61 protein-coding genes and 1 tRNA gene (2 of these 62 cut by a window edge) are annotated in these 55034 nt (G+C 62.7%); 39 read left to right on the top strand and 23 right to left on the bottom strand.

Going from position 1 to position 55034, the window contains the following annotated elements; all coding sequences use genetic code 11:
• A protein-coding gene (gene dxs / locus NKI10_RS21745; RefSeq protein ID WP_023702019.1) for a 1-deoxy-D-xylulose-5-phosphate synthase crosses the window boundary here: on the top strand, window positions 1–116 show its end. 1798 nt of this gene lie to the left of the window's left edge; 116 of the gene's 1914 nt are visible here — the last part of the coding sequence; its start codon lies beyond the left edge, outside the window; its stop codon occupies window positions 114–116.
• A gap of 145 nt (window positions 117–261) precedes the next feature.
• The gene (locus NKI10_RS21740) at window positions 262–546 is read left to right on the top strand and encodes a hypothetical protein (protein ID WP_023668429.1); all 285 of its coding nucleotides are present in this window, start codon (window positions 262–264) and stop codon (window positions 544–546) included.
• On the opposite strand, the gene NKI10_RS21735 is transcribed toward NKI10_RS21740, so the two are convergent.
• Window positions 543–944: a GFA family protein gene (locus tag NKI10_RS21735; protein ID WP_023668428.1), complete on the bottom strand. Its 402-nt coding sequence runs from the start codon at window positions 942–944 to the stop codon at window positions 543–545. The genes NKI10_RS21740 and NKI10_RS21735 overlap by 4 nt on opposite strands.
• Window positions 945–1090: 146 nt before the next feature.
• Between NKI10_RS21735 and NKI10_RS21730 the strand changes: the two genes are divergently transcribed.
• Entirely contained in the window at window positions 1091–1867 is a 777-nt protein-coding gene (locus NKI10_RS21730) for a TlyA family RNA methyltransferase (RefSeq protein WP_352763063.1), read from the top strand.
• Window positions 1867–3102: a class I SAM-dependent RNA methyltransferase gene (locus tag NKI10_RS21725; RefSeq protein WP_352763061.1), complete on the top strand. Its 1236-nt coding sequence runs from the start codon at window positions 1867–1869 to the stop codon at window positions 3100–3102. The genes NKI10_RS21730 and NKI10_RS21725 overlap by 1 nt, the downstream gene beginning before the upstream one ends.
• A gap of 66 nt (window positions 3103–3168) precedes the next feature.
• Here NKI10_RS21725 and NKI10_RS21720 read toward each other — a convergent pair whose 3' ends face one another.
• From NKI10_RS21720 to NKI10_RS21700, 5 genes are all read right to left on the bottom strand, one after another.
• A complete protein-coding gene (locus tag NKI10_RS21720) occupies window positions 3169–3558 on the bottom strand; it encodes a type II toxin-antitoxin system VapC family toxin (protein WP_023709873.1) in 390 nt (129 codons plus the stop codon).
• Window positions 3545–3820, bottom strand: coding sequence for an AbrB/MazE/SpoVT family DNA-binding domain-containing protein (locus NKI10_RS21715; RefSeq protein ID WP_081725433.1), 276 nt, complete (start codon window positions 3818–3820; stop codon window positions 3545–3547). The genes NKI10_RS21720 and NKI10_RS21715 overlap by 14 nt, the downstream gene beginning before the upstream one ends.
• A gap of 79 nt (window positions 3821–3899) precedes the next feature.
• Entirely contained in the window at window positions 3900–5603 is a 1704-nt protein-coding gene (gene tldD / locus NKI10_RS21710; RefSeq protein WP_023816786.1) for a metalloprotease TldD, read from the bottom strand.
• On the bottom strand, window positions 5600–5797 hold the full coding sequence (locus NKI10_RS21705; RefSeq protein ID WP_155923284.1) for a hypothetical protein: 198 nt from the start codon (window positions 5795–5797) through the stop codon (window positions 5600–5602). Before NKI10_RS21705 ends, tldD begins: the two co-directional genes overlap by 4 nt.
• Before the next feature lie 69 nt (window positions 5798–5866).
• Complete coding sequence (locus NKI10_RS21700; RefSeq protein WP_023668422.1) at window positions 5867–6451, bottom strand: invasion associated locus B family protein; 585 nt, start codon at window positions 6449–6451, stop codon at window positions 5867–5869.
• A gap of 363 nt (window positions 6452–6814) precedes the next feature.
• Between NKI10_RS21700 and coxB the strand changes: the two genes are divergently transcribed.
• From coxB to NKI10_RS21635, 13 genes are all read left to right on the top strand, one after another.
• The gene (coxB, locus tag NKI10_RS21695; protein WP_050485823.1) at window positions 6815–7711 is read left to right on the top strand and encodes a cytochrome c oxidase subunit II; all 897 of its coding nucleotides are present in this window, start codon (window positions 6815–6817) and stop codon (window positions 7709–7711) included.
• A 38-nt stretch (window positions 7712–7749) separates the two neighbouring features.
• A complete protein-coding gene (ctaD, locus tag NKI10_RS21690) occupies window positions 7750–9402 on the top strand; it encodes a cytochrome c oxidase subunit I (RefSeq protein WP_023668420.1) in 1653 nt (550 codons plus the stop codon).
• Window positions 9403–9472: 70 nt separating this feature from the next.
• Window positions 9473–10417 carry a heme o synthase gene (locus NKI10_RS21685; protein WP_352861865.1) on the top strand — a complete coding sequence of 315 codons (945 nt, stop codon included), beginning with the start codon at window positions 9473–9475 and terminating at the stop codon, window positions 10415–10417.
• Window positions 10414–10569, top strand: a complete 156-nt coding sequence (locus tag NKI10_RS21680; protein ID WP_023668418.1) for a cytochrome c oxidase system small membrane protein — start codon at window positions 10414–10416, stop codon at window positions 10567–10569. Before NKI10_RS21685 ends, NKI10_RS21680 begins: the two co-directional genes overlap by 4 nt.
• 8 nt (window positions 10570–10577) lie before the next feature.
• Complete coding sequence (locus NKI10_RS21675; protein ID WP_023727487.1) at window positions 10578–11204, top strand: cytochrome c oxidase assembly protein; 627 nt, start codon at window positions 10578–10580, stop codon at window positions 11202–11204.
• Between the two features lies 1 nt (window position 11205).
• Window positions 11206–12087 carry a cytochrome c oxidase subunit 3 gene (locus NKI10_RS21670; RefSeq protein ID WP_023668416.1) on the top strand — a complete coding sequence of 294 codons (882 nt, stop codon included), beginning with the start codon at window positions 11206–11208 and terminating at the stop codon, window positions 12085–12087.
• Between the two features lie 77 nt (window positions 12088–12164).
• A complete protein-coding gene (locus NKI10_RS21665; RefSeq protein WP_023668415.1) occupies window positions 12165–12305 on the top strand; it encodes a L,D-transpeptidase family protein in 141 nt (46 codons plus the stop codon).
• Between the two features lie 13 nt (window positions 12306–12318).
• Window positions 12319–12705: a DUF983 domain-containing protein gene (locus NKI10_RS21660; protein WP_023668414.1), complete on the top strand. Its 387-nt coding sequence runs from the start codon at window positions 12319–12321 to the stop codon at window positions 12703–12705.
• Window positions 12702–13457 (top strand): SURF1 family protein, encoded by a 756-nt coding sequence (locus NKI10_RS21655; protein ID WP_352512895.1) that lies wholly within the window; start codon window positions 12702–12704, stop codon window positions 13455–13457. The genes NKI10_RS21660 and NKI10_RS21655 overlap by 4 nt, the downstream gene beginning before the upstream one ends.
• Before the next feature lie 162 nt (window positions 13458–13619).
• The gene (gene ispH, locus NKI10_RS21650; protein ID WP_352861862.1) at window positions 13620–14630 is read left to right on the top strand and encodes a 4-hydroxy-3-methylbut-2-enyl diphosphate reductase; all 1011 of its coding nucleotides are present in this window, start codon (window positions 13620–13622) and stop codon (window positions 14628–14630) included.
• A gap of 7 nt (window positions 14631–14637) precedes the next feature.
• Window positions 14638–15600 carry a homoserine kinase gene (locus NKI10_RS21645; RefSeq protein WP_352803266.1) on the top strand — a complete coding sequence of 321 codons (963 nt, stop codon included), beginning with the start codon at window positions 14638–14640 and terminating at the stop codon, window positions 15598–15600.
• Window positions 15597–16133 carry a ribonuclease HI gene (gene rnhA, locus NKI10_RS21640; RefSeq protein ID WP_352512892.1) on the top strand — a complete coding sequence of 179 codons (537 nt, stop codon included), beginning with the start codon at window positions 15597–15599 and terminating at the stop codon, window positions 16131–16133. Before NKI10_RS21645 ends, rnhA begins: the two co-directional genes overlap by 4 nt.
• 29 nt (window positions 16134–16162) lie before the next feature.
• The gene (locus NKI10_RS21635) at window positions 16163–16747 is read left to right on the top strand and encodes a histidine phosphatase family protein (protein ID WP_023692069.1); all 585 of its coding nucleotides are present in this window, start codon (window positions 16163–16165) and stop codon (window positions 16745–16747) included.
• 72 nt (window positions 16748–16819) lie between these two features.
• Here the strand turns inward: NKI10_RS21635 and NKI10_RS21630 are convergent, their stop codons facing one another.
• The 3 genes from NKI10_RS21630 to NKI10_RS21620 form a co-directional block, all read right to left on the bottom strand.
• Entirely contained in the window at window positions 16820–17299 is a 480-nt protein-coding gene (locus NKI10_RS21630; RefSeq protein WP_023692068.1) for a DUF2938 domain-containing protein, read from the bottom strand.
• 87 nt (window positions 17300–17386) lie between these two features.
• On the bottom strand, window positions 17387–17869 hold the full coding sequence (locus NKI10_RS21625; protein ID WP_023668407.1) for a peroxiredoxin: 483 nt from the start codon (window positions 17867–17869) through the stop codon (window positions 17387–17389).
• Between the two features lie 110 nt (window positions 17870–17979).
• A complete protein-coding gene (locus NKI10_RS21620) occupies window positions 17980–18786 on the bottom strand; it encodes a protein-disulfide reductase DsbD domain-containing protein (protein ID WP_352861858.1) in 807 nt (268 codons plus the stop codon).
• A gap of 215 nt (window positions 18787–19001) precedes the next feature.
• Between NKI10_RS21620 and NKI10_RS21615 the strand changes: the two genes are divergently transcribed.
• Entirely contained in the window at window positions 19002–19610 is a 609-nt protein-coding gene (locus NKI10_RS21615) for a YqgE/AlgH family protein (RefSeq protein ID WP_023668405.1), read from the top strand.
• A 196-nt stretch (window positions 19611–19806) separates the two neighbouring features.
• Here NKI10_RS21615 and NKI10_RS21610 read toward each other — a convergent pair whose 3' ends face one another.
• Genes NKI10_RS21610 through thrC form a run of 4 tightly spaced genes read right to left on the bottom strand, consistent with a single transcriptional unit; the run spans window position 19807 to window position 26014 of the window.
• A complete protein-coding gene (locus NKI10_RS21610) occupies window positions 19807–22695 on the bottom strand; it encodes an EAL domain-containing protein (protein ID WP_352861856.1) in 2889 nt (962 codons plus the stop codon).
• A gap of 3 nt (window positions 22696–22698) precedes the next feature.
• The gene (locus NKI10_RS21605; protein WP_023668403.1) at window positions 22699–23295 is read right to left on the bottom strand and encodes a GNAT family N-acetyltransferase; all 597 of its coding nucleotides are present in this window, start codon (window positions 23293–23295) and stop codon (window positions 22699–22701) included.
• A gap of 14 nt (window positions 23296–23309) precedes the next feature.
• Window positions 23310–24602, bottom strand: coding sequence for a M16 family metallopeptidase (locus NKI10_RS21600; RefSeq protein ID WP_023668402.1), 1293 nt, complete (start codon window positions 24600–24602; stop codon window positions 23310–23312).
• Window positions 24603–24616: 14 nt separating this feature from the next.
• On the bottom strand, window positions 24617–26014 hold the full coding sequence (gene thrC, locus NKI10_RS21595; RefSeq protein ID WP_352861854.1) for a threonine synthase: 1398 nt from the start codon (window positions 26012–26014) through the stop codon (window positions 24617–24619).
• A 127-nt stretch (window positions 26015–26141) separates the two neighbouring features.
• Here thrC and NKI10_RS21590 point away from each other — a divergent pair, with 127 nt between their 5' ends.
• The 7 genes from NKI10_RS21590 to NKI10_RS21560 all read left to right on the top strand — a co-directional run bounded on the left by NKI10_RS21590 (window position 26142) and on the right by NKI10_RS21560 (window position 29423).
• Complete coding sequence (locus NKI10_RS21590; protein ID WP_023668400.1) at window positions 26142–26873, top strand: hypothetical protein; 732 nt, start codon at window positions 26142–26144, stop codon at window positions 26871–26873.
• 200 nt (window positions 26874–27073) lie between these two features.
• A complete protein-coding gene (locus NKI10_RS21585; protein WP_023701999.1) occupies window positions 27074–27397 on the top strand; it encodes an ArsR/SmtB family transcription factor in 324 nt (107 codons plus the stop codon).
• Entirely contained in the window at window positions 27394–27819 is a 426-nt protein-coding gene (locus tag NKI10_RS21580) for an SRPBCC family protein (protein WP_352861851.1), read from the top strand. The genes NKI10_RS21585 and NKI10_RS21580 overlap by 4 nt, the downstream gene beginning before the upstream one ends.
• A 57-nt stretch (window positions 27820–27876) precedes the next feature.
• Complete coding sequence (locus NKI10_RS21575) at window positions 27877–28269, top strand: VOC family protein (protein ID WP_023687162.1); 393 nt, start codon at window positions 27877–27879, stop codon at window positions 28267–28269.
• A 25-nt stretch (window positions 28270–28294) separates the two neighbouring features.
• Window positions 28295–28516, top strand: a complete 222-nt coding sequence (locus NKI10_RS21570) for a hypothetical protein (protein ID WP_023668396.1) — start codon at window positions 28295–28297, stop codon at window positions 28514–28516.
• A gap of 3 nt (window positions 28517–28519) precedes the next feature.
• Window positions 28520–28978 (top strand): DUF1801 domain-containing protein, encoded by a 459-nt coding sequence (locus NKI10_RS21565; RefSeq protein WP_023687163.1) that lies wholly within the window; start codon window positions 28520–28522, stop codon window positions 28976–28978.
• Between the two features lie 13 nt (window positions 28979–28991).
• The gene (locus NKI10_RS21560) at window positions 28992–29423 is read left to right on the top strand and encodes a DUF1801 domain-containing protein (protein WP_352861849.1); all 432 of its coding nucleotides are present in this window, start codon (window positions 28992–28994) and stop codon (window positions 29421–29423) included.
• Between the two features lie 5 nt (window positions 29424–29428).
• Here NKI10_RS21560 and NKI10_RS21555 read toward each other — a convergent pair whose 3' ends face one another.
• Window positions 29429–30115 (bottom strand): HAD family hydrolase, encoded by a 687-nt coding sequence (locus NKI10_RS21555; protein WP_352861847.1) that lies wholly within the window; start codon window positions 30113–30115, stop codon window positions 29429–29431.
• A 189-nt stretch (window positions 30116–30304) separates the two neighbouring features.
• Between NKI10_RS21555 and NKI10_RS21550 the strand changes: the two genes are divergently transcribed.
• On the top strand, window positions 30305–31438 hold the full coding sequence (locus NKI10_RS21550; RefSeq protein WP_023716124.1) for a site-specific DNA-methyltransferase: 1134 nt from the start codon (window positions 30305–30307) through the stop codon (window positions 31436–31438).
• A gap of 48 nt (window positions 31439–31486) precedes the next feature.
• Here NKI10_RS21550 and NKI10_RS21545 read toward each other — a convergent pair whose 3' ends face one another.
• Window positions 31487–32098 (bottom strand): HAD family hydrolase, encoded by a 612-nt coding sequence (locus tag NKI10_RS21545; RefSeq protein WP_023806722.1) that lies wholly within the window; start codon window positions 32096–32098, stop codon window positions 31487–31489.
• A gap of 22 nt (window positions 32099–32120) precedes the next feature.
• A complete protein-coding gene (gene mutY, locus NKI10_RS21540) occupies window positions 32121–33242 on the bottom strand; it encodes an A/G-specific adenine glycosylase (protein ID WP_023692057.1) in 1122 nt (373 codons plus the stop codon).
• 50 nt (window positions 33243–33292) lie between these two features.
• Between mutY and NKI10_RS21535 the strand changes: the two genes are divergently transcribed.
• The 4 genes from NKI10_RS21535 to NKI10_RS21520 all read left to right on the top strand — a co-directional run bounded on the left by NKI10_RS21535 (window position 33293) and on the right by NKI10_RS21520 (window position 39768).
• Window positions 33293–33799 (top strand): DUF721 domain-containing protein, encoded by a 507-nt coding sequence (locus NKI10_RS21535; protein ID WP_023687168.1) that lies wholly within the window; start codon window positions 33293–33295, stop codon window positions 33797–33799.
• A 167-nt stretch (window positions 33800–33966) separates the two neighbouring features.
• Complete coding sequence (locus NKI10_RS21530) at window positions 33967–34695, top strand: DsbA family protein (RefSeq protein ID WP_023692056.1); 729 nt, start codon at window positions 33967–33969, stop codon at window positions 34693–34695.
• Between the two features lie 69 nt (window positions 34696–34764).
• On the top strand, window positions 34765–38223 hold the full coding sequence (gene smc, locus NKI10_RS21525; protein WP_352861844.1) for a chromosome segregation protein SMC: 3459 nt from the start codon (window positions 34765–34767) through the stop codon (window positions 38221–38223).
• Window positions 38224–39459: 1236 nt separating this feature from the next.
• Window positions 39460–39768 (top strand): hypothetical protein, encoded by a 309-nt coding sequence (locus tag NKI10_RS21520; protein ID WP_352861842.1) that lies wholly within the window; start codon window positions 39460–39462, stop codon window positions 39766–39768.
• A gap of 190 nt (window positions 39769–39958) precedes the next feature.
• On the opposite strand, the gene NKI10_RS21515 is transcribed toward NKI10_RS21520, so the two are convergent.
• The 3 genes from NKI10_RS21515 to NKI10_RS21505 form a co-directional block, all read right to left on the bottom strand.
• Entirely contained in the window at window positions 39959–40309 is a 351-nt protein-coding gene (locus NKI10_RS21515) for a hypothetical protein (RefSeq protein WP_023819241.1), read from the bottom strand.
• Between the two features lie 177 nt (window positions 40310–40486).
• Window positions 40487–40561, bottom strand: a tRNA-Gln gene (locus tag NKI10_RS21510).
• A gap of 110 nt (window positions 40562–40671) precedes the next feature.
• Window positions 40672–41016: a VOC family protein gene (locus NKI10_RS21505; protein ID WP_023670692.1), complete on the bottom strand. Its 345-nt coding sequence runs from the start codon at window positions 41014–41016 to the stop codon at window positions 40672–40674.
• A gap of 215 nt (window positions 41017–41231) precedes the next feature.
• On the opposite strand from NKI10_RS21505, the gene ppdK reads away from it, so the two are divergent.
• The 3 genes from ppdK (at window position 41232) to NKI10_RS21490 (ending at window position 46072) form a co-directional block, all read left to right on the top strand.
• Window positions 41232–43937, top strand: a complete 2706-nt coding sequence (ppdK, locus tag NKI10_RS21500; protein WP_352861840.1) for a pyruvate, phosphate dikinase — start codon at window positions 41232–41234, stop codon at window positions 43935–43937.
• Between the two features lie 174 nt (window positions 43938–44111).
• The gene (locus NKI10_RS21495) at window positions 44112–45212 is read left to right on the top strand and encodes a glycosyltransferase family 9 protein (RefSeq protein WP_352512877.1); all 1101 of its coding nucleotides are present in this window, start codon (window positions 44112–44114) and stop codon (window positions 45210–45212) included.
• Between the two features lie 89 nt (window positions 45213–45301).
• On the top strand, window positions 45302–46072 hold the full coding sequence (locus NKI10_RS21490) for a polysaccharide deacetylase family protein (protein ID WP_050588449.1): 771 nt from the start codon (window positions 45302–45304) through the stop codon (window positions 46070–46072).
• A 165-nt stretch (window positions 46073–46237) separates the two neighbouring features.
• Here NKI10_RS21490 and NKI10_RS21485 read toward each other — a convergent pair whose 3' ends face one another.
• Together NKI10_RS21485 and NKI10_RS21480 are read right to left on the bottom strand one after the other, a co-directional pair.
• Window positions 46238–46624 carry a DUF427 domain-containing protein gene (locus NKI10_RS21485; protein ID WP_352861837.1) on the bottom strand — a complete coding sequence of 129 codons (387 nt, stop codon included), beginning with the start codon at window positions 46622–46624 and terminating at the stop codon, window positions 46238–46240.
• 160 nt (window positions 46625–46784) lie between these two features.
• A complete protein-coding gene (locus NKI10_RS21480) occupies window positions 46785–47144 on the bottom strand; it encodes a hypothetical protein (RefSeq protein ID WP_352861928.1) in 360 nt (119 codons plus the stop codon).
• Window positions 47145–47441: 297 nt separating this feature from the next.
• Here NKI10_RS21480 and NKI10_RS21475 point away from each other — a divergent pair, with 297 nt between their 5' ends.
• Together NKI10_RS21475 and NKI10_RS21470 are read left to right on the top strand one after the other, a co-directional pair.
• Complete coding sequence (locus NKI10_RS21475; protein WP_352861835.1) at window positions 47442–49070, top strand: fatty-acid--CoA ligase; 1629 nt, start codon at window positions 47442–47444, stop codon at window positions 49068–49070.
• 122 nt (window positions 49071–49192) lie between these two features.
• Window positions 49193–49975, top strand: coding sequence for a DUF1499 domain-containing protein (locus tag NKI10_RS21470; RefSeq protein ID WP_352861833.1), 783 nt, complete (start codon window positions 49193–49195; stop codon window positions 49973–49975).
• Window positions 49976–49979: 4 nt separating this feature from the next.
• On the opposite strand, the gene NKI10_RS21465 is transcribed toward NKI10_RS21470, so the two are convergent.
• Window positions 49980–50888 carry an MBL fold metallo-hydrolase gene (locus NKI10_RS21465; RefSeq protein WP_023752792.1) on the bottom strand — a complete coding sequence of 303 codons (909 nt, stop codon included), beginning with the start codon at window positions 50886–50888 and terminating at the stop codon, window positions 49980–49982.
• Window positions 50889–51005: 117 nt separating this feature from the next.
• Here NKI10_RS21465 and NKI10_RS21460 point away from each other — a divergent pair, with 117 nt between their 5' ends.
• On the top strand, window positions 51006–51599 hold the full coding sequence (locus tag NKI10_RS21460) for a biotin transporter BioY (RefSeq protein ID WP_023684601.1): 594 nt from the start codon (window positions 51006–51008) through the stop codon (window positions 51597–51599).
• A gap of 89 nt (window positions 51600–51688) precedes the next feature.
• On the top strand, window positions 51689–51940 hold the full coding sequence (locus NKI10_RS21455; protein WP_352537953.1) for a hypothetical protein: 252 nt from the start codon (window positions 51689–51691) through the stop codon (window positions 51938–51940).
• Window positions 51941–52075: 135 nt separating this feature from the next.
• On the opposite strand, the gene NKI10_RS21450 is transcribed toward NKI10_RS21455, so the two are convergent.
• Complete coding sequence (locus tag NKI10_RS21450) at window positions 52076–53224, bottom strand: acyltransferase family protein (protein WP_352861831.1); 1149 nt, start codon at window positions 53222–53224, stop codon at window positions 52076–52078.
• 589 nt (window positions 53225–53813) lie between these two features.
• Here NKI10_RS21450 and rfbA point away from each other — a divergent pair.
• Both rfbA and rfbC read left to right on the top strand, forming a co-directional pair.
• Window positions 53814–54695: a glucose-1-phosphate thymidylyltransferase RfbA gene (gene rfbA / locus NKI10_RS21445; protein ID WP_023705506.1), complete on the top strand. Its 882-nt coding sequence runs from the start codon at window positions 53814–53816 to the stop codon at window positions 54693–54695.
• Window position 54696: 1 nt separating this feature from the next.
• On the top strand, window positions 54697–55034 hold the 5' portion of the coding sequence (rfbC, locus tag NKI10_RS21440; protein WP_023684599.1) for a dTDP-4-dehydrorhamnose 3,5-epimerase. 214 nt of this gene lie beyond the right edge of the window; only the first 338 of its 552 coding nucleotides appear in the window; its start codon is at window positions 54697–54699; the stop codon falls past the right edge of the window.

Here is a 55034-nt window from a genome sequence, read left to right as displayed (position 1 = left end):
TCACCGACCACGCCAAGCCGGAAAAAATGTATGCCGATGCCGGGCTCGACGCGGCCGGCATCGTGCGCACCGTGTTCGTCGCGCTCGGCCATTCCGCGCGCGCGCAGCGCGCCTGAATCAAACCTCACGCAGCTGAAGCAGTTGCCTGTGCAAGCTTAACACTTTGTTAACGCTTCTCTTTGGCGTTTCGCTTACCGTCTCTTTTGGCCGTTTTTCAACGCCGCCCTGCTAGAACTGCCTCTAGGCAGGGAGTTAAAAACAATGCGAACGCTTCTGTGCGGCGCGGCCCTTTTGGCCGTCATCGCCGCGCCGGCCATGGCCGAGACGCGCTATGACCGCAAGCTCGAACAGGCGGTGGCAGGCATCGTCGCCCGCAAGATGGGCGATATCAGGGGCGCTTTTTCCTACAAGCAGGTGCCGCAGCTTGTCGTCGTGCCGGACGCACCAGTCGTTGCTGTCGAGCGCCCGCGCAAGCAGGCTTCAGATGACGGAAGCGACGGCCTGATGCCGGCCGTTGAACGGCAGGTCTCACGGACGATCTTCTAAAACCACATATCGCGCACGCAGCGCCCATCGCGCGGCAGGTCGTCATAAGTGTCCAGCCCGTCGAAATGGTCGATCGGCAGGTCGGCGACCGCCTCAGGCGGTGCCAGCCTGACATTGACGGCGATACGCGTGCGGCTGCTGTCGCTGCGGCGCAAACCGCGCCAGGCAAGCACACAGGCACATGTCGGGCAAAACAGGATTTCCAGCGACGGCGTCTCCTTGCCGGCGCGGGTGTAGGACTGCACAGGCCCCGCAAGCCGGATACGCTCGTCGACAAAGTCATAGGCCCAGAGCGTGCCATAGCGGCGGCAAAGCGTGCAATTGCAGGCCGTGATCGGGCCGGGATCGCCTTCCAGCGTCCAGTGGGCGGCGCCGCAATGGCAGGTTCCCGTCAGCATTCGTCTTCCTCCGCATTGCCTGAGCCTCTACATCTTGCCGGACTGGCTGCGCTATTCAACCGGGCGGACTGGCTTGCGGCCCGGGTCTCGACGTCCTCCCATGCCAATGTCCTTGCCTTCGCGGCCGGCTTTCGCCATGAAGGCCGATGAACTCCCCTCTGCCAGCCAGCACACGCCAGCGGCTCGACGAATTGCTCGTCCAGCGCGGCCTGTTTGCGAGCCGCTCGCGCGCCCGCGACGCGGTCGAGCGCGGCACCGTGATGGTCGACGGCGTGGTCGCCCGCAAGCCCGGCCAGACGGTTCTGCCGCGCTGTCTCATCGTCATCGACGACCCGGCGCAGGGTTATGTCTCACGCGCGGCGCTGAAGCTGATCGCCGGGCTCGACCATTTCAGTCTCGATCCCGCGGGCAGTGAAGCTCTCGATATCGGCGCCTCGACAGGCGGCTTCACCCAGGTGCTGCTCGAACGCGGCGCGGCCCATGTCACGGCCATCGATGTCGGCCACGGCCAGATGCATCCCGGTGTCTCGTCCGACCCGCGCGTCACCGTGATCGAGGGCCTCAACGCTCGCGAGCTCGCGGCTGCCGATCTCGGCGGCCGTATCCCCGATTTCATCGTCTCCGATGTCAGCTTCATCTCGTTGAAACTGGCGATGCCACCGGCGTTGGCATTGGCACGGGACGGCGCTCGTGCGGTGTTTCTGGTCAAGCCGCAATTCGAGGCCGGCCGCGAGGCGATCGGCAAGGGCGGTCTTTTGAAAGACCCTTATGACGCCGCCCGTGTGGCCGGCTTGCTGCAGGAATGGCTCGAAGGCGTCCCTGGCTGGCGTACATTGGGCTTGCACATGTCGCCGATCGAAGGCGGGGACGGCAACCGCGAATTCCTGCTTGCCGGGATCAAGGATGCCGGGGCCAAGGACTGATGAGCACGGGCTTCACCATCAAGAGACTGGGTTCGCAGGGCGACGGCGTCGCCGAGACGGAAACCGGCGAGCTGTTCATTCCCTTCACCCTGCCCGGCGAGACCGTCACCGCCGCGCGCGAGAGGGATCGCGCCATGCTGATGGCGGTATTGGAGACGTCGCCGCTGCGTATCGATCCGGCCTGCCGGCATTTCACCGAATGCGGCGGCTGCGCCGTCCAGCATCTGCAAGCCGACGCTTACCAGCAATGGAAACGCGACAAGGTCGTGCACGCCTTGAAAGGCATTGCCGGCGACATCGGCGCCCTGGTGCCGTGTGCGCCACACACACGCCGCCGCGTCGTGCTTGCCGCCAGGCGCGCCAACACAGGCATGCTGCTTGGCTTCCATCGCCATCTGTCGCCGGAAATCATCCCCATCGAGGAATGTCCGATCTCACTGCCGGAGATCGTTGCCGCGCTCGATCGTTTTAGGTCGGTCGCCGACCTGGTTTGCGCCACCACCAAATCGTTCCGGATGGCGGTCACTGTGACGGGCTCGGGGCTTGACGTCGCTGTCTATGAGTCGGGCAAGCTGGGCGAGAACCAGCGCCGGGTCGCCTCCAACTTCATCATGGCCAATGGCTTTGCCCGGCTTTCGATCGACGACGAGATTGTCATCGAGCCGAAAAAGCCGGTGGTCATGTTCGGCACCGTCGCTGTCGCCATACCGCCTGGCGCCTTCCTGCAGGCAACGCAAGCCGCCGAGCAGACGATGGCCGATCTCGTTGGCGGACATCTGAAGCGGGCCAGGAAAGTCGCGGATCTTTTCGCCGGCTGCGGCAGCTTTGCGCTTCGGCTGGCGGCCAAATCCGAAGTCCACGCGGTCGAAGGCGACGCGGCAGCCCTTTCGGCGCTCGACCGCGGATCGCGCTTCGCCACCGGCCTGAAGCGGGTAACCGGCGAACGCCGCGACCTGTTCCGGCGGCCGCTGACGTTCAAGGAGCTGAATGCTTTCGATGGCGTCGTCTTCGACCCGCCGCGCGCCGGCGCCGAGGACCAGTCGAAGCAGATCGCCCGCTCGGATGTGCCGTTCGTCGCCGCCGTCTCCTGCAATCCGGTGACGCTGGCACGCGACCTGCGCATCCTGATTGACGGCGGCTACATCTTGAAGAGCGTCACGCCCATCGACCAGTTCCTGTGGTCGCCGCATGTCGAGGCCGTGGCGCTGCTGGAGAAGCCGAAACGGCGACGTTAATCCGCCGATTTTCACAAGGCCGTGCTTGAGTTTGCCGCCCACCGCAAGACGTAGCCGGCTGGCAAACTAGCCTTCGCGAACGCTTTCGTACCCGGCCGCTTGTGCGGCCTTGATGAACTTACGGTCGAAGGACACAAATGCTGAGCAGTGCGAGGACTTGCCCAGATGGAGCGCATCGGCGAAATCCATTCCCGTCTCGGCTAGATCGACCGCGGAAGAGACCATCGCAGCATCCTCTATCTCGATAGTGGGAAGCCCGCCGAACACCCGCAGTGCATTGACGATCGAGGCCTGATCATAACCATAGCCGCTGCGCAGCACCCACTCAGCCTCCAGGATCACCGTGACGGCGACGAAAACGGGCTGACCGTCGATCAGCCGCCGGGCTCGCGGGGACTGCTCGGGATCGTCGTTCGTCAGATACCTGACGACAACGTTGGTATCAATCGCGAGCATGGCGCCGCCGTGCTTCAGCAAGGACGGCCGCGTCCATCTCCTCCAAGGTCTTCGGTCTGCCACTGTGCGGCAGGACACCAAAGACATCTTCTGGTCGTGTCGGGGCAAAGGCAGGCGCCGGTCTCAAAAGTACACCGTCCGGTGTGTCTTCGACCTGCAGGCGCGTGCCCGCGCCCCAGTCCCTCCGTTTGCGGATAGCGCTGGGCAGGATGACTTGTCCCTTGGTCGAGACGGTCGTTATAAGCTTTTCTATTGCACCCATTGCGGTATTACCCTTGTGTAAGACAAAGGTAAGATATCCCTGTGAGGGGAACTATTCAAGCCCGCCGACGTCTCCTCGCTCAAACCCTGGTGCCGCCGACCGTCATCTGGTTCATCCTGAGATGCGGCTGGCCGACGCCGACCGGCACGCCTTGTCCGGCCTTGCCGCACATGCCGATGCCGGTGTCGAGTTTCATGTCGTTGCCGATCATCGAAACGCGGTGCATGGCGTCCGGTCCGTTGCCGATCAGCATGGCGCCCTTGATCGGCTGCGTCACCTTGCCGTTTTCGATCATGTAGGCCTCGGTGCAGCCGAACACGAACTTGCCTGAGGTGATGTCGACCTGGCCGCCGCCGAAGGATACGGCATAGATGCCGTTCTTGACCGAGGCGATGATCTCGTCCGGCTCCATGTCGCCCGCCGTCATATAGGTGTTGGTCATGCGCGGCATCGGCTGGTGCGCATAGCCTTCGCGCCGGCCGTTTCCCGTGGCTTTCATGCCCATCAGCCGGGCGTTCTGGCGGTCCTGCATGTAGCCGACAAGCTTGCCGTCCTCGATCAGCACATTGCGGGCCGAAGGCGTGCCTTCATCGTCGACGGTCAGCGAACCCCGCCGCTCCGGCATGGTGCCGTCATCGACCACGGTAACGCCCTTGGCGGCGACCTGCTGGCCGAGCAGGCCGGCAAAGGCGGAGGTCTTCTTGCGGTTGAAGTCGCCCTCCAGCCCATGGCCGACGGCTTCGTGCAGCATCACGCCTGGCCAGCCGCTGGACAAAACGATGTCGAACGTTCCGGCCGGCGCGGGAATGGCTTCGAGATTGACCAGCGCCTGCCTGAGCGCCTCCCTGGCCGCATGCTTCCAGGCGTCCTCGACCAGGAACTCGCCGAACGCCTTGCGCCCGCCCATGCCATAGGAGCCGCTTTCCTGGCGGTCGCCGTCGCCGACGACGACGGAAACGTTGATGCGGACCAGCGGGCGGATGTCGCGCACGATCTGGCCGTCGGCGCGCACGATCTCGACATGCTGCCAGGACGCCGCGAGCGAGGCCGTCACCTGGCGCACGCGCGGGTCCTCGGCGCGCAGCCATGCGTCGATTTCCTGCAACAGCTTGGCCTTGACCTCGAAGGAGGGCGAGGGGATCGGGTTCTCCTCGCCATAGAGATGGCGGTTGGTGCGCGCGGGTGCCGCGGCAAGCGTGCCGGAATAGCCGCCCCTGACTGTCGAGACGGCGTCGGCGGCGCGCAGCAGCGACGCCTCCGAAAGATCGCTGGAATGAGCGTAGCCGCTGGCCTCGCCGGCCACGGCGCGCAGGCCAAAACCCTGGTCGGTGTTGAAATTGGCGGTCTTCAGCCTGCCATTGTCGAACATCAGCGCTTCGCTCTCGCTGTATTCGAGGAACAGTTCGCCGTCGTCGGCGCCGTTCAGTGTGTCGGCGACGATCCGCTTGATGCGATCATCTGAAATGTCGAATTGGCCGGTCAGGCTGTTCATGGCAGGTCCGCTCACAGGAGGAATGGTGTTGCCACGATGTAGGCGCGAAGACGCGCCTGCACAATCCGCAATGACGATCCGCAGCAGGTAGGAGCGGGTAGCCCCGCCCCTGAACATGACATCCATCTTGAAGTTCGACCCGTCACCCGAAAAGGCCTTCACCCAGCGATATTTCTTGTTCCATTCATTGGCCTGGTCGGCCGTGAAGGGGTCGGTATAGCCCGAGGAGAACTGGATCGACTTGCACTTCTCATGGTTTTCGCAGCCATAGAAGTAGATGACATATTTCATGCCCTGAAGCCGGCCCGAGACCATCGGATCGCCCCGTCGTCCTTGTCCATCTTGGCCGAGCCATAGCCTTTCGCAAGCTCGAAAATGACGGCCGGATCGGGCGCCGTGATGATTTCGGAATCCTCGGCAAAGGCGACGGAAACGGCGCCGGTCAGGATTAGACCGGTCGACAAAAGCAAAGAACAAGCACGCATGATGACCCCCACAGCCAAAGATCAAACCCGTGGGAATTGTGAGGAAAGACGGTTTCGCAAGCATCAAGCTCAGGGCAGGGCGGCAAAACCGTCGGCGAAGCCCTTGAGGTCGACGGGGATGCCGATGCCTTCTTCCGGCGTCTGGAAGACGATGAAGGTGGCCGACGTCCCGGTCTTCAGCGTATCGAGCAGCGGCTTTTCGAGAATGACCTCGGCATAGCAGCCGTCTTGGAAGCAGCGCACGAAATAGGCGCGGCCAATATCCTTGCCGTCGACATTGAGGCCCAGGCCATTGGGCAGCAGAACGCCGAGCGGGGCCAGCACGCGCAGGATCTCGGCCTTGTTGTCGGCGGTGCGCAGGACGACGACGGACAGTCCCATTTCCGGGCGATCCTCGGCAACGACGTTCTGCATCATCACGCATTGTTCCGAGGTGGCGCCGGCCGGCGTGTCGCAGATGATCGACCACGCGCCATGCGTTGACTTGACCGTGCCGCTGGGCTGCGCTGCATTGGCGACGCCGGTTGCGGACGAGCCGATACCGATCAGGGCGGCGAGAAAAACGACCTTCGCCCCGCTTCTCGAAAGCCAAGCGCTTTTCGAATGCCAGGCGCTCTTCGAATGCCAGGCGTTTCTCGAAAGCCAAGAGGTCATGACGGCTCCATTGCGAATCACGGCACTTTAAGCCGCGCCAAGGCCAAGTAAAGGATAGGGCGACCGCCGGTCAGCCCCGGCAGGCGCAATAATGCGCTTTTCCCTAGCAAATTCGCCCGAATTGCGACCGTCGGGCGCATTCCTGACACAAGCCCGCATAGCCTGTCTGTCGACGACCCGCGCGGGCCACGAGGCCGTCGAAACAGCGCGGCAGCACTTGCGCGCAAAAATGCCGCACGGTTTCGCCCGCTCCTTTCTTGCGGAGGGAAATAGAGTATGGTTTGAACCACCCTTGGGACTGTCCGGGATTCCCATCCCGGCATTGTTCGATATTCTTGCGTCGCGATCGCGAGGAACCGGGAGATGAAGAGGGCGATGAGAAAATTCCCAGCAAGCGCCAAATTGATGGCAACAGCAGGCGCCGCCGCCGCATTTTTCGCCGGTGCCTCCGCCCATGCGGCCCAGCCGCAGCCGTGGGAGATGACTTTTCAGCCGCCGGCGACAGACATGATGCGGCAGATCGAGTGGTTCGGGAATTACACGATGTGGTTCGTCGTCCCGATCACTGCTTTGGTTCTGGCGCTTCTCGCCTGGTGCATCTTCAGGTTCCGCGCCAGCAAAAACCCGGTTCCGTCCAAGACCAGCCACAACACGCTGATCGAGATCATCTGGACAGTCGGGCCGGTCGTCGTCCTGCTGTTCATCGCCATTCCCTCGTTCCAACTGCTGACGGCGCAGTACACGCCGCCGGAAGAGGCCAAGCTGACCGTCAAGGTAACGGGCAATCAGTGGAACTGGGACTATGAGTACCAGACCGAGAACACGCTCTCCTTCAACTCGGCCATCCTGCAGGACGCCGACCGCGCCGCGATCGGCAAGGAAGACCGCAAGGTCTATCCGCGCCTGCTGGCGGTCGACAACGAGCTGGTCGTGCCGGTCAACACCATGACGCGCGTCCTGGTTACCGCAGCCGACGTGATCCATTCCTTTGCCGTGCCGGCCTTCGGCATCAAGATGGACGCGGTTCCCGGCCGTACCAACGAGACCTGGTTCAAGGCGGAAAAGGAAGGCATCTATTACGGCCAGTGCTCGCAGCTCTGCGGCAAGGACCATGCCTTCATGCCGATCGCCGTCCGCGTCGTATCCGATGCGCAGTACAAGACCTGGCTGGCAGCAGCCAAGACCGACCTCCCCGGCGCCAACAAGGCGCTGATGGCCGAGGTCGACGGTACCAACAAGGTAGCGGCCGCCGGCAATTGATGCCGCGGGTTAGCAAGAATTAGGGAACGGAGCCGACCATGGCAGAAGCTGCAGCTCACGACGACCACGACCACAAGCCCTATCATGGCTGGGTCCGGTGGGTGTACTCCACCAACCACAAGGACATCGGCACGCTCTACCTGATCTTCGCGATCTTCGCGGGCATCGTCGGCGGCGCGCTTTCGGTCGTCATCCGCATGGAGCTGCAGGAGCCGGGCATCCAGATCTTCACCGGTCTGGCGCAGATGGTCTATGGCATGAACGGCGATGCCGCCATCGACGGCGGCAAGAGCATGTACAACGCCTTCGGCACCGCGCACGCGCTGATCATGATCTTTTTCATGGTCATGCCGGCGCTGATCGGCGGCTTCGCCAACTGGATGGTGCCGATCATGATCGGCGCGCCTGACATGGCCTTCCCGCGCATGAACAACATCTCGTTCTGGCTGCTGCCGCCGGCCTTCCTGCTGCTCATCGCTTCGGCTTTCATGCCGAGCGCGCCCGGCGCCTATGGCGTTGGCGGCGGCTGGACGCTCTATCCGCCGCTGTCGACCTCCGGCCAGCCCGGGCCGGCCATGGATCTGGCGATCCTGTCGATCCACATTGCCGGCGCGTCCTCGATCCTCGGCGCCATCAACTTCATCACCACCATTTTCAACATGCGCGCGCCGGGCATGACGCTGCACAAAATGCCGCTATTTGCCTGGTCGGTTCTGATCACCGCCTTCCTGCTGCTCTTGTCGCTTCCGGTTCTGGCCGGTGGCATCACCATGCTGCTTACCGACCGCAATTTCGGCACCACCTTCTTCGCCCCGGATGGCGGCGGCGATCCGATCCTGTTCCAGCATCTGTTCTGGTTCTTTGGTCACCCCGAAGTGTACATCCTGATCCTGCCGGGCTTCGGCATCATCAGCCACATCGTCTCGACCTTCTCGAAGAAGCCGGTGTTCGGCTATCTCGGCATGGCCTACGCCATGGTCGCGATCGGCGCCGTCGGCTTCATCGTCTGGGCGCACCACATGTACACGACCGGCCTGTCGCTCGACACGCAGCGCTACTTCGTCTTCGCCACCATGGTCATCGCCGTACCGACAGGCGTGAAGATCTTCTCCTGGATCGCGACGATGTGGGGCGGCTCGATCTCGTTCAAGACGCCGATGCTGTGGGCGCTGGGCTTCATCTTCCTGTTCACGGTCGGCGGCGTCACCGGCGTCCAGCTCGCCAACGCCGGCCTCGACCGCTCGCTGCATGACACCTATTTCGTCATTGCCCACTTCCACTATGTGCTGTCGCTGGGTGCGGTCTTCGCCATCTTCGCCGGCTGGTACTACTGGTTCCCCAAGATGACCGGCTACATGTACTCGCCGGTGATCGCCAACACCCACTTCTGGGTCACCTTCGTCGGCGTCAATTTGATCTTCTTCCCGCAGCATTTCCTCGGCCTGGCCGGCATGCCGCGCCGCACCATCGACTATCCCGACGCGTTCGCCGGCTGGAACATGGTGTCGTCCTACGGCTCCTATATATCGGCCGTCGGCGTGGTGATCTTCCTCTATGGCGTGTTCGAGGCCTTCCAGAAGAAGCGCGTCGCCGGCGCCAACCCGTGGGGCGAGGGTGCAACGACGCTCGAATGGCAGCTGCCTTCGCCGCCGCCTTTCCACCAGTGGGAACAGCTGCCGAAGATCAAGTAAGGCAGCCCGAATACGAAACCGCCGGCCCGCCGGCGGTTTCGGCCAACGGAATGATTGGACTTATGTACGCATGGCCCTTGTCGACGACCCAATGATTGACGAAGCGGGCTTTCGCATGTCGGAAGCCACGTCGGGCGATTTCTTCGCCCTGCTGAAGCCGCGCGTCATGTCGCTGGTGGTGTTCACGGCGTTCGTCGGCATGGTCGCTGCGCCCGTGACCATCAACCCGCTGCTGGCGGTGATCGCCATCCTGGCCATTGCCATCGGCGCCGGCGCCTCTGGTGCGCTCAACATGTGGTACGACGCCGACATCGACGCAGTAATGAGCCGGACCGCCGGCCGCCCGGTACCGTCCGGCCGTATCCTGCCCGGCGAAGCCCTGAGCTTCGGCCTTGTGCTTTCGGTGCTGTCGGTGATGACGCTGGGCGTGCTGGTCAACTGGCTGTCGGCGGCGCTGCTTGCCTTCACCATCTTCTTCTACGCCGTCGTCTACACGATTTGGCTGAAGCGCTCGACGCCGCAGAATATCGTCATCGGCGGCGCCGCCGGCGCCATCCCGCCGGTCATCGGCTGGGCAGCGGTGACCGGAACGGTGAGCCTGGAAAGTCTCGTCCTGTTCCTGATCATCTTCCTGTGGACGCCCCCGCACTTCTGGGCGCTGGCGCTGTTCAAGTCCGACGACTACGCCAAGGCCGGCATCCCGATGATGCCGAACGTTGCCGGCCAGGCCTCGACCCGCCGCCAGATCTTTGCCTACGCCCTGATCCTGGTGCCGATCGGCGTGCTGCCCTGGGTGCTCGGTTTCACCACCGCCTTCTATGGCGTCGCATCAGTGGCTCTCGGCGCAGGCTTCGTCTGGTATGCCTGGAAAGTGCTGTGCATGACCGATAGCGACCGCGTCATGAAGCCGGCCAAGGCTCTGTTCGCCTATTCGCTGCTCTACCTCTTCGCCATCTTCGCCATCTATCTTGCCGACTGTGTCGTCGGTCGCGCTTTGGCCATCGGTGGAGCATGACCATGATCGACAAGAAGCTTGAACTGGTCACGCTGACCGAAAGCCAGAAGAAGGCGCGGCGCAACCGTTCGGCGGCGATCGGCGTCGCGCTGGCGATTCTGGTCGTCATCTTCTACGTCGCGACCATCGTGAAATTCGGCCATACCGGATGAGGCCGATGATGACCCGCCAGACCGTGACCGATCCCAGGAAGAAGAACACCAACCGCGTCGTCGCCGCCGTCTGCGTCGCCTTTTTCGGCGGCATGATCGGGATGGCCTACGCCGCGGTGCCGCTCTACAAGATGTTCTGCCAGGCCACCGGCTATGGCGGCACCACGCAGCGCGCCGAAAAGCAATATGCCGGCCGCATCCTCGACCGTGACATCACCGTGCGCTTCGACGCCAACACCAACGGCATTCCGTGGCAGTTCCAGCCGGTCGCCCGCTCGGTGACCATCAAGATCGGCGAGACCACGCAGGCGCATTACAGCGCCACCAACAAGTTCGACCGCGCCGTTACCGGCCGCGCCACCTTCAACGTGCAGCCGGAACTGGCAGGCCCCTACTTCAACAAGGTCGAGTGTTTCTGCTTCACCGACACGACGCTGAAGCCCGGCGAGACGCTGGACATGCCGGTCGTGTTCTATGTGGATCCCGATATCGTCAACGTGCCGGAACTGAAGGACTTGAAGACGATCACCCTGTCCTACACCATGTTCCCGGTCCAAAAGAACAAGCCGGTGGCGTCATCGACGCCGAACAGCAGCAGCAAAGTTTCAGATACCGAAGCAAATCTCGGGGGTTGATATGGCAGACGCGCACGCAAAACCACAACACGACTACCATCTCGTCAACCCGAGCCCGTGGCCCTTCCTGGGGTCGATCGGCGCGCTGGTGACTGCAGTCGGCGGCGTCGCCCTGATGCAGTATCTCAAGAACGGCGATTTTCCGATTTTCGGCCACAACATCGCCAATCCATGGCTGTTCTTCATCGGCCTGGTCATCGTCCTCTACACGATGTTCGCCTGGTGGTCGGACACCATCAAGGAAGCGCATGAGGGCCACCACACGCGCGTCGTGTCGCTGCATCTGCGCTACGGCATGATCATGTTCATCGCTTCGGAAGTGATGTTCTTCGTTGCCTGGTTCTGGGCCTATTTCGATGCCAGCCTGTTTCCGAGCGAAGTGCAGAATTACGCCCGCACCGCTTTCACTGGCGGCGTCTGGCCGCCGAAGGGTCTCGAAGTCCTCGATCCCTTCCATCTGCCGCTCTACAACACCATCATCCTGCTTCTGTCGGGCACCACGGTGACATGGGCGCACCATTCGCTCATCCATGGCGACCGCAAGGGCCTGATCAACGGCCTGGTGCTGACCGTCGGCCTCGGCATGCTGTTCACCATGGTGCAGGCCTACGAGTACATGCACGCTCCGTTCGGCTTCAAGGATTCCATCTACGGCGCCACCTTCTTCATGGCGACCGGCTTCCATGGCTTCCACGTCATCATCGGCACCATCTTCCTGCTGGTCTGCCTGATCCGCGCCTGGAAAGGCGACTTCACGCCCAAGCAGCATTTTGGCTTCGAGGCGGCTGCCTGGTACTGGCACTTCGTCGACGTGGTCTGGCTGTTCCTGTTCGCATCGATCTACGTCTGGGGATCGGTCGGCGCGGTGATCGAAGGCCACTGACGGCTTTCACCGAACCGACAAATCAGAAGGGCGGTCGCGGCAACGCGGTCGCCTTTCTTCTTTTCGGCGCCCCATCAATGGCCAACGGATTCGGCTGGTCGGGCTGGCTGCTTCAATTGGTCGACTGGACCGATGGCTGCATTGGGGTTACCGACTGCGACATGGACGAAATCTGGACTATGGTGCCGGATGGAACGCTGATCGAAATCGAGCCGTAAAGCATGACTATCCATGAGTGAAGATAGGGCGATCTGGCCACCCATTGAGCCGATCTCGGCCGGCCTGCACGGACGCTGCCCGCGCTGCGGCGAAGGACGGCTGTTTTCCGGCTTCCTCACCGTCGGCAAGCGCTGCAACAATTGCGGCCTCGACTATTCCTACGCCGATGCCGGCGACGGCCCGGCGGTGTTCGTCATCCTGATCATCGGCTTCATCGTCGTCGGGCTGGCGCTGTGGGTGGAGGTGACGCTGAGCCCGCCGCTGTGGCTGCATTTCATCATCTGGATACCGCTGGCCGTGGCGCTGTGCCTGACGGCCCTGAGGCTGATCAAGGGTGTGCTGCTGACGCTTCAATACGCCAACAAGGCGGCCGAAGGCCGCCTGGACCAGGGGCAATGAACGAGGCGCTGACCAAGCCCGCCGACCGCTCGCGGCCGAAGACGGCATTGCTGCTCGGCCTCGGCCTGGTGGTGTTCGTCATCCTGCTCGGGCTTGGCACATGGCAGGTGCAGCGCCTGTACTGGAAGGAAGCCCTTCTGCAGACCATCGACCAGCGCACCCATTCAGCGCCGCGGCCGCTGGCAGACGTCGAGAAGGAATTCGCCGCCACCGGTGATGTCGACTACACGCCGGTCACTGTCAGCGGGACGTTCCTGCACTCCGGCGAGCGGCATTTCTACGCCACCTGGGACGGCGACGCCGGCTTCAACGTCTATACCCCGCTGGCCCTCGACGATGGCCGCTATATCCTGATCAACCGCGGCTTCGTTCCCTATGATCTCAAGGATGCCGCCAAGCGCCCGCAAGGGCAGGTGACCGGCAAGGTCACGGTCTCCGGCCTGGCGCGCAACCCGCTGCCGGCCAAGCCGTCGATGATGCTGCCCGACAATGACGCGGCCAAGAACATCTTCTACTGGAAGGATCGTGACGTGATGGCGGCGAGTGCCGGCCTCCCGGCCGGCGCCGTGCTGGTGCCGATCTTCATCGACGCCGACAAGACGCCGAACCCGGGCGGGCTGCCGGTCGGCGGCGTCACCATCATCGACCTGCCGAATTCTCATCTGCAATATGCCTTCACCTGGTATGGCCTGGCGGCGGCTCTTGCCGCGGTTCTGATCATCAGGCTGCGCCGTCCGGCAAAGACTGAATGATCCAGAGCATGATCCCGAAAAGTGGGAACCGGTTTTCCGACAAGATCATGCTCCAACAAAGAGTTAGATCAGGTTGACCATTCAACCTGATCCAACTGCCCTTGACAGGGCAGGGGTGCACACCTCATTTCGCGTCACGATACGATCAACCGATCTGGAATCATGCTGCAGACCGCCACAAAACCACCGCTGACGATCCGGCTCTGCCAGCCGCGCGGCTTTTGCGCCGGTGTCGACCGCGCGATCCAGATCGTCGTGCTGGCGTTGAAGAAATACGGCGCGCCGGTCTATGTCCGCCACGAGATCGTGCACAACCGCTATGTCGTCGAGGGCCTGCAAAGCCTTGGCGCGGTTTTCATCGAGGAACTCTCGGAAATCCCGGCCGAGCACCGCAAGTCGCCGGTTGTCTTCTCGGCCCACGGCGTGCCGAAATCGGTGCCGGCCGACGCCAAGGCACGCGAGCTCTTCTATCTCGACGCCACCTGCCCGCTGGTCTCCAAGGTGCACAAGCAGGCGATGCGCCATCAGCGGCTCGGCCGCCATGTGCTTTTGATCGGCCATGCTGGCCATCCCGAAGTGATCGGCACCATGGGCCAGTTGACGGAAGGCGCCGTCACGCTGATCGAGACCGAAGCCGACGCTGCGACCTTTGCCCCCGCCGACCCGGAAGCCCTCGGCTTCGTCAGCCAGACAACGTTGTCGGTCGAAGACACTGCCGGCATATTGCGGGTGCTGCAGGAGCGCTTCCCGCAGCTGCATGCACCGGCCGCCGAATCGATCTGCTACGCCACCACCAACCGCCAGGAAGCGGTCAAGGAAACCGCCGCCGGCGCCGATCTCTACCTGATCGTCGGAGCGCCCAATTCCTCCAATTCGCGCCGTCTTGTGGAAGTGGCGGAGCGCGCCGGCGCCACCATGTCGCTTCTCGTACAGCGCGCCGCCGAAATTCCGTGGAATGACATCACAAATATCTCGACGCTCGGCCTGTCTGCCGGCGCGTCGGCGCCGGAGATCATCGTCGACGAGATCATCGACGCCTTCCGCCAGCGCTTCGAGGTGAACATCGACCTGGCGATCACGGCCACCGAAACGGAGGATTTTCCAGTCATGCGGGTTCTGCGCGATGTCGAACTGACGCGGGCCGACATGGCCTTCGTCAACGGAGCCGCGTGAACAGCCCATGGCGGTCTACACCGACGTCAATGAGGGAGAACTCGGCGCGTTCCTGAGGGCATATCCGGTCGGCGAACTCTTGTCCTACAAGGGGATCGCCGAAGGCACCGAGAATTCGAATTTCCTGCTGCACACCTCAAGCGGCTCTTACATCCTAACGCTCTACGAGAAGCGCGTCGACAAGGCCGATCTGCCGTTCTTCCTCGGCCTGATGGGCCATCTCGCCCGCAAAGGCATTTCCTGCCCGCTGCCGGTGACCGCGCATGACGGCACCGTCATCGGCACGCTGGCCGGCCGTCCCGCGGTCATCATCACCTTCCTCGAAGGCCTGTCGCTGCGGCGGCCGACAGCGGCGCATTGCGCCGAGGTCGGCAAGGCGCTCGCCGCCCTGCATTTGGCCGGGCAGGATTTTGCGATGACGCGTGACAACGCACTGGCCATCGAGGGCTGGCGCAAATTGTGGAACGCCTCGCGCGACCGAGCCGACGAGGTCGAGCCGGGACTGGCGGCCGAGGTCGACGCCGATTTCGCGGATTTCGAACGCCATTGGCCGCAGGGCCTTCCTGCCGGCATCATCCATGCCGATCTGTTTCCCGACAATGTCTTCTTCCTCGGCGAGAAACTGTCCGGCCTCATCGACTTCTATTTCGCCTGCCACGACCTCTACGCCTATGACGTCGCCACCTGTCTCAACGCCTGGTGTTTCGAGAAGGATTTCTCCTTCAACCTGACCAAAGGCACGGCGCTGCTGGCCGGCTATCGGAGCGTGCGGCCTTTGAGCGAGGGCGAGAAAGCAGCGCTGCCGATGCTTTCGCGCGGCTCGGCGCTGCGCTTTATGCTGACCCGGCTCTATGACTGGCTGACCGTTCCCGACGGCGGGCTGGTCATGAAGCGCGATCCGACCGAATATATCCGCCGCATGCGCTTCCACCGCGCGATCAAGTCGCCTTCGGAATACGGACTGACATGACCAAGCAGGTTGAAATCTTCACCGACGGTGCCTGCTCGGGCAATCCCGGTCCCGGCGGCTGGGGCGCCATCCTGCGCTTCAACGGCAAGACCAGGGAATTGTCGGGCGGCGAGGCCGAGACGACCAATAACCGTATGGAGCTGCTGGCCGCCATCTCGGCGCTGAATGCGCTGAAGGAGCCGTGCGCCGTCGAGCTTCACACCGACAGCAAATATGTCATGGACGGTATCTCCAAATGGATCCACGGCTGGAAGAAAAACGGCTGGAAGACTGCTGACAGGAAGCCGGTCAAGAACGGTGAACTGTGGCAGGCGCTGGATGAGGCCAATCGGCGCCACAAGGTGACCTGGAACTGGGTCAAGGGCCATGCCGGCCACACCGAGAACGAACGCGCCGACGAACTCGCAAGGGAAGGTATGGCGCCGTTCAAGAGGGGCTCAGCCAAACCTGCGGCGCCGAAAGTGGCGCTGAAGCCGGCGGCATCCGAGAAGCAGCCGGCGCCACGGGCACGGCGCTCGACCCAAAGCTATTGAGCTCAAGCTATCGGCAGGGGATCTCACTCATGCCGATCGTATACTACATCACCCATCCCCAGGTTCAGATCGATGCCAACGTTCCCGTGCCGCACTGGGGGCTGTCCGAGATCGGACGAGCGCGAGCATCAGCCATGCTCGATCAGCCATGGGTCGGATCGATCCGCCGTGTCGTCTCGTCGGCCGAGCGCAAGGCGATCGAAACCGCCGAGATTCTTGGCAAACACCTCGGCCTCGCGGTCGAGGTGAGGGAGCGCATGCATGAGAACGATCGGTCGGCAACCGGCTTCCTGCCGCCGCCGGAGTTCGAGGCGGTCGCCGACCAGTTCTTCGCCGACCCGCACAAAAGCATCCGCGGCTGGGAGCGGGCCATCGATGCCCAGCAACGCATTGTCAGCGAGGTCGAAACGGTGCTGGGTGCTGCCGATGGCGGCGACATTGCCTTCGTCGGCCATGGCGGCGTCGGAACATTGCTGCTGCTCTCGCTCAGCGGCCGCGCAATCAGCCGCGCGGCGGACCAGCCGGCCGGCGGTGGTAATTACTTCGCCTATGATGTCGGCACGCGCCGCGTCGTCCACGGATGGCGGCCGATAGACAGTCTGGCGCCGCGCTAAAGCGGATGTCAGGAGATCATCGATACCGTAGCCGCGATGAAGCCGCGCGCGACCAACGGATAGAACCCGTCCTCAGCGGATCAGCAGGGCCGTGCCGTAGAGGCCGAGCGCGAACACCGTGTGCGAGATCACGTTGAAGGCGCGGATCTGTATCGCGTTGGGGCGCTTTGAGGCGGCCCAGCCGGCGCCCATGCCGGGCGCCAGCAGGAACCAGCCGGCGCCGATGGTGACCATGCCGAGGATGAAGGCCGGCAAGAAGGTCGGCGCGTCCAGCCATGCCCTGCCCACCAGCGCCACCAGGATGAAGCCGTAGACGATGCCGGTGACATAGTGGAAAGCCCAGCCCAGCGCCTGCTCATGCGCATAGGGTGCGGCTTGGGCGATATCGTCGTGGAAAACCTTGCCTTCCCTAAGGTGCCAGACCCAGCGGCCGGGCGGCCCCCAGTTCGGCCGCGGCTGGCTGAGCGCCAGATGCAGGAACAGCGCCCAAAGATCCATCAGCACCGTGGCGCCGATGCCGATCGCAATGCTGCGCCAGATGATGTCAAACATCGTCGATGTCCCCCAAAGCAGGCAATCCGGCTGGAAGCGCGTGGTCGTCAGGCCATGGCGCTCATGAGCCGAGGCGGCCGTCGCGGTTTAGAGCTGGCTCAGAATGTGAGCGGCACCCGATGTGTCGACTCCTGGCTTGGTCTCGACATTGAGCGCCGTGACCTTGCCGTTGTCGACGATCATCGAGAAGCGCTTCGAGCGCAATCCCATGCCGCCGCTGGAATAGTCGGAGTCGAGGCCGATCGACTTGGCGAAGTCGCCATTGCCGTCGGCGAGATAGAGGATCTTGCCTTGACCGCCGGTGAAATTCGCCCAGGCGCCCATGACATGGACATCGTTGACGGACACGACGGCGATGGTGTCGACGCCGCGGGCCAGGATGGCATCGTGGTTCTCGAGATAGCCCGGCAGATGATTGTTGCTGCAGGTCGGCGTGAAGGCGCCTGGAACACCGAACAGCACGACCTTCTTGCCCGCGAAAATCTCGGCCGAGGTGATCACCTTGGCGCCGTCGGCGGTCATTTCCTTGAAGGTCGCATCGGGCAGTTTGTCGCCAACGGCAATCGTCATGATGGTCCTCGTGTGAAAAGCAGGGAAGGTTTCTTGCGATAGCGAAATCGGCCATCTCCCGCAACCGCCGACAAGGCCTGGATCAAGGGAAAGCCTGGATCGGGTCGGTATCAGGGAAACGGCAGAACGCCCTCGACCGCGCCTTCGGCACTTGTCAGGGTGTAATACAACCCGCCATCGGTCGGTGTCGTCGACGGCCGGTCGAGGATCGGAATGGTAAACACAAGCCGGCCGTCCTTCTCGTTGCGCGCAGGCGCCCCGAACATATAGTCGCGACCCCCGGCGACGAATAAATCCGCCGCCTCCGGATCGCCGGGAAAAGTCGCCTCGACGATCAGCGTCTCATGGTCGCCCGGCAGCACCTTGATCCCGAAATCGGGCTTGGCAGGCGCGGGCAAGGTGGCGAGTGCCGCCTTCACCAGCGCCGCATCCTCGGCATTGTCGGGATCGGCGGCGGGATCGACGCTCAGTCGCGTCTGCACCGGAATACAGATCGTCTCGCATATGCCGAGAAAGATGTCGGCATCGATGACGGCCGCATCCCCAGGCGACGACAAAGTGAATGTCACCGGCAGCGAGACCGGATGGTTGTAGCCGGCCCATTTGCCGTAGCCGTCGTCATGGCGCCGCGGCGGCGGGAAGGAAAACGCCGCATCGGTGATGTTGGTGCTGGCCGAAACGTCGATCTGCGGCGGCACGCCGGCGTCGCCCGGATCGCGCCAATAAGTTTTCCAGCCGGGCTTGAGCGCGATGTCGAGCACGCCCTGTATGCGACCGGCCTCGTCGGCCTTGCCTGTTGTCACCAGCCGCACCTTGCCGCCTTCGCTGTTGTACCATTCCGACGAGGAGGCGGCGGCGGGCAGGACTGCTCCGCATCCGATAGCAATACCGAGCAGCAGGATTTTCAAGCTTTGCATGGCGTTGATTTGATCGTCAGTTCATGGCCGCGCAATGTTTTCGTGGCGCTCTGCGTATCATATTTGCGTGACCTTCGGGCAAGGAACAGTTGGCTTCAAGCAATCGGCCGAGTGAAGTTCGCAGTCAAGATTCCGTTGTTCCAACCGTTGGGCTTTGGCCGAATCGCACGCGGCGCATCTTTTCGGCGTCCCGGAAACGCGTTACGCTCCAGTCCATGGACTTGTTGCGCCACAAAAAGACAGCCGGTGGACGCGGCTTTCTTGACGACCAGTTCCTGATTGCCATGCCCGGCATGAAGGACGATCGCTTCACGCGCTCGGTCATCTACATCTGCGCGCACAGCGATGAAGGCGCCATGGGCCTGATCATCAACCAGACGCAGCAGATGCTGTTTCCCGATCTTCTGGTGCAGCTCGGCATCATGAACGAACAGGAGGCGATCAGGCTGCCTGCGCAGGCCCGCGACTTCGTCGTGCGCAATGGCGGCCCGGTGGACCGCAGCCGCGGCTTCGTCCTGCACTCGGGCGACTACCGGGTGGAATCCTCGCTCACCGTCTCCGACGATATCTGCCTGACCGCGACGGTCGACATATTGCGCGCCATCTCGTCCGGCCGCGGCCCGCGGCGCGCGTTGATGGCGCTCGGCTATTCCGGCTGGGGCGCCGGCCAGCTGGAAACCGAGATCGCCGAGAATGGCTGGCTGACCTGTCCGGCCACGCCGGAGCTGCTGTTCGACGCCGACATCGAGCGGAAGTACGACCGCATCCTGGCATCGATCGGGATTGATCTGGCGCATCTGAGCCTGGCCGCGGGGCACGCCTGAGGCCTCGCATTTGCCGACGTTCCGCCGAACCTTCGCGACTAGCCGAAGCCGCCCGCCACTTTCGTCATCCTAGGGTCTGCGCTGCGTCGCTGCGCTCCTTGCTTCGCCCCAGGATGACGAAGGCGCGGTCGCTTCAGCTAATTTTCGGGGTTCATTCCAATGTAACCACGCGCCTGCACGACGCATGCCTCACCCATCACGCCTGCGTCATCGGGTACTGCTCTTTCAACGCCTTCAGCACCTGGTCGCCTGGCATCGGCGCGCCGAACATGAAGCTTTGCACATATTCGCAGCCCATCTGGCGCAGTTCCAGCGCATCGCTTTCGTCGGAGATGCCCTCGGCCACCACCGACAGGCCGAGTTCATGCGCCATGTTGACCATGGATTTGAGCAGCACCGCCCGCTTCGGCGTCGCGTCGTCGACGAAGCTCTTGTCGATCTTGATGGTGTCGAAGGGGAAGCGGGTCAGATAGGCGAGCGAGGAATAGCCGGTGCCGAAATCGTCCAGCGACAGGCCGATGCCGAGCTGTTTGAGCTTGGTCAGCACATGCGAGGTTTGCTCTGGATTGTCCATGACCAGCGATTCGGTAAGTTCGAGCCGGAAGCAGCGCGGCTTCAGATTGGCGCGCGCGATGACCGAGCGGACATCGCTGACCAGGTCGCGGCGGATCAGCTGGCGGCTGGACAGATTGACCGACACCGACAGCGGCGTGTCGCCGATCTGCTTTTGCCAGCCGGCGAGGTCCTCGGCCGCCTGCTGCATGGCAAACAGCCCAAGCTGCACGATCAGGCCGCAGCTTTCGGCGACCGGAATGAAATCGCCCGGCGGGATCATGCCGCGGCGCGGATGGTCCCAACGCAGCAGCGCTTCGAAGCCGGCAATGCTGCCGTCCTCCAGCCGCACGATCGGCTGGTAGGCAAGGGTGAATTCGCGCCGCTCGATGGCGCGGCGCAGATCGGATTCGAATTGCAGCCGGTCGGTGCCGACGGTGCGGAAGGCCGGCCGGAACGGTTCGATCCTGTCGCCGCCGAAGCGCTTGGCCTGGTGCATGGCAAGCTCGGCGTCCTTGACCATGTCTTCTGCCGAAGTCTGCGCCGAGGTCCAGGTGATCAGGCCGATCGAGGCAGTCAGCACGATCTCGCGCTTGGCGAAGGTGATCGGGTTGTTGATGGCGTGCTTGATGGCGTCTGCCACCGCCGCGATGCGGGAGGGTTCCTGTTCGGAGAGCAGCATCAGGGCGAACTGGTCACCGGCAAAGCGCGACAGCGAATCCTTCGGTTTCAACAGCCGGTGCAAGCGGCGCGCAATGGTGAGCAGGATGGTGTCGCCGGCCGAGATGCCAAGCCCGTCATTGACCTGCTTGAAACGGTCGATGTCGATGACGAAGACGGTGGGGCGCACCTTCTCTTCGGTACGCGCGATCGAGATGATGGCTTCCAGCCGGTTCATCAGAAGTTCGCGGTTGGGCAGGCCGGTCAGATTGTCGTGAACGGCATCGTGCAGCAGCCTTTCCTCGGACTTTTTCTGCTCGGTAACGTCGACCATGGTGCCGACGCAGCGAATCACTTCGCCATCCGAGCCGATCACCGGCCGCGCCCGAAGCAAGAACCAGTGGTAGTGCCCGTCGGCGCCGCGCAGGCGGAAATTCTGCGAGACCCGGCCGCGCCGATGTTCGAGCACCACGTCGAGCGTGGTGCGGAACGTGTCGCGGTCGTCGGCATGCAGCACCGGCAGCCAGTTGCGGGCCGCACCCCCCAGGCTGTTGGGCGCCAGGCCAAGCTGGATGCTGACGTCGGGCTTGGTGACGACGCGGTCGCGCAGCACGTCCCAGTCCCACACCGTGTCGCCGGAACCGGCGACGGCCAGCGCCTGGCGCTCGAGATCGGAGAACAGGCCCTGATGCAGCGCGCCGCCGGCAAAGGCATGCTGCATGACGGTGAAGCCGATCAAAAGGATGATCAGGATCAGCCCGCCGCCCAATGCCGGCTGGGCGATGTCGTTGTCGAGCATGCCGGTGATCGCCATCCACGACCCGCACAGCCATAGCAGCACCATCACCCAACTGGGCACCAGCATGATCGCACGGTCGTAACCACGAAGACCGAGCAGGATGATGAGGCCGAGCCCGGTCAGCGCGGTGGCGGCAAAGGACAGCCGGGCAATACCGGCGGCGACGGCCGGATCGATGATGGCCACACCCGCGATCAGCACCAGGCCGAGAATCCAGACCAGCGCGCCATAGCTGAAATGGCCGTGCCATCGGTTGAGGTTGAGATAGGCGAACAGGAACACCACGAAGGTCGCCGCAAGCGCCACTTCGGTTCCCGCTCGCCACATCTGCTCGTTGCCGGGCGATATCTCTATGATCTTGTTCAGAAAGCCGAAATCTACGCAGATATAGGCCAGAACCGCCCAGGCCAGCGCTGCGGTCGCCGGAAACATCGAGGTTCCCTTGACCACGAACAGAATTGTCAGGAACAGCGCCAGAAGGCCGGCAATGCCGATGACGATGCCGCGGAACAGCGTATAGGAATTGACCGAGTCCTTGTAGGCTTCCGGCTCCCATAGATAGACCTGCGGCAGCTTCGGCGAGGCGAGTTCGGCGATGAAGGTGATCACCGTTCCCGGGTTCAGCGTCACCCGGAACACGTCGGCGTCGGAGCTTGACTGGCGGTCGAGCGCGAAGCCCTCGCTGGGTGTGATCGCGGCGATGCGGGTGGCGCCGAGATCGGGCCAGAAGATGCCGGAATTCACCAGCCTGAAATGCGGCGCCACGATCAGCCGGTCGAGCTGCTGGTCGGTGGTGTTGGCGAGCGCGAACACCGCCCAGTCGCCGCTCGAGCGCGCGTCATTGGCCTCGACCTCGATGCGCCGGACGATGCCGTCGGGACCGGGCGCGGTCGACACCTGGAAGTTTTCGCCCTGATTGACGTAGATCTGGACGGCGCGCGACAGGTCGAGCGCGACATCGTCGCGGGCAATCTTGATCGGTTCGACGGCGAAGGCCTGGAGCGCCGCGCAAAGCGTGACGACAACCGCCAGAACAAAGGCCAACAGCGACCCGTTTCGCAGGAAATTCGTCAAAAATCAGTCCTTCGTTCCAGCGCCCGGCGGATCGTCCGCGATCCGGGCGTAGAGGTAGTGGTCCTGCCAGATGCCGTTGATCCTGAGGTAGGATCGCAGAAGTCCTTCGCGCCGGAATCCGGCTTTTTCAAGCACGCGGATCGACCGGACATTGTCGGGAATACAGGCAGCTTCGATCCGGTGCAACCTCAGCGTATCGAAGGCGAAGCGGCAGACCACCTTGACCGCGTCGGTCATCAGGCCGCGGCCGCCAAACCGCTCCCCGATCCAGTACCCGACATGGCCGCTTTGCGAGACGCCGTGGCGGATATTGCCGAGCGTAATGCCGCCGGCAAGCTTGCCGCTCGCCTTCTCGAAGATGAAGAAGGCGATGGCTGTCCCCTGCGCATAGTCTTCGCGGTAGCGGCCGATGCGCAGCCGCCAGGCGGTGCGGTCGAGTTCATCGGGCGTCCAGCGCGGCTCCCACGGTTCGAGGAAGGCACGGCTTTCGCCGCGCACCGCTGACCATTCGCGATAGTCGTTGGTGTAGGGCACGCGCAGCATGACCCGGTCGCCTTTCAGTGCCGGCAGGTCACGGCGAAAGAAAGGGAGCGCGAACACCGGCGCTTGAAGGCTTAGACGGCGAGCTTGCGGGCCGTGGTGTGCGTGCCCGCAAGCGAATCGAGAATCGCCTCATAGGGCGCGAGCGTACCCACCGGTCCAACCGCGGTCAGCGTCGGCTTGGTCGAAAACAGCCGGGACGAAAGGTCGGTCAGCCGCTCGACGGTCAGCGCCGACAGCCGTTCCATCAATTCCTCCTTGGCGATCGGCCGACCGAACAGAAGCAGCTGCCTGGCGATCTGCGAGGCGCGGCTGGCCGGGCTTTCAGCCGACATGATCAGGCCGGCGCGATATTGCGCGCGGGCGCGGTCGAGCTCTTCCTGAAGGATATTCTCGCCGGCCTTCTGCAGCTCGTCGATAATGACCGGCACCAGTTCGGCAATGTCGCTCTGCCCGGTCGCGGCATGAACGCCGAAGATGCCGGTATCGGAAAAACCCCAGTGGAAGGCATAGACCGAATAGCACAGGCCACGCTTTTCGCGGACCTCCTGGAACAGCCGGGACGACATGCCGCCGCCGAGGATCATCGACAGCACCTGCGAAGCGTAGAAATCGCGCACATGATAGGCTCGGCCTTCGAAGCCGAGCACGATCTGCGCGTCCATCAGGTCGCGATCCTCGCGGAAATCGCCGCCGACATACTGCGCATATTGCGGCATCGTGCTGTCGGACTTGCTGCGGAAACCGCCGAGCTGCTTTTCGACCTCGCGCACGAAATTGTCGTGCTTAATGTCGCCTGCCGCCACGATCACCATCTTCTCGGCGCCATACTGGCGCTCTATGAAATCATGCAGCTGTTTGGAGGTGAAGGATTTGACGGTTTCCGGCGTGCCGAGGATCGAGCGGCCGATCGTCTGGTGGCGGAAGGCGGTCTCGGTGAAACGGTCGAAGACGATGTCGTCGGGCGTGTCGTGCGCGGCGCCGATCTCCTGCAGGATCACATGCTGCTCGCGCTCCAGTTCCTCTGGGTCGAATTCGGACTCCTGCAGGATATCGGCAAGGATATCCACCGCCAGCGGCACATCGTCGGACAGCACCCTGGCGTAATAGGACGTCGTCTCGACTGATGTGGCGGCATTGATCTCGCCGCCGACATCCTCGATTTCCGAGGCGATCTCGAAGGCCGTCCGCCTTTTCGTACCCTTGAAGGCCATATGCTCGAGCAGATGGGCCATTCCGTGCTCGTCGTCACGCTCATTGCGGGCGCCGGACTTGACCCAGGCGCCAAGGGCAACGGATTCGAGGCTTGGAAGGGTTTCGGTGGCGACTGTCAGGCCGTTCGACAAACGGCTTACCTCAACACCCATATGGCAAGTACTCCCTAACGCGCTGCCCTTGAGTGGCGGCTCACGTAATCTTCCACCATTTTCAGGTCGGATGGAAGTACCGTGTACTTTTCGTCGGCTGACATCAAGGACCCCAGCCATGCGGGCAGGGCCGGCGACACGCCGCAGGCGGCTTCGACCGCGGCCGGGAACTTGGCCGGGTGCGCCGTGCCCAGCACCACCATCGGCACTGCACCGTCAGCCTTGCCGGCGGCGACATGCACGGCCGCGGCCGTGTGCGGATCGAGCAGATAATTGCTGGATTCGAGCGTTGAACGGATGGTGGCGGCAACCTCGTCCATATCAGCGCGTCCGGCGTCGAATTCGGACCGCATCCGGTCGATTTCTGCGGTTTCGATGGTGAAGGCGCCGGATTGCTTGAGGCCGGCCATGTAACGCCGCACCGTGTCTGCGTTACGGTCGCAGGCCTCGAACAGCAGTCGCTCGAAGTTCGACGATACCTGGATGTCCATCGATGGCGACGTCGTCGCAAACACACCCTTGGTGCGGTATTCACCGGTCGCGAAAGTGCGCGCCAATATGTCGTTGTCGTTGGTGGCGACGATCAGCCGCTCGATCGGCAGGCCCATCTTCTTGGCGGCGTAACCGGCGAAAATATCGCCGAAATTGCCGGTCGGCACGGTAAAGGAGACCGGCCTGTCCGGCGCGCCGAGCGAAAGCGCCGAGGAAAAATAATAGACGATCTGGGCCATGATGCGGGCCCAGTTGATCGAATTGACGCCCGACAGCGACACGCGATCACGAAAACCATGATCGTTGAACATATCCTTCAGCAGGCCCTGGCAATCGTCGAAATTGCCTTCGATGGCCAGCGCCTGGACGTTGGCGGCCGTCGATGTCGTCATCTGCCGCTGCTGCACCGGCGAGACGCGGCCATGCGGAAACATCACGAAAATGTCAGTTCGGTCGCGGCCGGCGAAGGCATCGATGGCGGCGCCGCCGGTGTCACCCGAGGTCGCGCCGACGATGGTTGCGCGCTGGCCGCGCTCAGTCAGTACATGGTCCATCAGCCGGGCAAGCAGCTGCATGGCAACGTCCTTGAAGGCCAGCGTCGGACCGTGGAAGAGTTCAAGGATGAAGGTGTTGGCGCCGGTCTGCACCAGCGGGCAGACGGCCTGGTGGCGGAAGGTGGCATAGGCTTCGCGCACCAGGCGCTCGAAGACGGGTGCGGCGATCTCGCCGCCGAGGAACGGCGTCAGCACGCGGATGGCGAGGTCCGCATAGGGCAGGCCGCGCATGGCGCGGATCTCGGCTGCCGAAAACTGCGGCCATGTCTGCGGCACATAAAGCCCGCCGTCGCGGGCCAGCCCCGCCAGCACCGCGTCGGCAAATCCAAGCACGGGCGCATCCCCGCGGGTACTCACATAGCGCATCGTCAAAGGTCCATTGCTGCCGCCGGTTCATCCACGGCAATTGGTTAATTTTCCGAGCCGGCTCAGTCGCATTTTTGCCGTGGCGTTGCTATACGTCACCAACTTTGCGAGAGGGAAGTGCAGTTTCATGGCGTTTCACAAGTTCAACCGTCGCTTTGTCGCGGGTCTGGCGCTCACCGGCTTTATGCTTGCCGCCGCCGGTTGCCAATCGAGCGACAATGGCATCCTCAATCTCGGTTTCGGCAAGAAGACCGACCCGAATGCGCCAATACCGCCGCAGGATCCCAAGGTTCTCGCCAGCCAGTTGCAGGCCTACTGCCCGAAAGTGACGGTGCGTGACGGCACCGCCTACTTCAATACCTACGCCAAGGGCGCGCCGCAGCCGAGAAAGAAAAAGGCTGATGCGGCACAGGATGCCGAGGCCGCTGCCGCCGCGCAGACGGCGCCTGACGGCTCCATCGTCGATCCGAACAAGGATCCGGCCAAGATCATCTACCAGGCCTCGATCAGCGATGTGAGCCGCGATTGCAGCCGTGCCAACGGCCAGTTGACGATGAAGGTTGGCGTTGCCGGCAAGATCGTGCCGGGACCGCTGTTCGCCCCCGGCACCATCACCATGCCGATCCGCATCGCCGTGATGCACGGCCCCGACGTGCTTTACTCGCAGATCCACCCCTATCAGATCCAGGTCAGCGATCCCTCGACCGCCACCCAGTTCGTGTTCACCGATCCCAACGTCGTCGTGCCCGAACCTTCCGCCCGGGATTACACTGTCTATGCGGGCTATGACGACACCGCGCCGGCGGCGGCGGACAAGAAGTCCGGCAAGAAAAAGAAGCGCGCTCCCGCGACGAACTAAGCGCCTGGGCACCGTCGCTGCTGCGACGGTGCCGGTCAACTCTTTGAAAGATCCAAACGATCCGATCGTAATCCTGCAGGCGTGCGCCTGCGGGCAGGTCGCGTCTGCCTTTAAATCTCGATCCATTCCGCCAGCGCACTTGACTCATCCATAGCCCGGCGGTTATACGTAAATCAATAGCTCGCAGGTTATTGATCCCGATGCCAGACACCCACGATACTCTCTTCAGAACGCTTGCCGACCCGACGCGGCGCGCCATCTTCGAGCGCCTTTGCCGCCAAGGTGAGCAGACCGTAGGGGCGCTGACGGCGCAGTCCGGTGTCTCGCAACCGGCGGTGTCGAAGCATCTCGGCGTCCTGAAGCTGGCCGGGCTGGTGCGTGATCGCCACGCCGGACGCCAGACCCACTACAGCGCGCAGCCCGCGGCACTTGGTCCGCTGACCGACTGGACAGTTCAAATGACGGGATTCTGGGAGAGCCGCTTCGATGACCTCGAGAACCTGCTGAAAAGGATGGACCAGTGAGCAATCCCGAACTGCGCACCGTCGTCGTCGAACGTGAAATTTCCTGGCCGGCGGAGAAGATCTGGCGCGCGTTGACGCAGCCGCATCTGATGGAGGAATGGCTCATGAGGAACGATTTCAAGCCTGTCGTCGGCCACAGCTTCAATCTTCGCGGCGACTGGGGCGGCGTGCTCGACTGCGAGGTGCTGGCCATCGAGCAAAACAGGACGCTGTCCTACAGCTGGGATTTTGCGCATGAGGATGCCGCCTACAATCTGAAGAGCGTGGTGACGTTCACGCTCACACCCACGAGCTCGGGAACCCATCTGCGCGTCGAGCAGTCGGGCTTCCATCCGAGCCAGAAGCAGGCCTATGGCGGCGCCAGGGCCGGGTGGCAGCAATTCCTCACCAAGCTGGAGCAGGTCCTGGCGAAGCCGGATTGAAGCCTGCCGGTACCATGCCCTGATCGCGGGGCACCGAATGCAAAAAGGAGGAAATCGATGAAGATCAAGCTGACCAGCGTCTATGTGGACAACCAGGACAACGCACTGCGCTTCTACACCGACGTGCTGGGCTTTGCTGTGAAGGCCGACTTCAGCAATGGGGCTTTTCGTTGGCTGACCGTCATCTCACCCGATGAGCCCGAGGGAGCCGAGCTACAGCTGGCGCTCAACGACAACCCGGCCGCCAAGGCCTACCAGCAGGCCATCTTCAAGCAGGGGCAGCCCGCGCTCATGCTGTTCACCGACGACGTCAAGGGTGATTACGAGCGCATCAAGGGACGCGGCGGTGCGTTCGCCATGGCGCCGACAGAAGTGACCGGCTCGACCATCGCCCAGCTCAACGACAGCTGCGGCAATCTCATCCAGATCACCCAACTGGCGCGTTGGTAGGCGCTGGTTTCAAGAGGAAGTTGCAATGAACTTGAGCAAATGGATACGTCAAACCCATCGTTGGCTGTCGATCATCTTCACGCTGACCGTGGCAGCCAATTTCATCACCATGGCGTTCGGGCAACCTCCGGCCTGGGTGGTCTATTCGCCGCTGCTGCCGCTATTCCTGCTGCTGTTCAGCGGCCTCTACATGTTCGTGCTGCCTTACGTCGCGAGATCGCGTGGCGAGCAGGGCGCGCAAGGGTAGGACATGGCCAAGGCGCCGGGAAAATCGAAGGTCGCAAAACCGGCCCCAGACAAGCCGGAAAAGCCGGTCCTGCTTTCGGGCGGCAACCCGCAGATCCCTAAGGTCTATGGGGACGCTCCGGTGCAGGCATATATTGCCGCCATGCCGGGCTGGAAAAGCGATGTCGGGCGCCGGATCGACGCACTTATCGTCAGCGCCTTCCCCGGCGTCTGCAAGGCGGTGAAGTGGAACTCACCGTTCTATGGCATCGAGGGCGACGGTTGGTTCCTCAGCCTGCATTGCTTCACCAGATACGTCAAAGTCGCCTTCTTTCGCGGCACGTCGCTCGATCCTGTGCCTCCCGGCGGTTCCAGGCAAAAGGAAGTGCGCTATCTCGACATCCATGAAGGCGAAGAGATCGACGAAGCCCGCTTCGCCTCCTGGGTGAAGCAGGCCAGCCGATTGCCCGGCGAGAAGATGTGAACGGAGGCAGACCATGAAGATCAGCATGTCGAGCAAGGACGAGGGAGGCGCCTCTGCCTCCGAGCGGATAGATGCCCGAATCCGGGAGCTGGACGATTGGCGGGGCAAGACGTTGGCCAGCCTGCGCAACACCATCCTCGACGCCGACCCGGAAATCATCGAGGAGTGGAAGTGGATGGGCAGCCCGGTATGGTCACGAGACGGCATGATCGCCGTCGGCAACGCTCACAAGGACAAGGTGAAGCTGACCTTTTCTCACGGCGCCAGCCTGCCGGATCCCGACAGGCTGTTCAACAACGGGCTCAACGGCAAGGTGTGGCGCGCCATCGATGTGTCGGAGGGCGACGTGATCGATGCGGATGCGCTGAAAGCGCTCGTCCGCGCCGCGATTGCCTACAACAGGGCTAAGAAGAAACCGGCCAGGTCGGCCAAAGCTAAGGACTGATCGGTTCAGGCGTCCGACCACTCCGACAGAGCGGCAATCACACTTTTCAGTTCGGCCCAGCGTCGGATGACGGTTTCGGCTCCGGCTTCGGTCAGCACATCGGCATGGCCGGGATAGCTGTGCGCGGCGCCGGTGAAGCCGATCACGCGCATGCCGGCGGCCCTGGCGCCGGTGACGCCGTGCACCGAATCCTCGATGACGAAGGTGTTTGCCGGATTGGCGTTGAGTTGCTCCGCCGCGATCAGGAACACATCCGGCCCGGGCTTGGTTTTCTTGCTTGGTATTTCCAGCGCTGAAAAAATCCGGCCGGCGAAGAACGGCAGCAGGCCCACTTTCTCCAGCATGAACTCGATCCGCTCGGAGCGTGAGTTCGAGCAGACGCAGCGCGGCGCGGTCACCGCCGCGACCGCCTCGCGCACGCCGTCGATGGCGCGCACGTCGCTGCGCAGTTTGCGGTCGACCAGCTCTTCGGCGCGGTCGATCATCGAGGCCTGGAACGGGATCGCGGACTTCGCCTCGACCCGCATCATGATGTCCTTGAAGGTCAGTCCGGCATAGGTTTCGGCGTATTCCTCGGCCGAGATTTCATATCCGGCCAAGGTCAGCAATTCGGCCTCGACGCGGGCTGCGATGATTTCGGAATCGACGAGCACGCCGTCGCAATCGAAGATGACAAGGTCTGGCTGGGGCATGGCAATCCGAACGAGGGAGGGTGATGAGAGGCCCGGCAAGGCTCAAGCGGCGCGACATACACCAACGGGCCGGGCTGCGCAAATTGACGACGACAGGGCTGCCTGGACCGTTGCGTCCTTCACCGAATATTTACGCTGATCGGTAACCATAACGGGGAGTAAACAGTAACGCGTGCCTTGGGTGTAAAAATGTCTGCCGTGCGTCTTCTCGCCGACCTCTCCCACGCCCCCCAGCAATCCGAGTGGCTGGACACGATCCTCAAGGGCGATTGTGTCGCCGCGCTCGACCGGCTGCCGGAAAAATCCATCGACGTCATCTTCGCCGATCCGCCTTACAATCTGCAGCTCGACGGCGATTTGCACCGGCCCGACCAGTCCAAGGTTGACGCCGTCGACGATGATTGGGACCAGTTCGAGAGTTTCGAGGCCTATGACGCCTTCACCCGCGCCTGGCTCCTGGCGGCACGCCGCGTGCTGAAGCCCAATGGCACCATCTGGGTCATCGGCTCCTACCACAACATCTTCCGCGTCGGCGCCAAGATGCAGGATCTCGGCTTCTGGATCCTCAACGATGTCGTCTGGCGCAAGACCAACCCAATGCCGAACTTCCGCGGCCGCCGCTTCCAGAACGCGCATGAGACCATGATCTGGGCCTCGCGCGACCAGAAGGGCAAGGGCTATACCTTCAATTACGAAGCCATGAAGGCGTCGAACGACGACATCCAGATGCGCTCCGACTGGCTGTTCCCGATCTGCACTGGCGGCGAGCGGCTGAAGAACGACAATGGCGACAAGCTGCATCCGACGCAGAAGCCGGAAGCGCTGCTCGCCCGCATCATGATGGCTTCGACCAAGCCGGGCGACATCGTGCTCGACCCATTCTTCGGCTCCGGCACCACCGGCGCCGTGGCCAAGCGGCTCGGCCGTCACTTCGTCGGCATCGAGCGCGAACAGGTCTATATCGACGCCGCCAACGAGCGCATCGATGCCGTGCGGCCGCTGGAAAGCGCCGATCTCACCGTGCTCACCGGCAAGCGCGCCGAGCCGCGCGTCGCCTTCGTCAGCCTGATCGATACCGGTCTGATGCAGCCCGGCGCCACGCTCTATGACGCCAAGAAGCGCTGGTCGGCCAAGGTACGCGCCGACGGCACGGTGGCGATCGGCGACAGCGCCGGCTCGATCCACAAGATCGGCGCCGAAGTGCAGGGCCTGGACGCCTGCAACGGCTGGACCTTCTGGCACTATGAGCGCTCGGGCGGCCTGACCCCGATCGACGAACTGCGCCGCATCGCCAGGCTCGGCATGGAGCGGGCAGGGGCTTGATCTCAGGGTGTAAAGTCGTAGAGCGCTACCTTCCGGCCTCTGCGCGGCTCATACCGCGATGCCATACCGCTCAAGGTCCGCCTTGAGCGTTTTTGCATCTGTGAACAGCACAGCATTCCAGCCGGCCACCCTGGCGCCATCGACATTTCTGGGGCTGTCGTCGATGAACAGCGTGGCTGACGGTTCGAGACCGAACGCGGCGACGTGATGGTCGTAGATGGCGCGGTCGGGCTTGATCTCACGGATATCGGCCGACACGGTCACGCCGCGCGGGCGGCTAAGGAAATCGAAGCGCAGTCGTGCCTCGGCAAGTGTGTCGGCGGCGAAGTTCGTCAGCATGGTCACGTCGTGGCCGCTCTCGATCAGGCCGAGCATGATGGCGACGCTGTCCTCATAGGCATGCGGCACCATGTCGTTCCAATAGCGTCGGAAATTGCGAATGTTTTCAGCATGATCCGGGTAATCCGCGATCAGCAGCGCTTCCGCCTCTTCCCACGTCCGGCCACGGTCCTGCTCGATGTTCCAGTCATGCGTGCAGACATTGTCGAAGAACCACTTGCGCTCTTCGGCATCGGGAATAAGGCGGCTGAACGGAATGTTCGGATCGTAGTGGAGCAAGACGCGGCCGATGTCGAACACGATATGGCGGATTTCAGTCATTTCTGGCCTTTCAAAGCGAATGCTAGTCAATCGGGCGGTGTTTTTTGGTTGCGCCCGGTATCGCTGCTTCGATGACCTTTTTCATGACCGTCGGCAGCGCTTCTCCGGAAATGTCATGGGCCAGCGACCAGAAATGCCCTTCCGGCGCATCACTTTTCACTTGAGCGTGAAAGACTTCGAGCTCGAGCGCGAAATGGGTGAAGACATGCGCGATCTCTCCAGCGCGCCGCCAGTCGGCAGGGAAGGGCGCTGCCTCCGAAGTGGTTGCACCGTCGATCCGCGCTGTCCAACCTGTGGTCGGCACCTCGGTCATGCCGCCGAGCAGGCCCTTGTCAGGCCGCTTGCGCAACAGGATGGCGCCGTCGCCGCGCTCGGCGACGAAGGCGGCACCCCGCCTGAGTGGTTTGTCGACCTTGGGCAGGCGGACCGGAAAGCGCTCGGGGTCGCCGGACAGGATGGCGCTGCAATCCTCGCGCACCGGGCACAGCATGCAGCGCGGCCGTCTTGGCGTGCAGATCGTGGCGCCAAGGTCCATCATTGCCTGGGCGAAGTCGCCCGGCCTTGTCTGCGGAACCAGTCTTTCGACGAGCGCGCGGATTTCAGGCTTTGCCTCGCTGAGCGGCGTTGCGATCGAATAGAGCCGCGAGATGACACGTTCGACATTGCCGTCGACGACCGCCGCCGGACGGTCGAAGGCGATCGCCGCGATCGCCGCCGCCGTATAGGCGCCGATCCCCGGCAATTCCCTCAATCCCGTTTCGTTGTCGGGAAAACGGCCGCCCTGGCTCGCAACCAGATCGGCGCAGGCCTTGAGGTTGCGCGCCCGTGAATAATAGCCGAGCCCGGCCCAGGCCTTCATCACATCCTCGGCCGGCGCAGCCGCCAGCGCCTTCACATCAGGCCATTTCTCGACAAAGGCGCGAAAATAGGATTTTACCGCTTCGACCGTGGTCTGCTGCAGCATCACTTCCGAAAGCCAGATGCGATAGGGGTCCGGCCGTGCACCGCCGGCCGCGGCGTGCGGCGTGATCCGCCACGGCAGTTCGCGATGGTGCGCGTCGTACCAGGCAAGCAGACGCGCGGCGATCTCTCCCGATAGAGTTGGTCCGGATGCGGCCTTGCGGGTCTGTTCGTGCAGTGCCATTGATCGCGGGCTGGCTCTAGGCTGGTGAGGAGCGTGGCTGGAGAACGTACATGGCAGGGAGAACGCCTTACGGCAATCCCGTTCCGGTGAGCGATCTCGCGACCGCGATCCTCGACCCCGTGCTGCGCAAGCGGGCCGGCATTTCGATCGGGCTGGTGCAGTCATGGGAAGAGATCGCCGGCCCCAGGCTCGCCGGCCATTCGCGCCCCGAAAAAATCCAGTGGCCGCGCCGCATGCATGAGGACGATCCGTTCGAGCCGGCGGTGCTGGTCATCGCCTGCGAGGGCATGGCCGCGCTGCACCTACAGCACGAGACCGGCGAGATCATCAACCGCGTCAATGCCTTTCTCGGCTTCAACGCGATCGGCAGGATCCGGATCGTGCAAAAGCCGGTGCTGAGGGACAAAGCCCGGCCGAAACCGACGCCGAGAGCACTGACTTCTGTCGAAAAGGCCAAATTGTCGGATACCGTCGGCAAGATCGAGGATGAAGGCTTGCGCGCCTCGCTGGAGCGTCTTGGCGCCACAATTCTTGGCCAAAGGAAGCGGCCAAGGTAATCAACCGGTAATCAGTCGGTCATGAACGCGTCATCTATCTCGCGCATTCGTGATCCTGCATGTAGAGTTTGGCGATTGGAATGGGGACGGCGATGCCTTAATTCCCGCCAACTCTCGCCTTTTCTAGCCTTTGCGTTGCAAAATCAAACCACAGTCAGGTGATTCGCATGAACCGTAGCTTGTCCCGCAGAAACCTCCTGTCTTCGCTGGCCGTCATTCCGGCAGTGGCTATGCTCGCCGCATGCAGCGATTCAGGCGAGGATGCCAAAGCAGCGGATGTGAAGCCTGCGGCTCCCGCGCCTGCTTCGACGCCTGCCACTCCGGCCGCCGTCAAGGTCCCGGAGTCTTCCGGCAATGTCGACATGGCCGAACTGCTGAAGCCCGGCGCTTTGCCCGACAAGCAGCTCGGCAAGGATGACGCCAAGGTCACCATCGTCGAATATGCCTCGATGACCTGCCCGCATTGTGCGCATTTCGCCGCGACCACCTTCCCTGAGTTGAAGACCAAGTACATCGACACCGGCAAGGCGCGTTACATCCTGCGCGAATTCCCGTTCGATCCGAGCGCCGAGGCCGGTTTCATGCTGGCGCGCTGTTCGAAGGACAATTATTTCCCGATGGTCGACGTGCTGTTCAAGCAGCAGGCCAACTGGGTCGGCGTCAACAATACCAAGGATGCGCTGCTGCAGATCTCCAAGCTCGCCGGTTTTACACAGGAGTCCTTCGAGGCCTGCTTGACGGACCAGAAACTTCTGGACGATGTGAGATCGGTCCAGAAGCGCGGCGCCGATGAATTCAAGGTCGACTCGACTCCGACCTTCTTCATCAACGGGAAAACCTACAAAGGTGCGATGTCGATTGAGGAAATATCGGCCATCATCGACCCTCTGCTCTGACGTCCAGGCGGCGCCGGAGCGACTGCGCTTCGGCGTCAGCGCACCTTTGTGCCTTCCAGGCAGGCGCGAATGAAGTTTTCGCGCCTTCGCCTCCTCGGCTTCAAGTCCTTCGTCGAACCCGGCGAGTTCGTCATCGAACGTGGCCTGACCGGCATTGTCGGGCCGAATGGCTGCGGCAAGTCGAACCTTGTCGAGGCGATGCGCTGGGTGATGGGCGAAAGCTCATACAAGAACATGCGCGCGTCCGGCATGGACGACGTGATCTTTTCCGGCTCGGGAACGCGCCCGGCCCGCAACACCGCCGAAGTCACGCTGTTCCTCGACAATAGCGACCGGACCGCGCCCGCCGCCTTCAACGACGCCGATGAATTGCAAGTGTCGCGCCGAATCGAGCGTGAAGCCGGCTCGCTCTACCGCATCAACGGCAAGGAAGCCCGCGCCAAGGACGTGCAGCTTCTGTTCGCCGACCAGTCGACCGGCGCGCGCTCGCCATCCATGGTCGGACAGGGCCGCATCGGCGAACTGATCCAGGCCAAGCCGCAGGCGCGCCGCGCGCTGCTCGAAGAAGCCGCCGGCATTTCCGGCCTGCACACCCGCCGCCATGAGGCCGAGCTTCGGCTGAAGGCGGCCGAACAGAATCTGGAACGGCTGGACGATGTCGTCGGCGAACTGGAGAGCCAGATCGAAAGCCTTAAGCGCCAGGCGCGCCAGGCATCGCGCTTCAAGAACCTGTCGGCCGATATCCGCAAGGCGGAAGCCACGCTCTTGCATCTGCGCTGGACGCTGGCCAAGACCCAGGAGGGCGATGCGCGGTCGGCGCTGGCGGTTGCCACAGCTCTGGTCGGCGACCGCGCCGCCGCCCAGATGGCTGCCGCCCGGGAGCAAGGCATCGGCGCCCACCGGCTGCCCGATCTGCGTGACGCCGAGGCCGCGGCTGCCGCCGCCTTTCAGCGGCTGTCGATCGCCAAGGCGCAGATCGAGGAGGAGGCAGGCCGCATCCGCGCCCGCCAGGCCGAACTCGAGCGCCGGCTGCAGCAGCTCGACGGCGACATCGCCCGCGAGGAGCGCATGGTCCGCGACAATGCTGATATTCTTGAGCGCCTGCGCGAGGAAGAAGCCACGCTCAACTCCGAAAATGCCGGCGCCGCCGAACGCGAGGCCACGACGCGGGCCGCTTTCGAGCAGGCCGGCGCAACGCTGTCGGAGAGCGAAGCAAAGCTCGCTGCGCTGACCGCAGAACGAGCGGAGGCCGCCGCCGCGCGCAATCAGATCGAACGCACGCTGCGCGAAAACGCCGAACGCCGCGACCGCTTTGCCCGCCAGCTGGCCGACGTCGACCGCGAATTGTCCGAGATTGTGTCGAAGGTTGCGGGCTTGCCTGACCCGGCCGAAAAACGTGCTCTGGTCGAGGACGCGCTCGCCCGGTTGGAGGAAGCGGAGGCCGGCGCCATTGCTGCCGAACAGGCGGTCGCCGAGGCGCGCGCCACCGAGAGTGCCGCTCGTCCGCCGCTGCAGGACGCCAGGTCGGAGCTCGCCGGCATCGAGACCGAAGCACGCACGCTGGCCAAGATCCTCAATGCCGCCAGCGGCGATCTTTTCCCGTCGGTGCTTGAGCAGCTCAGCGTCGAACGTGGCTATGAGACGGCGCTTGGCGCTGCGCTTGGTGAGGACCTCGACGTGCCGCTCGACCGCAGCGCGCCGGTGCATTGGGGCGAAAGCCAGGTTCAACCAGGCGATGCGGCCCTGCCGGAAGGCATCAAGAGCCTCGCCAGCGTGGTGCGCGCGCCTTCGCAGCTTGCCCGCCGGTTGGCGCAGATCGGCATCGTCGATGCCGCCGACGGCAAACGCCTGCAGACGCTGCTTGCCCCCGGCCAGCGGCTGGTCAGCCGTGACGGCGCGCTGTGGCGCTGGGACGGGCTGAGCGCCAGCGCCGATGCACCGACCGCGGCGGCGCAAAGGCTGGCGCAGAAGAACCGGCTGGCCGAGCTCGATGCCGAGGCGGTGCACGCGACGCAGATCATGCGCGAGGCAGAGGCTGCCCTTGCCCAGGCCGAACAGGCACTCCGCCAGGCGAGCGAGGCCGAACGCAATGCGCGCCAGGCCGGGCGCGATGCCCAGCACGGCCTGGACGCCGCCCGCAGCGCGCTGGCCGAGGCCGAAAAGGCCGGTGGCGAGCTGGCAAGCCGCCGCGCCGCCCTGGACGAGGCGCGCGCACGAATCGTCGACAGCCATGAAGAAACGGCCGCCGCCTTCGCCGAGGCCGAAATGCTTCTGCAGGACGCCCCCGATCTCGGCGACCTGCAATTGCAGCTTGAACAATCTGCCGCCAATGTCAGCCGCGATCGCGCAACCTTGGCCGACGCGCGCGCCGTCCATGAAGGCCTGCGCCGCGAAGCCGAGGCGCGCATGCGCCGGCTCGACGCCATCGGGTCCGAGCGCAGCAACTGGCTGCAGCGGGCCGAAAACGCCTCGACGCAGATCGCCTCGCTCGGCGAGCGCAGGGCCGAGGCCGAGGCCGAGCGCGAGACGTTGGCCGACGCCCCCGATGAGATCGACGCCAGGCGCCGCGCGCTGCTGTCGCAGCTGACCGAGGCAGAGACCTTGCGCAAGGCGGCTGCCGACCGCTTGCAGGAGGCCGAGAACAAGCAGGCCGAGCTGGACAAGGCCGCCACCGCGGCGATCCAGTCGCTGGCCGATTCCCGCGAAACCCGCGTCCGCGCCGAAGAGCGATTGACCGCCGCCGACGAGCGCCGGCTCGAGGTCGAGGCGCGCATCCAGGAAACGCTGAACACGCCGCCGCATCTGGTCATCCGCCATACCGGCCTGGAAGCCGACAGCCCGATGCCGGAAATGGCCGACATCGAGCGCCAGCTCGACCGGCTGAAGGTTGAGCGCGAGCGGCTCGGCGCCGTCAATCTGCGCGCCGAGGAAGAGCAGAAGGAATTGTCGGACCGGCTGGAGACCATCGTCTCCGAGCGCGAGGACATCATCGAGGCGATCCGCAAGCTCAGGCAAGCGATCCAGAGCCTGAACCGCGAAGGCCGCGAACGGCTGCTTGCCGCTTTCGAGGTGGTCAACGGCCATTTCCAGCGGCTGTTCTCGCATCTGTTCGGTGGCGGCACGGCCGAACTGCAGCTGATCGAATCCGACGACCCGCTCGAAGCCGGGCTCGAAATCCTGGCACGTCCGCCCGGCAAGAAGCCGCAGACCATGACGCTGCTGTCCGGCGGCGAGCAGGCACTGACGGCGATGTCGCTGATCTTTGCCGTGTTCCTGACCAATCCGGCGCCGATCTGCGTGCTCGACGAAGTCGACGCGCCGCTCGACGATCACAATGTCGAACGCTTCTGCAACCTTATGGACGAAATGGCCGCGACCACCGAGACGCGCTTCGTCATCATCACCCACAACCCGATCACGATGGCGCGCATGAACCGCCTGTTCGGCGTGACCATGGCCGAGCAGGGCGTCAGCCAACTGGTCTCGGTCGATCTGCAGGCCGCCGAGGCGATGCGCGAGGCGAGCTGACGCAGCATGCTTTGTTGATTTCGTCGGCGATGGCGTCGATCCGACTGTTGCAATAGGACCGTCGCCCTTGCGACCTGCTTGCGACGCGCATTCTGTAAGGTTCGAAGAGAAGGAATTTAAGCGCCACCTGAGAGCGAACGCCAAAGCCCACGTGCAAAGCGCCCGGCCAACGCGAAAGCGATGCCTACAAGGCGGAGATGGCAATAGGCTCCGACAGCAATTCAGCTGCCACGTTTATCGGAAGCCAAGGAAGCTCAGTATCGCAATCACGATAACGACTGCTCCGATGAGCCAGATTATGTTGTTCACCGTATCTCTCCCGAATTAGTTGCTGGGAGTGAACTCGTAAGAGCCTACTAATGTTCCCGCATTTTCTGCGTCGAAACAAAATGGCGGCCATCGCTTCGTCGATTGCCAGACCAAGGTCCGAACAGGGTATGACTGAAGTCCTGACGTCGGAGCCATAGGCCTGAAGGCGGGCAACCTATGCCCTCCCGATACATTGGAACCGGGCTGCCGAGCATGAGTCCCTTCATCGGTGGTCAATCGGGTGCCCGCCATCCCTGAGAGGTTAGCGGGCACCCGATTGTCGTGACACCGCCAATGGCGTGCGTTTCAATAGCGAGGCTAACAGTGACCTTTGTCCAGAGATATGTGCGTGACGGCGCAACCCGACCCGCAAACGACAACGACAGTCCTGCGGAAGTTTCTTCCGTTCTTGACCTCATACCATCGGCTGACGACGACAAGGTCGCTGAGCTTGTCAGGCGAACAGAGCGCCTGGCAATCGCAGTGGTTATCGGAATCGCGGTTCTGCTGATCTTGGCGCCGGTGGTTTACCTTGCAGTTTCTTACGGGATCTGAGACCGCCCGACTTAGGCGATCTAAGATGGCCTGATTGGTCGTATTCTCGTAAATCTGAAAAGTTGTGCCGACAGTCCTCCTCGCAAGACAAGTGTTTCCCGTCACAGATCAGGAGATCGAACGCGACGACATAGAATGGTCGTGCGCAGCGCTGCTTTGTCGAGTTGCGTAACCTTGGTGGTCGGCTTGAAAGAGCGTGCTCACCAGAATTTGCCAACAAGAGCTGTTGTCGCAATTCCTTCCTTCACACGCCGTGTTGCGCGGGAGCAGCCGTCACTGATCGCGCCCGTGGACCAACGACGCTACTCGGAACCAAAGGGATGGGACGCGGTTATCCCCGCGAAGGGATAATTAGCAGATGGAGATATTACAATGAAAACAATGATCGTGAGCGCCTTGGCGCTGTTCCTTGCCGTGCCGACGATAGCTCCGGCAGCTGAAGCTGACGTGGTCATCACGACCCACCATCGTCATCATCACAGGAACGTCAGAATCATCAATGACCAAGGTCAACGCCTTCATCACCGCAGACACGGCACGGTTGCCTTCTACGACCACGGCCGCAGACATCATCGCCGGGATACTGTTATCGTGACCGGCTCGATCGAGCGTAGCCATCATCGCTATTATCGACATCATCGGCATCATCCCGTCGTCATCCAGGACGACAACGATTACTGATCCTCTCCGCACGGCCCCGGCTCTGTCGACGGAGTCGGGGTCGGGGTCGCGTGGGACTTAGATACTCATGACGGCAGCCATCCATGGCGTCGGTAAATTTTATTTCATGTAAATTGGCTGGGGCTCCTGGAGCTTTCGAAATTTCGTCCAGCCGAATTGCGCCCGCTCATCAAGTTGCAGGTTAAGTCTGCTAGTCTGGCGCAATCTGGCAGTTCGGGCCGACCCATTTGTTCATCGAGGTGTCGAGTTCATTTCCCATGTCGGCGGCGCTACATACCGGATAACGATCGTCACCCTGGCGGCGCATGCTAAGGGACTTGTATTGGCGCAACAGCGCATCGTGGTCGGGCGGCTGTTGGTCTTTCTGCTTCAGGGAAAGCTGCATCATGCAGTTGGCAAAGGCATCGGTGCCTTCCTGAAAACCAAACCCGGCACATTGGCGCTTGTTTTCTGACTGTTGACCGGCATTGCCCTGGTCTGTTGTGCAGCCCACCAAGGAAGTCACTACGGCCAGAAACGGCACAACCGCAACAGCGCGCATTCGTCTTTTCCTCTTAACTTTGATGCTTTTAAAGTTTCCCCAAATGTCGGCCAACCGCAACCCATACACGGCGCGGGTAGAACGATTCCCACAGGCCGGATGCCATGTCGATTATCCGCTTGGGTGTAACACTTAGAATTCGTAATTTCTAAGTGCTTGAACACCGACGAACAGGGATGGCTGGGGCGCCAGGATTCGAACCTGGGAATGTCGGTACCAAAAACCGATGCCTTACCACTTGGCGACGCCCCAGCAAGCGAGCTTTGCCCGTTGCGCGCGGCCTTATAGGACGAGCGGCACGAAAGCTCAATGCCGAGTTTGCCACTGTGCAAAACTGATCCACCGCTTGGCGCGGGGACGCGCTATTCGCCCCAGACCGCCAACTCGTTGCCAGCGGGATCGGTGAAATGGAACCGCCTGCCGCCCGGGAACGAGAATATCGGCTTGACGATCGTGCCGCCGGCGCTTTCGACAACGTCGAGCGTTGCTTCCAGATCCTGCGAATAGAGCACCGGCAATGGTTTCGCCGGCGCCTCCGCTGCATCGGCCTGGAAGCCGCCATCGAGCCCTTCGCCGAAGGCCGAATAGGTCGGCCCGTAATCGGTGAACGACCACGAGAAGGCGGCGCTGTAGAAAGCCTTGACGCTGTCCAGCGTCGCGCCGGTCGCGGGCAGTTCGAGATAGTCGAGTTTTCCGTTGAGTTTCATCACGCTGCTCCCAACTTGTTCCCTATATGTTCTATATCCTGGGCAGCGATCCGGCAAGTCTTTTCGACGCAGCTTTTGCTTAATCGATTGTAGTCGCCGGGCTTCGCTGCCACACCTTGCCTTTCGCACTGCAGCATAATAACGCTCGGGTCGGAACGCGGGGGAACCGGGTCTTGGCCCCGGTGTTCTATCTTCCGAGGACTTGGAGGGCGAGCATGACCAAATGGGTCTACACCTTCGGCGATGGCGCCGCGGAGGGACGTGCGGGCGACCGCAACCTTCTCGGCGGCAAAGGCGCCAATCTGGCCGAGATGTGCAGTCTTGGCCTGCCCGTGCCGCCGGGCTTCACCCTCACCACCGAAGTCTGCAACGCCTATTACGCCAACGGCAACAGCTATCCGGCCGCGTTGCAGGCCGATGTCGTCAAGGCGCTGGACCATATCGGGCAGCTGACGGGGCGCCGTTTCGGCGATCCGTCGAAGCTGCTTCTGGTCTCGGTCCGCTCCGGGGCCAGGGCCTCGATGCCGGGCATGATGGACACCGTGCTCAATCTCGGCCTCAATGACGAGACGGTCGAGGCGTTGGCAGCCGATTCCGGCGATGCCCGCTTTGCCTATGACAGCTACCGCCGCTTCATTCAGATGTATTCCGATGTCGTCATGGGTCTCGACCACGAAGTGTTCGAGGAAATCCTGGAGGACCAGAAGGCGAGCCTCGGCCACGAGCTCGACACCGAACTGACAGCGCAGGAATGGCAGAGCGTCATCGCCCTTTACAAGGCCAAGGTCGAGGAGGAACTCGACAAGCCGTTTCCGCAGGACCCGCACGAGCAGCTGTGGGGGGCGATCGGCGCGGTGTTTTCCAGCTGGATGAACAACCGCGCCATCACCTACCGGCGCCTGCACGACATCCCGGAAAGCTGGGGCACGGCGGTCAATGTCCAGGCCATGGTATTCGGCAACATGGGCGAGACGTCGGCCACCGGCGTCGCCTTCACGCGCAACCCCTCGACCGGCGAAAAGATGCTCTATGGCGAATTCCTGGTGAACGCGCAGGGCGAGGATGTCGTAGCCGGCATCCGCACGCCGCAAAACATCACCGAGGCGGCGCGCATCGCCGCCGGCTCCGACAAGCCGTCGCTGCAGAAACTGATGCCGGACGCGTTCCGGTCCTTCGTCGACATCTCCGACCGCCTGGAACAGCACTACCGCGACATGCAGGATCTCGAATTCACCATCGAGCGCGGCAAATTGTGGATGCTGCAGACGCGTTCCGGCAAGCGCACCGCCAAGGCGGCGCTGAAGATTGCCGTCGAAATGGCGCGCGACAAGCTGATCACGACGGAGGAGGCGGTCGCCCGCATCGATCCCGCCTCGCTCGATCAGCTGTTGCATCCTACCATCGACCCCAAGGCCGCGCGCGATGTCATCGGCGTCGGCCTGCCGGCTTCTCCGGGCGCCGCGACCGGCGAGATCGTCTTCTCGTCCGCCGATGCCGAGGATCTGAAGACGCAAGGTCGCAAGGCAATCCTGGTGCGCATCGAAACCAGCCCCGAAGACATTCACGGCATGCATGCTTCAGAAGGCATCCTGACCACGCGCGGCGGCATGACCAGCCACGCCGCCGTGGTCGCGCGCGGCATGGGCAAGCCTTGCGTTTCGGGCGCCGGCTCGCTGCGTGTCGACTACAAGGCCGGCACGCTGATGTCGATGGGCCAGACCTTCCGCAAGGGCGACATCATCACCATCGATGGTAGCAACGGCCAGGTGCTGAAGGGCGCCGTGTCGATGCTGCAGCCGGAACTGTCGGGCGATTTCGCCGCCATCATGGAATGGGCCGATGCGGTGCGCCGCATGAAGGTGCGCACCAATGCCGAGACGCCGCTCGATGCGCGCATGGCGCGCTCCTTCGGCGCCGAAGGCATCGGCCTCTGCCGCACCGAGCACATGTTCTTCGACGGCGAGCGTATCGTCGCCATGCGCGAGATGATCCTGGCCGATACCGAGAAGGGCCGCCGCACCGCGCTTGCCAAGCTGTTGCCGATGCAGCGCTCGGATTTCCTCGAACTGTTCGAGATCATGGCCGGCCTGCCGGTGACGATCCGGCTGCTCGATCCGCCGCTGCACGAATTCCTGCCCAAGACGGAAGCGGAGGTGGCGGAGGTCGCCGCCGCCATGAACGTCTCGCTCGACAAGCTCAGGCAGCGCACCGAAGCCCTGCACGAGTTCAACCCGATGCTCGGCCATCGCGGCTGCCGCCTCGCCGTCTCCTATCCCGAGATTGCCGAGATGCAGGCGCGCGCCATTTTCGAGGCAGCCGTCGAGGCCGGCAAGAAAGCCGGCGCGCTGGTCGTTCCCGAGATCATGGTGCCGCTGGTCGGCCTGGTGAAGGAGCTCGACTACGTCAAGGCGCGCATCGATGCGGTCGCCAAGGCTGTCATGGACGAGACCGGCGTCAAGATCGACTATCTCACCGGCACGATGATCGAGCTTCCGCGCGCGGCGATCCGCGCCCACGTCATCGCCGCTACGGCCGAGTTCTTCTCCTTCGGCACCAACGATCTCACCCAGACCACTTTCGGCATCTCGCGCGACGACGCAGCATCCTTCCTCGAGACCTATCGGCAGAAAGGTATCATCGAGCAGGACCCGTTCGTCTCGCTCGACATCGAGGGCGTCGGCGAACTGGTGCGCATGGCTGCCGAGAAGGGCAGGGCGACGCGGCCCGACATCAAGCTCGGCATATGCGGCGAACATGGCGGCGATCCGGCCTCGATCCGCTTCTGCGAAGAGGTCGGCCTCGACTATGTGTCGTGCTCGCCCTACCGGGTGCCGATCGCAAGATTGGCCGCAGCGCAAGCCGCGGTGCAGATTCCCAAAACAGCAGTGCCGCGCCCCAAAAAGAGCGCCGCGGCATCCTGATTTCGACATAGTCCTTTCGGTATCGATGAAACGGCCACCCCTGGGTGGTCGTTTGGCGCTAAGCTTACGATTTTGTAAGCAAATTCACGCTGATGTGCGCGGCTGAACACGCAATCCCGACATCGTTTCCGCCCAATTTCACGGCCCCCCAACCCGCCCGGTGCCTAGAAAAAGATGTTGCAGATTTCGCCCAGACCCTTCCGCTCGATCCTGATTATCCAGACCAAGTTCATCGGCGATATTGTTCTGTCCTCCACGCTCGCCAAGAACCTGCAGCTCGAATATCCCGGTGTCAGGATCGTCTTTCTCTGCGAGGCGCGCCTCGCCAGTTTTGTGACCGCCCACGGCATCGCCTCGGAAGTCGTGACCTTCCGCCGCGCCGCCATGCGCGGCACCCCGCTGGAGCGTGGGCGCGAGCTCTATTCTATGATCAGCAAGCTGCGCCAATTCCGTTTCGACCTGACCATCGACCTCACCGATTCAAAGACATCGCGGCTCATCGTCAGGTTCCTCAACGCCAGCACCCGCATCGGCTACAATCCTCCGGAAAGGCCGCTGCGCTGGCATGAGCGCCAGCCCGCCAATGTCTTTGCCGAGCCGTTCGGTTTTGGCGAACGTCACTATCTCTACCGCTACCTTTCGCCGCTCGAGCCGCTCGGCGTCGGCCTGCGCGTGCGGGTGCCGTCGATTCGGCCATTGCCGATGGAGACGGCGAGGGCCCAGGCATTGCTGGACAAACACCATTTGCGGCCAAACGGCTTTGTCGCGGTGCATGCCGGCGCCAGTTTTCACGGCCGGCGCTGGCAGCATGAACGCTTTGCCGCCGTGATCGACACGATTTCGCGCGAAACCGGACTGGATTTCGTACTCGTCGGAGGCCCTGACGAGCGCAAGCCGGCCGAGCAGATCCTCGCCAGTGCCGCGTCAATCGTCAACCTCGTCGGCGCGCTGTCGCTGGAAACGCTGCTGGCGGTGTTGCAGCAGGCGCGGCTGTTTGTCGGCAATGAGAGCGGCCCCATGCACATGGCAGCAGCGGCCGGAACGCCGGTTGTCGGCCTTTTCGGCCTGACCAGCCCGGCCGTCTGGGGACCGGTCGGCGTGCCCAGCCTCGCCTTGCAGCCATCCATGCCGTGCAATTGCGTGGCGGGCAGCCTGTGCAATCCGCTCGATCCCAGCAAGGCCTGCTGCGTCTGGCGCCTCGAGGTCGAACCGGTCGTCGCGGCCGTGCGCGAAGTCCTGTCACGCACGCATGTGGAACTGGAACACGCCGTCTGACGGTGCGCGGCGGTCACATTGTCGGGATATCAGCTTTCTCACGGCCACTATCCCGATTTCCGCCTTGTTGCGGGTCCTGGGATGCGGCTATGACAGCGCCGATTCTCAGACAAGACAGGCATCCCTTGCAAAAGCTGTTTTGCGCCTTGGCGCTATCTATCTTGGCCGTGTCCTCGGCCCAGGCCGCGCCGCTTGTCGAGCCGGCGCTGCATCTGAAGGCTGAGGACGGTAGCAGTGTCGGCCGCGTCGCGCTCACGCTCGACGCCTGCGGCGGGCAGACCGATACGAGGATACTCTCGGCCCTGGTGGAGAACCGGATTCCGGCGACGATCTTCGTCACCGGTATCTGGCTGAAGCGAAATGCCGCCGCCGTCGAGATCATGCGCGCGCATCCGGACCTGTTCGAACTGGAAAACCATGGCGGCCATCACATCCCGGCCGTTGACACGCCGCGCAAGATCTACGGCATCCGCAGCGCCGGCAGCCCGGAAGCGGTGCAGGCCGAAGTCGAATCGGGCGCTGCCGCTCTCGCTGGCACCGGCGAGCCGGCGCCGAAATGGTTTCGCGGCGCGACCGCCGAATACAGCCCGTCGGCTATCGCCATGATCCGCAAGCTTGGCTTCAAGGTCGCCGGCTTTTCGATCAACGGCGATGGCGGCTCGTTGCTCGGCGCAACAGAAACTGCCCGGCGCATCGCCGCCGCCAAGGATGGCGATGTCATCATCGCCCACATCAACCAGCCGACCCACGCCGCCGGCGAGGGCGTCGTGCAAGGTCTGCTCGCGCTGAAGGCCAAGGGGCTGACGTTCGTGCGGCTGGATGACGCCGACGGCGTCGGCAACGACGGGACGACTGATTAGGCTTAGGCGGCGGCAGGCAGTTTCATCCCCTTTGGACTGACGTCGCCGACGTTTGAGATTAGCCGAGGCCTCTAAACTTCGTCATCCCAGGATGAAACAGGAGCGAAGCTCCGTCGCGAAGACCCTGGGATGATGAAGCGAGCAACGGCGGCTTGATTCGGTTGCTCAGGGTGCTGCTTCGATCGTCACCCTGTTGGGATAGAAGGCGCCGTGGTCGCGAATCTCAGCCATTTCGTCGAAGGGCTGCTCATAGCCCCACATTGCGTCCTTGCCGGTCTCGCCGGCCGGCAGCACGCTCCAGTAGCTGGCGTCGCCCTTGTAGGGGCAGTGGGTCGACAGGGTGGTTTTGCCGAGCTGGGTGAAGTCGATGTCTTCGAAGGGGATGTAGAATGCCTGGGGGTAGGGCGGTTCGGACAGAAGCTTCGCTCGCGTCGATGAGGCGATCACCGTATCGCCGGCACGCACGACCACGGTACCGCGATAGGGTTCGACGGTGATGACCTTGCCGGGATTGCTCTGAAAGCCGGGGGCGGGGTTGGCGATCTGGTCCATGCGGGGTTCTCCTTGTTCGATTGGGAGCACAGTCCGATTGAGAGAGTGCGGGGTTGCTTCCCATGTCCCTAAAATGTGTCTGGAGAACTCGTTGCGCAAGCCTTCGCCAGTAGGCCAGAGCTGGCCTTCCGATCACTAAAAACGATCCCGCGTGGAATGCTCAGGCTGCGGTCTTGAACACGTCCATGAGGCCGGCATAGGCCGCGGCAATACCGGCTACCGGGTTGGTGCTTCTTGACGTCGTCTCGACCTTCAGTGGGCCGCCGCCTGTCGGCAAGGTGAGCAGTAGAAACTGGCGATTGCCGCCGTCGCCGATCGATGCGGCGGCGACATGCTGGCCTTCGCCTTCGTTCTGGACGCACATTTTGAACAGCAGCGTGCCGCCGACCGCCTCAAGGGCGCCGCCGACCACCTCGACAAATTCGTCTTCGGAAACCTTTTTGGCCTCCGGCACGAGATCGGCCAGACTTGCGGCAAGCGTGTCTTCAAGCTCTTTGTCGCCGAGTTGAATATCGTCCAACTGCACGTCTTCGGCCCCGCTGTCATCCAGCTGCCTGTCGTCGATCTGCCTGTCGTCGATCTGCTTGCCGTCGAGCTGCGTGTCCATGCGAACCTCTTTCAGTCGCCAATCCGCACCCCTACCCCGTTAACGAACCTTAACGTCGACGATGGCCGGATTGTGGCGGTTTTCCCCGCCTTTCGATCACTGCTTGCTTCAGCCGTTAACGGTTGGAGACGTCATGGCTGGACAATCCGTCCGTTCGTCCCACAATGGAACAAAAGACGGGAAAAACGAGGAAGCAATGGGAGGAACCAGATGCTCGGACTGATGCAGGAATGGCCGCTGCTCTGCCACAAGCTGATCGACAATGCCGAGCGGCAGCACGGGACGCGCGAGATCGTCTCGCGCTCGATCGAAGGTCCTGTCGTTCGCACCACCTATGCTGAAGTTCATCGCCGCGCGCTCAAGGTCGCTCAACGGTTGGAGCGCGATGGCTTTGTGCTCGGCGACCGCATCGCGACCCTGGCCTGGAACACGGCGCGCCACATAGAGGCCTGGTACGGCATCATGGGCATCGGCGCCATCTACCATACGCTCAACCCGCGTTTGTTCCCCGAGCAGATCGTCTGGATCATGAACAATGCGCAGGATAGAGGGATCTTCGTCGACCTGACCTTCATGCCGCTGCTGGAAAAGATCGCCGGCGCGGTCAAATCGCTGAAAAAGGTGATCGTCCTGACCGACAAGGCGCATCTGCCTGAAACGACGCTGCCGAATGTGGTTGCCTATGAGGACTGGTTGAACGAGGCCGATGGCGACTTCGCCTGGAAGGTTTTCGGCGAAAACACCGCAGCCGGCATGTGCTACACCTCCGGCACGACGGGCGATCCCAAAGGTGTGCTCTACAGCCACCGCTCGAATGTGCTGCATGCCATGATTGCTGCCATGCCCGACGCCATGGGCCTCTCCGCGCGGGACACGATCCTCCCCGTCGTGCCGATGTTTCATGCCAATGCCTGGGGCCTTGGCCAGAGCGCGCCGATGATCGGCGCCAAGCTGGTCATGCTCGGTTGCAAGATGGACGGCGCCTCGATCTACGAGCTGCTCGACACCGAGAAGGTGACCTTCAGCGCCGCCGTGCCGACCGTCTGGATGATGCTGCTGCAGCATCTGGAAGAGACCGGCAAGAAGCTTCCCTATCTCAGCAAAGTCGTCATCGGCGGCTCGTCCTGCCCGCGCGCCATCATCAGGAAATTCCAGGACAATTACGGTGTCGAAGTCATCCATGCCTGGGGCATGACCGAAATGTCACCGCTCGGCACGCTGTGCACCATGAAGCCGCAGTATCAAGCGCTCGAGGGCGAGGACCGGCTCGATATCCAGGGCAAGCAGGGCTACCCGCCCTTCGGGGTCGAGATGAAGGTGACGGATGACGACGACAAGGAACTGCCTTGGGACGGCAAGACCTTCGGCCGGCTGAAGGTGCGCGGTCCAGCCGTCGCCAGCGCCTATTATGGCGGCGTCGGAGCCGAGCAGTTCGACAAGGACGGCTGGTTCGACACTGGCGATGTCGCCCATATCGATTCCGGCGGCTACATGCAGATCACCGATCGCGCCAAGGACGTCATCAAGTCGGGCGGCGAGTGGATATCGACCATCGACCTGGAGAACCTCGCCGTCGGCCATCCCGATGTCGCCGAGGCCGCGGCGATCGGCGTCCATCATTCGAAATGGGGCGAGCGGCCCTTGCTGGTCGTGGTCGCCAAGCCCGGCAAGGAGCCGAGCAAGGCCGATATACTGGCGTTCATGGACGGCAAGGTGCCGAAATGGTGGATACCCGACGACGTCGCTTTCGTCAGTGAAATCCCGCACACCGCCACCGGCAAGATCCAGAAGATCACCTTGCGCAAGCAGCTCAGCGACTACCGCCTGCCGACGGATTGACCGGGACCGTGCGTTTCCTTGACCTTCAAGCTACCGGCCGCAAAAACGTTAGGGCAGGGGATGTTCAATTTGAGCATCCTTTGCTCTAAGCGTCTGTGCGGGTTGGGGCGGTGCTGAAGACAATGGAAATTGACGAGCGGCAGACATCGAAGGCGGCCGGCTGGTCGCGGCGCACGGGCGCTTTTGCCCTGGTCCTGCTGCTCACCGTGCTGGCCGGCCATCATTTCGAACTGGTCGAAACGCCGGCCTTCCTGTGGGTGCTGGCGATCGTCGCCTTGCTTGCCGCGTTCGCTTTGCTGTTTGCCGGCCTCGCTTTGTCCCGGCTGTGGCATTTCGGTGACCGTGGCGGCCGCGACCTCTCGGTCGGCGCCCTGCTGGCGCTGCTGGTGCTGACGCCCTACGGCTTTGCCACCTATTTGGCGGCGACCACGCCGCCCCTGAGGGACATCACGACGGACCTCGACAATCCGCCGGTGCTCGACACCAGCGACCGCACCAAGGACATGAACGTGCTCGCGCTGCCAACGCCGGGCGAAGCGCGCCTGCAGGCCGACGCCTATCCGCTGGTCACCGGGCATAGCTACAATCTGCCTTTCGAAACCGTCGTCGACGCCGTTGAAACCGTGCTCGACCGCCGCGATTGGCAACTTACCGCGCCATACCCAGTGACCGACGGTCAAGACGAGGTGACGATATCGGCCGTGGCCCGGAGCTTCGTCGTCGGCCTGCCCGCCGACGTCGCCATCCGGGTCAGCAATGATGGCGACACCATCGTCGTCGACATGCGCTCGGCCTCCCGCTACGGCCGCTACGATCTCGGCGACAATGCCGCGCGCATCGTCGGGTTCCTCGCCGAACTCGACCGGGAGGTTGCGGGCCAGGTGGGTGCGGCTCCGGCCGAGTAGTTCTCTACCCCACCGGCACAAAGACGCCGTCGATGGCCGGGTCACCCTGGGTGGCAATCAGGCCGCGCGCCACCAGGTCTTCGAGATGGGCAAGCACCGACAGACCGGCAGCGCCATGCAGGCGTGGGTCGGTGTCCCGGTAGATCGCCTTGACCATGTCCGGGATCGTCCGGTCGCCGTCGCGGATCCGCTCGAGGATCGCCCGTTCGCGCATCTTGCGATGGGTCTTGAGCCCGCGCATGAAGCTGAGCGGCGCGGTCACCGGGCCGCCGTGGCCGGGCAGCAGCAGGCGGTCGTCGCGCGCGATCAGCCTGTCGAGCGAGGCCATGTAGTCGGCCATCGCTCCGTCCGGCGGCGCCACGATCGATGTCGCCCACGCCATCACATGATCGGCTGAAAACAGGATGCCGGTGCCTTCGAGCGCAAATGCCGCGTGATTGGCGGTGTGGCCCGGCGTCAGCACCGTCCGGATCGTCCAGCCATCGCCCTCGACCAGCGTATCGTCGGGCAAAGTGACATCCGGCACGAAACCGGTGTCGGCGCTGGCGTCGAGCGGATTGATCTCGGCGATCCGCAGCGGCCTTGCCGGGCGGTGCGGGCCTTCGGCCAGCACGGCGGCACCGGTGCGCGCTTTCAGCCGGGCGGCCAGGGGAGAATGGTCGCGATGCGTGTGACTGACGAAAACATGGCTCACCGGCCGGTTTGCGATCACCTTCAGCAACGTCTGGAAATGCGCTTCATCATCCGGACCCGGGTCGATCACCGCCAGTGTGTCGCGGCCGATAATGTAGCTGTTTGTGCCGTGAAAGGTGAATGGGCTGGGGTTTTTGGCGGTGACGCGCAAGACCTCGGGCGCGACGGTGACGCCCTGGCCATAGGCGGGATCGAAGCTGGTGTCGAATTTGAGCGCCATGGCGGTGTCGTTGAATCTCTGTTCAGGAAGACGGCAAAACTGATTGCCGCATAACACGGAAGCCAATATAGAAAAACGCAAGGCCGCGATCTGCGGCAATCCGGATTGGGGAAGACCATGGCACTTGCAACGACGATGCGCCCGCTTGTTTCTCTCGCTTTGCCCCAGGAGGGCGCGCAGCGCCTGGCAACCCAGCTTTTGCTGGCGATCGCCGGAACGCTGCTTTTGACCCTGTCGGCCAAGACGAAAGTCGTGCTCGGGCCGGTCGACATCTCGATGCAGACGCTGGCCGTCCTGCTGATCGCCACCGCATTTGGCCTGCGGCTTGGCGTCGCTACCCTGCTTCTTTACATGGCCGAAGGCGCCATGGGCTTCCCGGTCTTCCAGAGCACGCCTGAAAAGGGCATCGGCATCGCCTACATGATCGGCGGCACCGGCGGTTATCTCGCCGGCTTCGTCGTCATGGCGGCCATTGTCGGCTGGGCCGCCGACCGCGGCTGGGACCGCCACCCGATCAAGTTGTTCAACGCCATGCTGGTCGCCGAAATCGTCATGATGGCCATGGGCTTTGCCTGGCTGGCCACCCTCATCGGCGCGGAAAAGGCGTGGCAGTTCGGCGTTTTGCCGTTCGTCCTCGGCGACCTGATCAAGGTTGCGCTCGCCGCCAGCCTGGTGCCGGCGGTATGGTCGCTGCTGCCCAAGCAGCCCTGAAACGGAGGCTTTTTCCACCGAATTTTACGTGAATAAAAGAGTGTAAAACCGGGGGTACGGCTTTTTGCGGCAACAGCGTCCGGTCGCCTATGCAAGATCAAGATTTCACTGAAATCAGACTTTATGGCGAGGTCATCATCAGCCGCGAGAGAGATATCGCGCCAGAGTTTTCCGACTACGACATCGACGCCCCCTTGCGACTGGATACTGCTGCCAACCTCGCTTTTCCGGATGGAACGATGGGCGTCAAAGGGTTCCGAAAGGAGCGCGATCGGGGTCGCCTTACCACAGAAATGATCGCCAACAAGGAATATACGCCTTGGCCGCGATCGAGCGCATGAGAGAGGTATGTCGCGTCCAAGCAAGGGAACCCGTCTCGCATGGCCGGAATTGCGGCGCAGATGGTCAGCGACTTCACCGGCGCAGAGACGATCGATCCAGATTTGCTGGATTGGATCGTGCGGAACTAGGCGCACTCAGCGCCACGGGAACAGCGTTTCGGTTCGGTTCCTGAGCGAAAGGGGGATACGCGGACCATCGCCATCGGCAATTTGAAGATGATTGAGCTGAAGACGCGATGGCGACCATTGCAGCAGCCAGCGCCTAAACCAGGCGTTGGCCCAGACTTCGAAGCCATAGTGGATAGCCAGCCCCCAGGCGGTCGCAAACGAGAGCATCAACAAAAGCCCAAGGTGGGGCTCTATCACCTCGTACCAACGCCAGTACCAAATCGGCCATTTGAAAAAGCTCCCCTGCACGACAAGATGCGCAAGGTAGATCGCGTAGCTAGCTGCACCCAGCATCTGAAATGGTCGCCCTCGCATGAAGACCCGACCTTCGACCTCTGCGGCGGCAAGCCCAAACACGAGGAAGAAGGCCCCGGCTCCCCACATGGAAAAAATGACGTTTCGCGACTCACCGACGAAGGCTGTCGTCGAAAGGATTAGTATCGCCAGGGCAAAAACGAGATACGCCAGCCATAGCCGCGTCACGGCGCAGTTCTGGATGGTCGATGCGATGATTAAGCCGCCACAGAACTCCAAGATAACCGGAGATCCGGAAAAGCCAAGAACCGCCGCATCGGTCGATAAGTTCACGTAAACCATCAGCACGAAGACAGAGATCAGAATGGCCGCGCCCCTTACCCTGGTGCCAACTATGCCGGAAACCACCACGACCGCGAATGCTATGTAAAAGAACATTTCGTATTCAAGAGTCCAGCCGACCCCCAGCGCAGGTAGCTGGCCTGTGATAGGCCTCTCGAGGAACAGTAGTGAGCGGCCCAATTGCGGCCATGTCCACACTTGGGAGGCCCAACAAACATAGGCGAGGGTCATCACCCAATAGAGCGGGAGGATTCGGGATACCCGTTTGACCATGAAATCATAGACACCGGCAGCGCCAATCTCGAACCGCTGTAAGCCTATGACAAAGCCGGAAACCACAAAGAATATGGGCACGCCAACGGCGCCAAAGACTCCCACATTTCCGTAGGAGAAAAGCCAGGGGAGATCGCCGCCGACCAGTTTGTGGATTGAACCATAGACGCCGTAGTAGTGATGCACGACGACGAGCAGTGCCGCGATCCCGCGCAGCCCTTGAATAGATAGAAATACTTTCGGCACAACTCCTCCCGAGAGCTTCCGTCTTTTCAGAAGTTTTTCGCATCCTTTGTGGGCAACAGCAATCGAGAGACAACTCCTATGCACTGTTTCGTGCAAGCGCGTCCGCCCAGCACGCGCGGCGCGCTTCACTCGCAACTCGCGCTGTTTAGAGGTCCGGTCATCTTTAAACCCCACGTCGGACATTCACGCACGAACATCGTCAGCAGAAACGAGACAGACCAATCCCTTCGACCATTCATGGCAAGGCAAGCGCCCTCGTCAGTTCGACAACACTTGAGCAGAACAGTGCTGTGCTCGCCGCGACCTTCTCTACCGCGCGCTGTGACAGTCGCCAACAAGATGACTACGAGTTCTGGTTCCGGGTTTTCGAGGGTCACGTACTGCGACCGGAATGTGATTGAACGGAAGGCACCTAGCCCGCTATCTTTTGATGAGGGCGTAGCAAATCTGTTTCGCGATTGACCGATTCGGACGAACGGGGATGATCCTAGACGCTGCCCGAGCCGGAAGATTGACAAGCCATTGCTTGAAACCTAAGCACGGGCAACTTGTTGTCAGGGCGGGGGCCTCGGTTTTCAAGGAGAGCTTGTTGAAAGGAATTATCCTTGCAGGAGGCAGCGGCACCCGTCTCTATCCGCTAACATTAGCGGTCTCTAAGCAAATCCTGCCGATATACGACAAGCCTATGATCTATTATCCGCTGAGTGTGCTGATGCTCGCGGGTATCAGACAGATTTTGATCATCTCAACTCCACGTGACTTACCCACTTTCCGGGAATTGCTTGGCGACGGCTCGGAGTTCGGCCTTGAGCTCTCATATGCCGAACAGCCGCGGCCCAACGGGCTTGCCGAGGCCTTCATCATCGGCCGCGACTTCATCGGCAAGGACAATGTGTCGATGATCCTCGGCGACAACATCTATTTCGGCGAGGGCCTGTTGCAGCTCTGCCGCGCTGCCGCGCAGCGCGAAAGCGGCGCGTCGGTGTTCGCCTACCATGTCGAGGATCCGCAGCGCTATGGCGTGGTGTCGTTCGACAAGCTCACCGGCACCGCTTTGACGATCGAGGAAAAGCCGGAGAAGCCGAAGTCCAACTGGGCGGTCACCGGGCTCTATTTCTACGACAACGATGTCGTCGACATCGCTTCGACGATCAAGCCCTCGGCGCGCGGCGAGCTCGAGATCACGGCGGTCAACAACGTCTATCTCGAGCGCGGGAAATTGCACGTGCATCAGCTTGGCCGCGGCTATGCCTGGCTCGACACCGGCACGCATGACAGCCTGCATGAGGCCTCGTCCTTCGTGCGCACCATCGAGCACCGCCAGGGCATCAAGGTTGCCTGTCCTGAAGAAATCGCTTTCGAGCAGGGCTGGCTGACCGCCGACAAGGTGCTTGAGCGCGCCACGCGCCTGGGCAAGAACGAATACGCCGCCTATCTGCGCCGGCGTGTCACCGAGCTGACGGAGAACTAGAGTGGACTTCAGGCAGCTTGGTCTTGATGGCGTGCTCGAGATCGTGCCGAAGCGGCACGGCGATGCGCGCGGCTATTTCATCGAGACCTGGAATGCCGAGCGCTTTTTTGAAGCCGGCATCGACCTGCGTTTCGTCCAGGACAATCACTCCTATTCGGCGGCGGCAGGTGTCGTGCGGGGGCTTCACTATCAGCTTCCTCCACGCGCGCAGGACAAGTTGCTGCGTGTGATCAGAGGCAAGATTCTCGACGTGGCGGTCGACATTCGCCGCAGCTCGAAAACCTTCGGCAAATGGGTCGCGCTCGAAATATCGGCCGAGAAAGGCAACCAGATCCTGGT

The organism is Mesorhizobium sp. M0802 (assembly GCF_040320115.1).
Taxonomy (GTDB): domain Bacteria; phylum Pseudomonadota; class Alphaproteobacteria; order Rhizobiales; family Rhizobiaceae; genus Mesorhizobium.
This window is presented reverse-complemented; position numbering and strand designations above follow the sequence as displayed.

Excerpts from the sequence above, each read along its gene's own strand:
- NKI10_RS21465 (WP_023752792.1), bottom strand. The coding sequence starts at position 50,888 with ATGGCGCTCAAATTCGACACCAGCTTCGATCCCGCCTATGGCCAGGGC.
- NKI10_RS21740 (WP_023668429.1), top strand. The coding sequence starts at position 262 with ATGCGAACGCTTCTGTGCGGCGCGGCCCTTTTGGCCGTCATCGCCGCG.
- NKI10_RS21685 (WP_352861865.1), top strand. The coding sequence starts at position 9,473 with ATGGCCCTTGTCGACGACCCAATGATTGACGAAGCGGGCTTTCGCATG.
- NKI10_RS21725 (WP_352763061.1), top strand. The coding sequence starts at position 1,867 with ATGAGCACGGGCTTCACCATCAAGAGACTGGGTTCGCAGGGCGACGGC.
- NKI10_RS21660 (WP_023668414.1), top strand. The coding sequence starts at position 12,319 with ATGAGTGAAGATAGGGCGATCTGGCCACCCATTGAGCCGATCTCGGCC.
- NKI10_RS21575 (WP_023687162.1), top strand. The coding sequence starts at position 27,877 with ATGAAGATCAAGCTGACCAGCGTCTATGTGGACAACCAGGACAACGCA.
- ctaD (WP_023668420.1), top strand. The coding sequence starts at position 7,750 with ATGGCAGAAGCTGCAGCTCACGACGACCACGACCACAAGCCCTATCAT.
- coxB (WP_050485823.1), top strand. The coding sequence starts at position 6,815 with ATGAAGAGGGCGATGAGAAAATTCCCAGCAAGCGCCAAATTGATGGCA.
- NKI10_RS21495 (WP_352512877.1), top strand. The coding sequence starts at position 44,112 with ATGTTGCAGATTTCGCCCAGACCCTTCCGCTCGATCCTGATTATCCAG.
- NKI10_RS21715 (WP_081725433.1), bottom strand. The coding sequence starts at position 3,820 with ATGGGTGCAATAGAAAAGCTTATAACGACCGTCTCGACCAAGGGACAA.
- NKI10_RS21470 (WP_352861833.1), top strand. The coding sequence starts at position 49,193 with ATGGAAATTGACGAGCGGCAGACATCGAAGGCGGCCGGCTGGTCGCGG.
- NKI10_RS21600 (WP_023668402.1), bottom strand. The coding sequence starts at position 24,602 with ATGGGTGTTGAGGTAAGCCGTTTGTCGAACGGCCTGACAGTCGCCACC.
- NKI10_RS21730 (WP_352763063.1), top strand. The coding sequence starts at position 1,091 with ATGAACTCCCCTCTGCCAGCCAGCACACGCCAGCGGCTCGACGAATTG.
- NKI10_RS21475 (WP_352861835.1), top strand. The coding sequence starts at position 47,442 with ATGCTCGGACTGATGCAGGAATGGCCGCTGCTCTGCCACAAGCTGATC.
- ispH (WP_352861862.1), top strand. The coding sequence starts at position 13,620 with ATGCTGCAGACCGCCACAAAACCACCGCTGACGATCCGGCTCTGCCAG.
- NKI10_RS21545 (WP_023806722.1), bottom strand. The coding sequence starts at position 32,098 with ATGACTGAAATCCGCCATATCGTGTTCGACATCGGCCGCGTCTTGCTC.
- NKI10_RS21550 (WP_023716124.1), top strand. The coding sequence starts at position 30,305 with ATGTCTGCCGTGCGTCTTCTCGCCGACCTCTCCCACGCCCCCCAGCAA.
- NKI10_RS21635 (WP_023692069.1), top strand. The coding sequence starts at position 16,163 with ATGCCGATCGTATACTACATCACCCATCCCCAGGTTCAGATCGATGCC.
- NKI10_RS21505 (WP_023670692.1), bottom strand. The coding sequence starts at position 41,016 with ATGAAACTCAACGGAAAACTCGACTATCTCGAACTGCCCGCGACCGGC.
- NKI10_RS21520 (WP_352861842.1), top strand. The coding sequence starts at position 39,460 with ATGAAAACAATGATCGTGAGCGCCTTGGCGCTGTTCCTTGCCGTGCCG.
- NKI10_RS21585 (WP_023701999.1), top strand. The coding sequence starts at position 27,074 with ATGCCAGACACCCACGATACTCTCTTCAGAACGCTTGCCGACCCGACG.
- NKI10_RS21590 (WP_023668400.1), top strand. The coding sequence starts at position 26,142 with ATGGCGTTTCACAAGTTCAACCGTCGCTTTGTCGCGGGTCTGGCGCTC.
- NKI10_RS21675 (WP_023727487.1), top strand. The coding sequence starts at position 10,578 with ATGACCCGCCAGACCGTGACCGATCCCAGGAAGAAGAACACCAACCGC.
- NKI10_RS21630 (WP_023692068.1), bottom strand. The coding sequence starts at position 17,299 with ATGTTTGACATCATCTGGCGCAGCATTGCGATCGGCATCGGCGCCACG.
- NKI10_RS21615 (WP_023668405.1), top strand. The coding sequence starts at position 19,002 with ATGGACTTGTTGCGCCACAAAAAGACAGCCGGTGGACGCGGCTTTCTT.
- NKI10_RS21455 (WP_352537953.1), top strand. The coding sequence starts at position 51,689 with ATGCAAGATCAAGATTTCACTGAAATCAGACTTTATGGCGAGGTCATC.
- thrC (WP_352861854.1), bottom strand. The coding sequence starts at position 26,014 with ATGCGCTATGTGAGTACCCGCGGGGATGCGCCCGTGCTTGGATTTGCC.
- NKI10_RS21720 (WP_023709873.1), bottom strand. The coding sequence starts at position 3,558 with ATGCTCGCGATTGATACCAACGTTGTCGTCAGGTATCTGACGAACGAC.
- NKI10_RS21645 (WP_352803266.1), top strand. The coding sequence starts at position 14,638 with ATGGCGGTCTACACCGACGTCAATGAGGGAGAACTCGGCGCGTTCCTG.
- NKI10_RS21485 (WP_352861837.1), bottom strand. The coding sequence starts at position 46,624 with ATGGACCAGATCGCCAACCCCGCCCCCGGCTTTCAGAGCAATCCCGGC.
- ppdK (WP_352861840.1), top strand. The coding sequence starts at position 41,232 with ATGACCAAATGGGTCTACACCTTCGGCGATGGCGCCGCGGAGGGACGT.
- NKI10_RS21700 (WP_023668422.1), bottom strand. The coding sequence starts at position 6,451 with ATGACCTCTTGGCTTTCGAGAAACGCCTGGCATTCGAAGAGCGCCTGG.
- NKI10_RS21705 (WP_155923284.1), bottom strand. The coding sequence starts at position 5,797 with ATGCGTGCTTGTTCTTTGCTTTTGTCGACCGGTCTAATCCTGACCGGC.
- NKI10_RS21665 (WP_023668415.1), top strand. The coding sequence starts at position 12,165 with ATGGCCAACGGATTCGGCTGGTCGGGCTGGCTGCTTCAATTGGTCGAC.
- tldD (WP_023816786.1), bottom strand. The coding sequence starts at position 5,603 with ATGAAATATGTCATCTACTTCTATGGCTGCGAAAACCATGAGAAGTGC.
- NKI10_RS21625 (WP_023668407.1), bottom strand. The coding sequence starts at position 17,869 with ATGACGATTGCCGTTGGCGACAAACTGCCCGATGCGACCTTCAAGGAA.
- NKI10_RS21530 (WP_023692056.1), top strand. The coding sequence starts at position 33,967 with ATGAACCGTAGCTTGTCCCGCAGAAACCTCCTGTCTTCGCTGGCCGTC.
- NKI10_RS21655 (WP_352512895.1), top strand. The coding sequence starts at position 12,702 with ATGAACGAGGCGCTGACCAAGCCCGCCGACCGCTCGCGGCCGAAGACG.
- rnhA (WP_352512892.1), top strand. The coding sequence starts at position 15,597 with ATGACCAAGCAGGTTGAAATCTTCACCGACGGTGCCTGCTCGGGCAAT.
- NKI10_RS21515 (WP_023819241.1), bottom strand. The coding sequence starts at position 40,309 with ATGCGCGCTGTTGCGGTTGTGCCGTTTCTGGCCGTAGTGACTTCCTTG.
- NKI10_RS21565 (WP_023687163.1), top strand. The coding sequence starts at position 28,520 with ATGGCCAAGGCGCCGGGAAAATCGAAGGTCGCAAAACCGGCCCCAGAC.
- NKI10_RS21560 (WP_352861849.1), top strand. The coding sequence starts at position 28,992 with ATGAAGATCAGCATGTCGAGCAAGGACGAGGGAGGCGCCTCTGCCTCC.
- NKI10_RS21555 (WP_352861847.1), bottom strand. The coding sequence starts at position 30,115 with ATGCCCCAGCCAGACCTTGTCATCTTCGATTGCGACGGCGTGCTCGTC.
- NKI10_RS21680 (WP_023668418.1), top strand. The coding sequence starts at position 10,414 with ATGACCATGATCGACAAGAAGCTTGAACTGGTCACGCTGACCGAAAGC.
- NKI10_RS21735 (WP_023668428.1), bottom strand. The coding sequence starts at position 944 with ATGCTGACGGGAACCTGCCATTGCGGCGCCGCCCACTGGACGCTGGAA.
- NKI10_RS21670 (WP_023668416.1), top strand. The coding sequence starts at position 11,206 with ATGGCAGACGCGCACGCAAAACCACAACACGACTACCATCTCGTCAAC.
- NKI10_RS21490 (WP_050588449.1), top strand. The coding sequence starts at position 45,302 with ATGACAGCGCCGATTCTCAGACAAGACAGGCATCCCTTGCAAAAGCTG.
- NKI10_RS21570 (WP_023668396.1), top strand. The coding sequence starts at position 28,295 with ATGAACTTGAGCAAATGGATACGTCAAACCCATCGTTGGCTGTCGATC.
- NKI10_RS21620 (WP_352861858.1), bottom strand. The coding sequence starts at position 18,786 with ATGCAAAGCTTGAAAATCCTGCTGCTCGGTATTGCTATCGGATGCGGA.
- mutY (WP_023692057.1), bottom strand. The coding sequence starts at position 33,242 with ATGGCACTGCACGAACAGACCCGCAAGGCCGCATCCGGACCAACTCTA.
- NKI10_RS21460 (WP_023684601.1), top strand. The coding sequence starts at position 51,006 with ATGGCACTTGCAACGACGATGCGCCCGCTTGTTTCTCTCGCTTTGCCC.
- smc (WP_352861844.1), top strand. The coding sequence starts at position 34,765 with ATGAAGTTTTCGCGCCTTCGCCTCCTCGGCTTCAAGTCCTTCGTCGAA.
- NKI10_RS21535 (WP_023687168.1), top strand. The coding sequence starts at position 33,293 with ATGGCAGGGAGAACGCCTTACGGCAATCCCGTTCCGGTGAGCGATCTC.